We start from the raw sequence: 57,671 nt of genomic DNA on the forward strand, positions 1-57,671 counted from the left end.
GGTCAAAACCGTTTATTTTGACCTAATTTAGTACCCGTTAAGACCGCAAGAAAGCGATTGTCACTGGCTGTCACTTCTAACTTATTTGGCTACTGGTGCATTTGCGGATATACATAAATTTTAATTTTACTAAAAGAAAACGATAATCATAAGCTTATTTTTTGGTAATGTGATCAAAAATAGTTGGTGACAGTGAAATAAAAATTTGTCATAATCCCAGACAGATTTGAAGAGGAAGTAAGCTCTGCTGAGGAGCAACTTACAAGCAATAAAATATGTCAAGAAGAATGAATGGGGCTTTGGATATCGGAGCCCTTTTTTCATAGTTAATTCTTCTTGTCCTATGGATAGTAAAACCTTAGTCTTCCTTGATTTTTGAAGTACAGATACCGCCTCATGAAACTTTTCCTGTTTGGATACGAGAGCCCTCTCTAGACATTCAGTTTGGCTTAAAGATGCCTGAAGAAAGACTCCAGTCCATTGGTTGATTTGAGGATTCTCGGGTTTTCCACTGTTTTCCAGCAACCAAAAATAACTGTCCATCACATCACGAAGCAACCCACTTTTATACAATCGGGGATCTCTGTAATCCAAACTTCTGAAAGCCGCTAGGCTCGCAGGGATTTCCTCGGTGCGGTATTGCGCTACGTTAACAACTGAACTCACTAGTTTCCGAACCGATAGATAACAACTTAGGTAACTTTCAGCATCCAGACTGCTCAGAAAATCCAGGTCTTCCTGTTTCATTCGTTGTATTTCGCCGGCAATGCCTTGCTGTGGAAGTGGGTGGATGGAGAAGAGCGAATCGCCCTGATATATTTTTTGCAAATACAACCAGGCTGTTCTCGTTTTTGATACTCCGCAGCATAGCACACAAATTGCTTATTTTGATCTCCCGAAACCGTAACGATGCTTTCCGCCATACTCAACACTTCTCCCTGAAGTTCGATGGTTTCATTCGCAAGCACCAGAAAATAGGCTTTGTTGTCTTCCCCTGCCAGATAGGCCATGCCTGTGTCTTGATCGGTATAGCTTAGGGTAAAAGCACCTTGATCCGAAACCCTGGCGCTATCGATGCTGTAAATATCCAAATCCTGAAAACCAATCATACGAACCTGCTGACCAGCCAAGCCCGGAAAACTACCCCTGATCGTATGCTGGGCCTGCACATGAACTGTGGCTACACTTAAGAATAAGAATAGGTATAATCTAATTATTTTCATTTGATTATAATTTTTCTTTCAATGGTCATACAGTCTTTCCCGCATATCTTAGTCATTCCTATGTGTATCGTTTCCGAAATGCTCAATTTCATATTTTCTACAAGTAAAATCCTACCACCACAAAAGGATGGCAGGATAAAGTGTGAAAAGAGTAAGAATTATTCAGGTGTGATATCCTGTATACAGCGAACCGTTAGCAATAAGTTTAAAAACCACCGTTACTCAGAAACTCATCAAGAAACTTAGAAGATATTTCGTCTTGCTCTTTTGACGCTCGGTGTTCAATTATAAAAGAAACTACTTTATCAGACTTTTTCTCATTGATAAAATTTTCTAATCTTAAATAACTATCTGAATTTGAATAGATAGTTACATTGATATCATTTCGCCAATCTTCATCAATTTTCATTTTAACAATAAACCTATGTGTAAAACCTTCAAATTGTTGTTTAGAATACTTTTTTTCCATTTTTATATTTGTTTTAAATTGATGATTTGTAAAAAACCTACTGCTAATCGAGTACCTAGCCCCCCAGCCACGCTAGCAAACACTAGCAGGTAGAGGCTCTCACACCACCGTACGTACGAGTCTTCCCGATAAAAATCGGGACAGACTGTATACGGCGGTTCGTAAAGCATAGCATCATTGCTCTTTATACTGATGATACCTTTCTGCTACTTTTAAGTATAGGCTATACTTTGTATTCCTATACGAATTTTCGCTTCACAATACGTTCAGTCCTTCACTACTTCTGTGAGACCTCCATAGTTTTTATGGCTCGTTCCTCTTAGCTACTATGACCTCGGCTGACTTCTCTTGGACGTTCCAGACGTCTAGAGACCTCCCTCGGTAAAATGAATATCCTTGTGCCTATCGCCGCCACATCTACTTTTTTGGTACTTCCTCCCTTTTGGAAAATTGGGACTTCGGCAGTATGTGTTACCTCATCCCCCCGATAGCTATCGAGGGCTCATAGCCTCCGTATGTGGTTCATGTTCTTCAGTACAGACACCGCAGTCTAGCTTACTTCACTGCATGCCTCACGGCAAACCAGCTTGCCACTTGCTTGGCTTCGTAGTAGTCCACCCATTTTCTGGATCCCTGATTAACACCCTCAGACACTTGGGATGAGAGTTCTAAATCGGACAGGCTTTGGCCAGCTGAGCTCAGAACAAATGGAAAATAAAATGCTAGGAAGCATAAAATTAATCTGGCAGGATGCAGTAGTTTTTTCATTGGTTTATAATTTTTTCAATCAATTATTTTGTTGATTCAAGATCAATTTTCGTAAGCTCTTGCAAGGCTAAAAAGCATGAAATTAGTGTAGCAGGATTCAGAAGATATTCCTCAAGACCGTGTGGTTTTTTCATATGATTATAATTTGTTTTTTATAGGCCATCCCGAGCAATCGGGAGGAATCTCGCAGATTATATTCATACCAGTGTATGGCTTTTTAGTCATGCTCGATTTCATGGGTATACCTAGTGAATCGTTGATTTCTTAGATGCTTTGGTTAGCCATTTCTTGCTACCACTTTTTGTTATTTTAAATTCATTTTTACTTCGACTGAATCCGGCTTTGCTTTCTTGGCTACCAGATTTATCACCCGCCTATTCAAAGTAAAAATCACTTGACCTTGGCTGATTAGCGAAGGACCGAAACAAGCAAAAAACTACGCCTCCAAAAAAATATGTATGTTGAGAAAGGTGTTTTCTCAACAAGCAAGGAATGAAATGTATTTTTTTAGATATTAAATGCACCTTTTAAGTCGTCCAAGATCTGGGTAACTTTTGGCGCATTAAAAGTTCAGGAAGCAAAAACAGGTTTTTTTCATTAGGATGTGCAATGAAAATTAATGTTAAAATGAAAAAAATCAGTCAACTCAGCCAACATAAAAAACACCAAATCGAAACTGAAAGTAAAGCCAAATTCAGTCGAATCAGGATCGCAAAATTGATCGTTTTTCTCAGTAAAAGTATTTGGTCTTGAGCTCAAGCTCGACAGAAGGAATTACGACTTAAAGAGCCCTTACCCGGAAAATTCATTGGAATTTCCAGCACAGCTTTAACTCACTTCTCCCTTGACTATCGGAAGGTTGCTTCGCTTCCTTTTATCCGCAGTAATTCTCAACACCCCATTTCTGTAAGATTCTTTGGAACTAAAACAATCCGAAATTGTCGGCACAGGCTCTGATTTGTTGGGATTTAAAACCTTCGTCAGAAACGCTACTGCATATTCCAAGTTTAAGATGAATTTTTCTTGGAGGACTAAGGCTCATCTCCTTGGTTTTTTTGTTCAAGCTGTAGATCCTTGCCGAAAGTCCTAATCAGTCAAAATTGAGTATTGGAGAGTCAACTTAGAGACTTTATCAGCCACGTTTGAGTGTTGAACACTCTATGTAAGGAGTTGAACATCCAACTTAGAGACCTAATCAGTCAAGTTTAAGTCCTAATCACTCAAAATAAGGTGTTGTTGAACAGGCAACACAGAGACTTTTAAACTCAAACTAGGGTGATGAACACTTAAATTAAGGTGTTGAACATCCAACTTTATCAATTTTTCAGTCAAGTTTAAGCCGTAATCACTAAAATTAAGGTCTTGAACATCCAACTTTGTCAATTTTTAAGTCAAGTTTGAGTCCAAATCACTCAAATTAAGGTCTTGAACAAGCAACACAGAGACTTTTAAACTCAAGCTTAAGTTCCACTCACGCCAATTAAGGTCATTACCAATAAAACCTGGTTGTTAAGCACTTGAGTTTGAATCTTTACCTATCAAATGATTCCTAGATCAAAGGGAGATTATCGCAACTTAAAAAGTCTAGAAACAACGGTTTTGAAACTACAAACACTCTTTCAGTTCAATGAGACGGTTAATCTGGTACTGGATTTTTGTATTGATAATCAAGATACTTGATAGAAAATGTATAGTCCTATTAAAGACGCAAAGCAGGAAATACAAATCTCTTGGAATTAAAAAATGGTATATACTCCTAATTGCTACCTGGAGACCCAATCAGGATTCCTCCCAAGCCATCGAGGCGGTCGAAAAAAAATATAAGGTAAAAAAGAATCTATCAGATCTTGAAGAAAGAAATTGCTGACTCAATGAGATTTTATTTTTTTATGATTATACGCAATAATGCCAGTAGCCCTATTTTCTTTGTTTTACTGGATGGAAGACCGATGACGGATGACCGATTGGCCTAAAACCGAGCGTTTAACTTATTATTTGATGCTTTAAGATCTTTACTGGCAGAAAAGCGGACCTACCTATTATCTTTCGTAAAAGTCTGCTAGTTCCTAAATTTTTAGAATTTATTCCTTAGCAGAAAATATCCATTGCATAGGATTCTACTACCACCCTTCAAATTAGATAAACAGGAAAAATTATTAACAAATAAAACCATTTGAATTTTTTTTCTGTTAAGTAAACTAATTTTAATATTACATTTCAAACTGGTCAAAATTATTGATCGATTAATCATAGCTCAATTGCGAAAAAAAAACGAACAGTAGAATTTTATTTGGAATAGCTTTCAAAGTAATTCCAAATGAACCAAGGTATTAACTTGAAATTCACCTATCTGTTTATCAGGATTTTAGTTATTCGAACCTAGGAAAGTTTTCGCTGAACTGAAGTCTAAAATTGAAGGAAATTTTCCAAATTTAGAAAAAAAGTCAATGAACCCGATACAGAATCTGGCCAATGAGAACAGCAAAAAATGATGGAAATTAACCACGCACAGCTATCGTGAAGAGCAGCAGGTCTTTTACTAATGATGGCGTTTTTCTGTAAAATAGCTTCAAAAAGTGAATAATGTTTTTGAGATTCTCAATTGAAGGAGAAAAATAAAAATATTTGACTTTAATAATTTACATAGAAAAACAACTAGGGCGAAAAACCGATCCGGGTCTGAGCAAATGAAGTTAATAAGTTTCAAAAATCATCATCCTTTGAAATTATAAATAAGGAAATCTGTTTTCTTTAATTTAAGTATAGTACTGTTAAGTAAGTTTATTTTTATATTAACGAAAGTTTTTTATCTATGTCACCTTATTTAATTTTTCAAATCATTTCAATATCAATTTTAAGCTTGTAGAGGTGTCCGCTTAACATCATATCATATTTGAGATATACATTTTATCTGCTTTTACCATTCTGATGATTAGATTATTGAAGATGGTGTCTTTGTTCTGGGAGCGATTAATTCGGTAGGAAAACTCGCTCAAATAGCGTTCAATATGCCTTTTGCTTACCCAGGAGTAAGTCGTTCTCAACCATGACTTCACTTGATGAATCATCGTATGAATCGCCTTAAAATTCAGACCTAATTCACTGGAGATCTGCTTGATGGTATAATCTTTAGCTATTGGCCGATAGCCTTTCCATTTGTCAGTGACCACTTGGGCTTCTTTGTCAATGTGTTGGTCAAATATAGGTCGAAGTGATTTGGCTGAGAAGTCCCTGATTTTGAGGGCATAAAACCGTTTTACTTTCCCTTCCTCAGTCAGCTCCACAGCACATACTACTTTCTTTTTGTTACCGCCATAGCTTCTTCCGGTATGTCCCGCTTCTTGGCCACCTACTACAAACTCATCCACATGAACCTCACCCTGCATGGGATGATTTTCACTGGATTTCATTGCCTCACGGACTTTATGCATAAAGTTCATCGCTGTTTTACGATTAATCTCACAGCGCTTGGCAACATACATGGCAGAGAGCCCTTTGGTGCTCGTACTCATCTCAAAACAGATATGAAAGGCTTTTAAAAGCCCAAATTTAAGCTTATGAAACATGGTGTCTGCTCCTGCACTTTCTGTGTCGCTGCACTTATTACAAGTGCGCGCATAATCCTTTCTAATTTGACTACCCTTATGCCCACATTTTCGGCAGGTGTATCCATCTTTCCATTTGATTTCTGCCAAATATTTCTTGCAGTCAAGTTCAGTTTGGAAGCTTTTACTGAACTCTATGACTCCTTGACCTTTAAATATATCCATTTTGAGCGTTTGAAAAGCTATAAATATATGCAATTAAAAGGACACCCCTATAAATCAATAAATAATCAACCAAAAAGAGTCTCCTAGTGGGACTCTTTTTTTGCTTTCAATTGACATGAAGTGATTCAGGAAAGCATGAGGTATTTGAGCTTTTCATTTTGGGTTATTCTTCTTTGAAATGACTCCATCTGACTTTACCAAATCGAGACAAATCATATCTAATTTTTTATTTCCCCTAGTTCCCGTATTTTTGGGCTTTCTTAAAAAATCGCATTCCTAATTTCTAGTTATGGCATATTTATTCACTTCAGAGTCAGTTTCTGAAGGGCATCCTGATAAAATCGCAGATCAAATCTCTGACGCGCTGATTGACAACTTTTTAGCTTTTGATCCGAACTCCAAAGTAGCTTGTGAAACATTAGTTACTACAGGTCAGGTATTCCTTGCGGGTGAGGTGAAGTCTGATATTTATCTTGACGTGCAAAAAATAGCTCGTGATGTGATCAATCGAATTGGTTACACCAAGAGTGAATACATGTTTGAAGGAAATTCTTGTGGGATTCTTTCTGCAATCCACGAGCAATCGGCCGATATCAATCAAGGTGTAGATCGTGCAAATCCTGAGGAGCAGGGCGCAGGAGATCAGGGGATGATGTTTGGTTATGCCACGAATGAAACTGAAAATTATATGCCTTTGGCATTAGACCTTTCGCATATGATTTTGCGAGAATTGGCAGCAATGCGAAGAGAAAATAAGGAAATTACGTACCTCAGACCTGATTCAAAAGCACAGGTAACCATCGAGTATAACGATGATAATGTGCCACAACGAATTGAGGCAATTGTAATTTCTACTCAGCATGATGATTTTGACGAAGAAGCGACGATGCTTGCTAAAATCAAATCTGATATTATTTCAATTTTGATTCCAAGAGTGAAAGCACAGCTTAAGCCTGAGCTTCAGAAGCTTTTCACTAACGATATCAATTACCATATCAATCCAACCGGAAAATTTGTAATCGGTGGACCTCATGGAGACACAGGCTTGACTGGTCGTAAAATCATCGTAGATACCTATGGTGGTAAAGGAGCTCACGGTGGAGGAGCTTTCTCAGGAAAAGATCCGTCTAAAGTAGATCGATCTGCGGCATACGCTACGCGCCATATTGCCAAAAACATGGTGGCAGCAGGTATTGCAGATGAAATGCTGGTTCAGGTTTCTTATGCAATCGGAGTCGCTGCACCAATGGGTATTTATGTAAATACATACGGCACTGCAAAAGTGGATATGCACGATGGCGAAATAGCCAAGAAGATCGAGCAACTCTTCGATATGCGGCCCTATGCAATCGAGCAGCGACTGAAGTTACGGAATCCGATTTATGAGGAAACTGCCGCCTATGGTCATATGGGAAGACAAAATGAAGTGGTGAGGAAAACATTTTATTCCCCTTACCGAGATGAGATAGTCTTGGACGTAGAACTTTTCACCTGGGAAAAACTAGACTATGTCGATCGAATCAAATCGGTGTTTGGAATCTAAAAACAGAGCCTCTCGAATTTCGGGAGGCTTTGTTTTTATATATTTTTTGGAAAATTGCTCCAAAATTTGACTAATTGTTTAGATTTTATCCATTTCGTTTTTACAGTAATTTTAGTAGAAAAAATCTTTAAACTAAAACCTAAGAAAATAAATTCCGTAATTTGACTTAATTAATTCGGTCTTATGAGGATACTTATTTTAACTCTGTTTTTTCTCGGTTTAAGCAATGTTTTAATAGCACAGGGAACTGTCACTTTCCAAGAGAATTTTTTTAACAATAATCGTTATAAAATTGATGGTATTGAATCCAAGCCTGATGATGTTGCCCGACTCATGGCTAATTTTGAGTACAGCCAGAAAAATTTTATCGAAGGCCACAAGCAGATGAGGATTGGTAGTGGGTTGAGGATTGTGGGAATTGGAGTCTTGGTGGGAGCTTTGGTCAACTATGGCCTATCAGATTTTACTCAAGATGATACCAGAACCTATTTTCTCATTTCCTTATCTGGGATGGGCGTTGGAGCTATTGGTGCTCCTATCAGGCGCAAAGGAAAAAGTCGGGTCGAAACTGCTGTTGCTGAATACAATTATTTGAAAGACAGAGGCAATTACAAGGAAGTGAGTCTTCGAGCTGCTCCTGGCAAAATCGGTTTAGTTTTTAACTTTTAGATCATGAAAAAAACAATGCTCTTTATTTTATTCAGTTCCATGTGCTGGTCTCTATTGGCTCAGGAAACCCCATTTTTGAAACTGAATATCCGTAAAAATTTCCTCGACCAGAAAATCGATTTTTTGGAGGGTCCTAAGGTATTATCTAAAGTGGAAATACAAACCCTGATGTCTCAAGCCAATCCTGAAACGGCAGATCTCTACAGAAAGTCGGTCTCAAAACAGCAGATCGCTAATATATTTTCCATCGGTGCTTTTGCATCTGTGATTGGTACTACTGTTTACATTGTGGCACCTCAGCAGCAGTCCTCACAAATGAGCAATCTTACTTGGCCATTATTGATTTCCAGCTTAGCGTTTGAAATTGGCTCAGGAATTTTCAACCGCAGCGCAAGGAATTTAGCTCGAGAGGCAGTGGACTCCTATAATTTTGGCAGAACAGATCGGCCCGTTTATTTTGAAGAAAACCGCATCGATCAGCCTCTTTTTAGCTATAAAATCCGATTCTGAATTCACAAAGCTAAAGTGAGAAGTTTGAAAAAGGGATTTCATACTTCTCACTTTTTATACTTCTGACTTTCTAAAACATTTCCTCGATCAGTTCGGTGTAAAACTCTTTTACATCTTTGCCAATTGCTTTGACTTGCTGAGAAATCAAACTGGTCTCTGTCTGTCCCGGTACGGTATTGATCTCTATAAAAAAGAATTTCCCGCTCTCCTTTTGTAGGAAATAATCAATTCGAACAGCGCCTTTGCAATTGAGTTTCTCATAGACTTGAGTCACGATCCGGCCTACCCGAGCGACCTCTTCTTCAGTCATTCTACCGGGTGTAATTTCCTCGGTTATTCCAGCCACATATTTTGCCTCAAAGTCAAAAAACTCCTTGCTGCTGACGATCTCAGTTGCCGGCAGCACGGTGATTTCTCCTTTTCCTCGAAATACGCCAATTGAGAATTCTCTCCCTGAGACGAATTCTTCTACAAGTACCTGCTTGTCCTCAGCAAATGCTTTGTCCAATGCTTCAGGTAATTCTTCCCAAGTTTTCACCTTGCTCATGCCGATTGAGCTCCCTCCATTATTTGGTTTGATGAAAAGTGGAAGTGTTAATTCTGACTCGATTCGGGTTAAGTTTTTAGCGGTGTTTTCAAAAAGTTGAATAGACTTGGCAATATGAAGTTCTGGGATATCATCCACTATGGCCTTGGTATAGCCTTTATTCATTGTAATTGCCGAAGTGAGTTGATCGCAGGTGGTATAAGGCAAGCCGATCATATCGAAATATCCCGCTAACTTTCCATCTTCCCCAGGCGAACCGTGAAGGATATTGAAGATACCGTCAAACTTGATTTTTTTGCCGGCTATCGTCAAGCTGAAGTCATTTAGATCCACCATCACTTTCTCCCCACTCTCGGTGATATGATGCCAATCGCCTGGATAAATCAGGATTTTAGTGACCTCGTATTTTTCTCGATCTATGGTGCGTTCGACAACTGCTGCGCTTTTAAGTGAGATCACTGATTCTCCGGTATAGCCACCGGTCACAAGGGCGATTTTCTTCTTCATGTTGGAGTTAATGGGTATGCGAATTAGCCAATTATTTACGGAAAGGGGAAAGAAAATCCTAAGAATTCATAAGATTTTCGCCATCTATCCAAGCCTAGTTTCAAAGACATCAACGCTTCCTTATATTCGCAGACCCTATTTTGGTATTCACCCAAATTTCAGAATGATGATTAAAAGTATGAAATCTGCGCTTTTTGCGCTTTTCCTATTGGCTTTTGCAAATGCTACGCTTCTCGCACAAGAGCTCAAAAAAGTAACGATGGAGGATGTCTTTAAGAAAAACACCTTTTATCAGCAAACTGTCCGAGGTATCAATTGGATGAAGGATGGACAATATTATTCCTCACAGATCAATCAAATGGGCTACCCGATGGTAGTTAAAATGAATGTGGCCACTGGTGAGCAAGCTGGAGTTTTACTGGATGGAAGAGCACTTGGGTTGAATTTCAGCAGCTATTCCTTTAATTCGGATGAATCAAAGGCTTTGGTTGCAACAGATGTCGAGTCGATTTACAGAAGATCTTCCAAAGGTATTTTTTATGTAGTCGATTTGGCTTCCGGAGAAAAGCAGCAATTGATGAACGGAGCCAAAATCTCCTACGCGACGCTATCCCCGGATAATGACAAAGTGGCTTTTGTAAAGGACAATAACCTTTTCATGGTGGAGCTAGCAGGGAATAAACTAACTCAAATCACCAAAGACGGAGAATGGAATAAGATCATCAATGGTGCTGCAGACTGGGTTTATGAAGAGGAGTTTTCAATGGCCCAGGCTTTCAAATGGTCTCCTGATGGTAAAAAAATAGCCTTTATCCGATTTGATGAGACGGAAGTTCCTGAGTTTAATATGCAGCTATGGGGACCACTTTATCCCAAAGATTACAAATTTAAGTATCCAAAGGCTGGTGAAAAGAATTCAGAAGTAAGTATTCATGTTTACGACTTGGCTACTTCAAAAACACAAAAAATCGACTCAGGAGCTGAGTCTGATATTTACCTGCCTAGAATCTACTGGACTAAGGATGCTAATCAATTGGCGTTTATTCGTCTGAATCGTTTGCAGAATCAAATGGATTTATTTCATGCCAATGCTACAAGCGGAGCCAGCAAGCTGATCATTTCGGAAACTTCCAAAACTTACGTGGATCTGGATTACAATGATGATTTACAGTATTTATCAGACGGAAAAACTTTCATCCGAACTTCTGAGCAAGATGGTTTCAAGCATATCTACCATCACAATTTGGATGGAAGTCTGATTCGCCAGATTACTTCCGGCAACTGGGAGGTGACTTCTATGGTTGGCTTAGATGAAAAGGGTAAGAAAATCTATTTTATTTCTACTGAGGTATCTCCACTTGAGCGCAATTTCTATGTGATTGGATTGGATGGAAAGGGTAAAAAAGTACTGACACCGGCAAAAGGAACTCACACTATTAATATGAGTTCGGATCATCGGTTTTACATCGATTATCATTCGACTACCTCAAAGCCAGTTACCGTCACACTAAATGAAGCTTCCGGAAAGCAAATCAAAGTTTTGGAAGATAATGCTTCATTGAATACTACTTTATCAGCTTTCGCATTGGGAGAAAAGGAGTTTTTTACCTTTCCAACAGTTGATGGTACTGAGTTGAATGGATATCTCATCAAACCAACAGATTTTGATCCGAATAAAAAATACCCAGTTCTCATGTATGTATACGGTGGTCCGGGCTCTCAAAATGTGATTAATTCATGGGGAGGCACGCGTGACCTTTGGCATCAGGCTTTGGTGGCTGAGGGGATTATTGTTGCCTGTATTGATAATCGAGGGACAGGAGCGAGAGGTCGTGATTTCAAGCATTCCACCTATGCAAACTTGGGAGCTTTGGAGACAGTTGATCAGATTGAGGGAGGAAAATATTTAGCCAAGTTGCCCTTTATTGATCCAGCACGAGTTGGAATCTGGGGCTGGTCCTATGGTGGCTACATGTCTTCCTTGGCACTGATGAAAGGAAATGATGTTTTCAAAACAGCAATTGCTGTGGCGCCGGTGACGACCTGGAGATATTACGACACTATCTACACGGAGCGCTATTTGCAGACTCCACAGTTGAATCCAGCGGGATACGATGATAATAGTCCGATCATGCACGTGAATAAGTTAAAGGGGAATTTCTTGTTGATCCACGGCACAGGGGATGATAATGTTCATTTTCAGAACTCAGTGGATTTAGTCAATGCTTTGGTGACAGCGGATAAGCAATTTGAGACCTTCTACTATCCCAACCGAAATCATGGAATCTCAGGTGGGAATACCACTTGGCATCTCTATACAATGATGACAGATTTCTTGAAGCGAAAGCTTTAATATTGAAAAGGACCAAATCTAATTTGGTCCTTTTCATTTCTAGTCAATCCGAATTTGATCCAAATAGAATTTCATTCGGCTATGATCTCTTGGGAGAAAATCAATCTTATCGATTTTGTCCAGTTTATGATTATAGAAAACCTCGATGTATTCATTTTCGAGTAAGTAAAGATTGACCTTGTGACGGTAGTAACGAATACCCACGACAAAAGTACCCTCAGTATAGAGGGTGCTTATTTTTTTGTGAAAAGGGAGCTCTGTGAATTCTTCTTTACTCATAAATCATTAAGGGGTGCTCCAAAATAACGAAATCTCAAGCTTTTTGAATATGAAAAGTTGAAAACTTGCCTCTAGAGACTTATACTTGAAGACTCATTAACTTATATGTCTCGACAAAGATTCCAAGCAACCGCTTTTCTAATTGCGGTGGTAGTCATTTTTAATTTTTCCTGTGCCTCCAAAAAGAAAGTCGCTTCGGAGCCATTTAAGCAAGTGATTACTACTGCTAGAAGTTATACAGGAACACCCTATCGGTATGGTGGGACGACCAGGTCTGTGATAGATTGTTCAGCATTAGTGTATCATTCCTTTTATTCGGTTGGGATCAACATGCCCCGAACTTCTACTGCCCAAAGTGAGCAGGGGAAAAGTATTAAGAAGAATGAAATCGAGCCTGGAGACGTTCTGTTTTTTGCCACAGGAAGGAAAAAGAAACAAGTTACTCACTCTGGGATTGTCACTGAGACTTCTAAAAATGATATCCGGTTTATACATTCTTCAACCTCGCTAGGTGTTTCTGAAGACTACCTCAGTAATCCTTATTGGAGCAAAGCTTTTTTGTTTGCAAGAAGAGTGTTGGACTGATTTCGAGTTGATTTTTCGACTACTCAGAGTCACTTAAACCTAAATTGCAGGAATGATCGGATTATTTTCCAAATATCCTTTGGTATTAGGCTTTTCTGCTTAATTTTGCGGTCGAATTAAAAAAGCACATCCTTTTTACATTTCAAAATCAAATGGCAAATATTGGAAAGATAACTCAAGTAATCGGGCCCGTAGTGGACGTTTCCTTCGAAGGCGGTAAACTGCCTAACATCCTTGACGCAGTAGAAGTAACCAAAGAAAACGGTCAAGTGGTCGTGATGGAGGTTCAGCAGCACTTGGGTGAAGACAGAGTACGTACAATCGCAATGGACTCTTCTGAGGGAATGGTTCGTGGTATGGAAGTAAGAGATTTAGGTCAACCTATCTCTGTTCCTACAGGTGATGCGATTAAAGGTCGTCTTTTCAATGTAGTAGGTGAAGCGATTGACGGTCTTCCTCAGGTTCCTGCAGGTAAGCGTCTTCCTATTCACAGATCTGCTCCTAGGTTTGAGGATCTTTCTACTTCTACAGAAGTACTTTTTACAGGGATCAAAGTAATTGACTTGATCGAGCCTTATGCAAAAGGTGGTAAAATTGGATTGTTTGGTGGTGCAGGTGTAGGCAAGACTGTATTGATTCAGGAATTGATCAACAACATTGCAAAAGCTTATGCAGGTTTATCCGTATTTGCGGGTGTTGGTGAAAGAACCCGTGAGGGAAATGACTTGCTTCGAGAAATGATCGAGTCAGGCATTGTGACTTACGGTGAAGATTTTGTTCATAGCTTGGAAACAGAAGGTGGATGGGATCTTTCAAAAGTAGATTTGAAAAAATTAGAAGATTCAAAAGCAACCTTCGTGTTTGGTCAGATGAACGAGCCTCCTGGGGCACGTGCACGAGTGGCCTTGACAGGTTTGACTTTAGCAGAATATTATAGAGATGGTGATGGTGAGGAAGCTGGAAAAGATATCCTTTTCTTCATTGACAACATCTTCCGATTTACTCAGGCAGGTTCTGAGGTATCCGCTCTTTTGGGTCGTATGCCTTCGGCAGTAGGTTACCAACCAACATTGGCTACCGAAATGGGAACCATGCAAGAGCGAATCACATCAACTAAAAACGGATCAATTACTTCTGTGCAGGCGGTTTACGTACCTGCGGATGACTTGACTGACCCGGCTCCAGCGACGACTTTCGCTCACTTGGATGCTACTACTGTATTATCCAGAAAGATTGCCGAGCTAGGAATTTATCCAGCGGTGGATCCTTTGGATTCTACTTCTAGAATTCTTTCCCCAGATATCTTGGGTGAAGAGCACTACGGTTGTGCACAGCGAGTGAAAGAGATCCTTCAGCGGTATAAAGAATTACAGGATATCATTGCGATCTTGGGTATGGAGGAGCTTTCTGAAGAAGATAAGCAAGTTGTACACAGAGCAAGAAGAGTGCAGCGTTTCCTTTCTCAGCCATTCCACGTGGCGGAGCAGTTTACAGGCTTGAAAGGTGTCTTGGTAGATATTAAGGATACGATCAAAGGATTCAACATGATCATGGACGGCGAATTGGATCATCTTCCAGAGGCAGCGTTCAACTTGGTAGGTAGCATCGAAGATGCAATCGCTAAGGGTGAGAAAATGTTGGCTGAAGTTAAATAAATAGAAATAATGCGGTTACTGAGTTTACTCAGTAACCTGCTTTATATAAATCCCAATCAGATGCATTTAGAAATCGTCACACCGGATAAGAAAGTATTTCAAGGTGAAGTAACTGAAGCGAGTTTCACAGGTGCAGGTGGATCGTTTCAAGTGTTGACTAATCACGCGCCATTGGTATCCGCACTAGCAAAAGGTGCTGTTTCCTTTACCACATCTGAGGGCAAGCAATCGATGATTGTCGATGGTGGGGTAGTAGAGGTAAAAGATAATGTAATTGTATTGCTGGCAGAGAAAGTAGTCGGTTGATCCTATAAAATATAGAAACCAAAAAAGTCCAATTCGTAAGAGTTGGACTTTTTTGGTTATTGAAATTTAACTAATACGAATAACTTTTAGAATAAGTCTTGATTTGAAATAAAATTCCCTACTTTTGCATCACGAAAGGGGGTGTACACTATGATCATTGTAAACGTAAAAGAAAACGAATCAATCGAAAAAGCGCTAAAGCGTTTTAAGAAGAAGTTTGATAAAACTGGAGCTGTCAGAGAATTGAGAGCAAGACAAGCATTTACAAAACCTTCTATCGTAAGAAGAGCGCAGGTCATCAAGGCGGCTTATAAGCAAAAACTTCAGACTGAAGAAGCTAAGTAATCCAAGTTGATCAAAATTATAACGAACGCAGCATTCATCTAGAGTGCTGCGTTTTTTTATGCGATTTGGTGAGTCAAATCACTTTTCCAGTCGGGATATTCTTTTAACTTGTATTTCAAATTTTGGCAATGATTGATTCCTTTATCAACTATCTAGCATTCGAGAAAAAAGCAAGTGCACATACTGTGACAGCCTATCGCCATGATTTGGAGCAGTTTCAGGAGTTTGTCACCATTTCTTTTGAAAAACAATCGATCGAAGATGTCGGTCATGCTGAAATCAGAGCTTGGGTGATAGATCTGGTAGATGAAGGAAGAAGCAGTACTACAGTGAATCGGAAAATCGCTACCCTAAGATCTTTTTATAAATTTTTGCTCCGATCAAGACTGATCAAAAAGGATCCTACTTATAAGTTAAAATCCCTTAAAAATCCGAAAAAACTTCCTGAATTTGTACAAGAGTCGGCCATTGAATCCGTTTTAGAAGAAGCTGTTTACGAAGCAACTTTTGAAGGGCAGCGAGATAAAATGATTATGGAATTTTTGTACCAAACAGGAGTCAGGCTTTCGGAATTGATCGGATTGAAATGGTCGGATCTCAATCTCATCGAAGGATCTGTTCGAGTGCTGGGAAAGCGCAAAAAAGAACGAATAATTCCTATCACTTCTGCCCTTAAACGAAATATCTTATCGTATCAAAAAGTATTTGAGGAAAGGTTTTTAAAAGCAAATCAAAGTGACTATTTTATTGTCAGTAATCAAGGAAAGCAAAGTTACCCTATGCTGATTTATCGCACTGTAAAACAATATTTAGACCTTTTTGCCCAGACTTCCAGCCGAAGTCCCCATATCTTAAGGCATACTTTTGCTACCCATTTATTAAATAAAGGAGCTGACCTAAACGCAGTCAAGGATTTACTTGGTCATGCGAATTTGGCAGCGACCCAAGTTTACACCCACAATTCACTCGAAAAACTTAAGGCTGTGTTCGAACAGGCACATCCTAAAGCATAAATAAATTATTGTTCAACACCTAAATGCAAATCAATATGAAACTGCAGATGCACTCCATTCATTTCGACGCAGATCGAAAACTGATCGATTTTATCCAGAAAAAAGCTGATAAACTGGACACCTTTTATGATCAAATTATTGACGGAGAAGTTTTTATGAGAATTGATAAAAATGAAAATAACGCAAATAAAATCGTAGAGATCAAGATGAATGTTCCAGGAAAGCAATTCTTTGCAAAAAATCAGGCTGACTCATTTGAAGCAGCGACTGACGAAGCTGTAGAGGGACTAAGAAGACAAATCAAAAAGTATAAAGAAAAATTAGTCTTAGCAAGGCAGTAAAATTTATTCAATTAATTTTGAGCACTCCTTAAATCATAAAGGAGTGCTTTTTTTTGCCCCATGAAAATCCGCAGTTCATACACCTTTTATTTTTGGATCATTTCCATAGGATTGGCATTTGCAAAGTTGATTTTCACCCTCCGGCCTGAGATAGACCTTTTTACTGAAGAAGCTCAATATTGGCTTTGGTCACAAAATATGGCTTGGCATTACTACTCTAAACCACCCATGGTTGCTCTTTTGAACTATTTGAGTACTGGACTTTTGGGAAATACTGAGATTGGCGTAAGAATCAATGCCATTGTATTTGGACTTGGGATTTCTTGGGTTACGTTTTTACTTGGTAGGCGGATGTACTCCGAGAAAGTAGGTTTTTGGTCTGCCATGATTTTACAGTCAATGCCTATGTGGTGGCTTGCATCGACTTTTCACATGACTGACACCGCACTTACTTTTTTCTGGATTTTGACAGTATATGCGATTTATCGGGGATTGGAAGATGGAAAAACTTCTTGGTGGGTTCTTGCAGGATTCACCACGGCTCTTGGACTTATGAGTAAATTGATCATGATTCTCGCCTTTCCCTTTCTGATTTTTTATTTGATCTATTTAGGATCCTGGAAAAAACAGCACAAACATTTTCTGATATTCTTGCTGCTTAGTCTTATTGGTTTTACACCAATGTTGATTTGGAACTGGCAAAATGATTTTTATACCTTCAAGCATCTTGCAGCTCTCGGTGGAGCAGGAGGAGGGGAATCTACTCCTTTCGATTTTGGGAAATCAGTCCGGCAATTATTGGAATACCTAGGTGGTCAGTTTGCAATGATTTCTATTTTTCTCTTGCCACTTTTTGGTGGATTTGTTTTGAAGTCAAAATTTTATCAGGATCGGAAATCTGTTTTTCTACTCTTAGCACCAGTATTGTCCTGGATAGGTTTTGCCTTCCTTAGTTTTTTTACTTCGATAGAGGTCAATTGGCCTGTATTCGCGTATAGTAGTTTAGCAATCGCTTTAGCTGCTTGGCTTGTGGAGCAACAAGGAAAATGGCTCATTTATAGGAATTGGGCAATTGGACTGAGTATTGGGATTCCATTGCTTTTTATTCTGCCAGACCTTACTTTTTTGAAAAGTATTCCTCCTTTAAAAAAAGCAGAAAAATCTATTTTCCGGCGCAATTCCGGATATCACCCTTTGGCAGATCGAGTTCAGTTTTTGCAGGATAGCCTAGGAGCAAACGACTCCTTTGTGTTTTCAGAAACCTATCATATGGCTTCTGAATTGGCATTTTATCTACCAAAAAACCCACAAACGTTTATGGTAAATATGGGATCCCGAACAAACCAATTTGATCTTTGGCCGGGGTTGGAGCAATTTGAGGGGAAAGAGAAGATGGGGATTTTTGTCAGTTGGAATTACGATTCCCCGGGAGATTTTGTGGAGTTCGATCAGTTGATTTATGAGGAGAAATTCCCTATTGAATTTAGAGGTGTACCCAATCGGGTGGCAACCATCCAGCTTTGGCAAAATCTGAAAAAGTACCAGCCGTACATTCCAGACTCCTTTTGATCAAAAATTTTATTTTACTTCCAGCAGATAATACTTTTTCCCATAATTCTGCATCAAGGAATCAAATTCAGGTTTTCCCAGTGAAAGCAGTAAGTCAGGAATATGTCTTGAACTCCAATTTGTAGCCACTACTCGCTTTTTGAAGTTAGAATGGTCTATGGAATCAAGATACTTATCCTCTAAAATTAATCGGTCATAGTCGTTTATTACTTCTCTGAAAGTAAGTGGAGGAAGATCTACGAAATCATATGACGTGCCCAGCCCAATTCTGATTTTGCTACTCGTGTGAAGATTGCCAATAAAGCCTATTTTCCCATCTGAGGAAAGTTGATTTTCTGTAGCAAAGATCTTGACTTGTTGTCCCTGATCAGGTAGTGAAATTCGATAAGTTGCTGTAGAAATGAAAAAAAACAGAAGCAGTAGACTGTAAGAAATGGCTTTTGGGAGCTTTTCGCCTAGAATAAAAAGCCAAAACAGGTAACCAAAAATTATAATTCCAGCAAGGAATTGAACCCAGATTAAGATTTCGAAATTCATTTGGAAGTTAATCCATGCGCTGAAAAGAAGAACAATAAAATTCAGCCCGAGTAAAACCCCTAAGGCTAATTTTAATCCGTGCTTCTTGATTTCAAATTTCGCTTCTACCAAAAACCAAGCGATCCATACTGCGATCACAGGAGCCACTGGAAGCAAGTACCTTTCGTAAAATTTGCTTGTTAAGGCCCCCATTCCCAAAATGGCTAAAGTCCAAAAAAGTGCAAAAATGAAAAAAGTGGGATTTTGATTCCAGAGTTTTTGAACCGTTTCCTTGCTTTTTTTCCATCCAAAAAAGACCCAAGGGACAAACATGACATTCAACAGGAGCAAAGCGAGAAGCCCATTTTGAAAAATTAGAAGGGCTCGCGAGGTTACACGAGTTCCAACTTGATCATACAGAAAGCTGTCAAGAAAGGTTGGACCATGAATTTTCCACATTGCGGCAAACCAGAACAGTCCAATCACTGTGCTTAGTACGATGGCTGGAAGATAAAAGAGTGTTTTCCAATGAATCCGTTGCCAGGGATTAATCAGAAGCACGAACATGCCTAGTCCACCCAAAGCGGCGGCTGGTAGGCCTTTCACTTCAAAGGCCAACGCCAAGCTGATATAGAGGGTCCATAGATATTTTTTAGGAGTAGCATTGCCAAATTTGATTAACCCTGCAAACCCAATCGCACTGGAGGTCATGGTCAATACGAGTAATACATCAGGGATAGACCGTGTTGCCGAAAATATCAAGACAGGATTTGCGGCCATGATCAAAGCTGAAATTCCAGCGATTTTCCGATCGGCAAATAGCGTTTTTGAAAGTAAATAGGTCATGCCAACGGTAACAGCACCAGCGAGCAAAAAGAAAAATCGGGAGGCAAGTGGATTTACTCCAAAAATCTTGAAGCCTGCCAGAACTGTCCAGTAAGTCAGGATCGGTTTCTTGAATCGCAATTCCCCAGAACCCAAATAGGTGGTCAGGTAGTCTCCGTTTTGAAGCATTTTCACCGCGGCATCCGTGTAATACATTTCGTCCGGATAGTGCATGTGAAAGCTCAATGCAAAAGGTCCAACCAAGACTGTAAAAACAGCCATGACTACCCAGGGATTGATTTCGGAGACTTTTAGAGACATGCCGCAAAGATAAGGTGAAAGGGACAAGAGTCCCCAAATTATATTCTGCTTAATGGTAAGTTCAGAGCTAGTTTTGCCGTAGGAAGTAAAAAACCGTATTTTTGACCAAATTTTAGTCCATGAGCAAGCCCCTATTGTCCGTTGTCATTACCGTTTTCAACGAAGAAGAAAATATCAAACCACTTTTAGATCAAACTTATGCCGCATTATCGGCTATTGACTATGAGGTGATTTTAATTGAAGATGGTTCCACTGATGGAACAGTTCGGGAGGTAAAGAAATATGCAAATGAGCGTACTAAGCTCATTATTTTCAACCGGAATTATGGACAGACCACTGCACTTGCAGCAGGTATTGACATGGCGACAGGCACTTATATCGCTACCATGGACGGGGATCTGCAAAATGATCCAACAGACCTTCCTATGATGCTGAATAAATCAATCAATGAGGATTGGGATGTAGTAGCAGGCCGTAGAGCCAATCGAAAAGATGGCTTTGTACTGCGAAAAATCCCAAGTAAGATCGCAAACTGGGTGATTCGAAATACTACAAAAGTGTACTTGAAAGATTACGGCTGTACGCTCCGTGTCTATAAAGCTGAAATCGCACAGGGAATGGGACTCTATGGAGAATTGCATCGATTCATTCCTGTATTGGCCAAACAGCAAGGCGCTCGAATGACTGAGGTAGATGTGAAGCATCATCCTCGAATCCATGGCGAATCGAAATATGGTCTTAGCCGGACCTTCAAGGTAATGGCTGACTTGATCTTGATGCTCTTTTTTCAAAAGTACTTCCAGCGACCGATTCACTTATTCGGTGGAATCGGCTTGATGGCATTTTTGATTGGTATTTTGATCAATTTTTACTTATTAATCCTGAAAATTCTCGGAGAGGACATCTGGGGCCGACCGATTATGATTCTCGGCTTTATATTAGTTTTAGGGGGTATTCAATTTATCACTACGGGTATCATTGCGGAGATTATTGTTAGAACATATTTCGAATCTCAGAATAAAAAGACCTATACGGTGAAGTCGGTGTTTCAGGGAAGTACGGAAAGTCAGCATTCGGAAATTGGAAGTTTAAAATCAGAAGTCTGAAAGGAACTGCCTTAAATTTTGAAAAGATATAAAAAGCAATTCCAAACTGTCCTGAAGCTTTTGCTGACTGCTTTGGCGCTTTATTTGGTTTTCAGAAAAATCGATACCAATCAATTACTCGAAATTACCAAAACCATCCAATGGCTTTGGTTGATTCCTGCAGTGATTCTTTTTATGTTGAGTAAAGTAGCTACTGCTATTCGGCTCAACCAATACTTCAAAAATATCGGGCTCCAGCTTTCTGAAAAACTTAATTTCAGACTTTATCTGATCGGGATGTTTTATAACCTGTTTCTTCCCGGCGGAATTGGAGGGGATGGCTACAAAATCTATCTGCTAAATAAGTACTTCAAAACTCCCGTCAAAAAATTGGTTCAAGCTGCTTTGTTAGATCGTCTGGGAGGCTTGGTGGCGATTGTATTTTTACTTTTTGGATTTTTCCTGCTAGTGGAGATTGAGGTTGATTTCTTGGAAACTTCCGGCTGGAATGGATTGATGGTTGTAGGATTAATTCTGACTCTTCCATCTTTCTGGCTTCTTCAAAAGTTGGTTTTCAGAGACTTTCTCCCCTCTTTTTGGTCGGCTAATGCCTGGTCTATGGCAGGTCAAATCGCCCAATTGATTTGCGCATGGTTTATTTTATGGAGTCTGGGGATTACCGAAAATATCCTGTCTTACCAATTAGTGTTTTTGCTTTCCTCGATCGTAGCTGTATTGCCCCTGACTATAGGAGGTGTTGGTGCTCGGGAGTTGGTTTTTATCTACGCACATACTTATGTGGGGATTTCAGAAACTGTCGCAGTAGCTTTTAGTTTGATCTTTTTCCTGATTTCAGCAGTGGTTTCTTTGCTGGGAGTTTTTGTGAAGGTAGATTTAGGAGAAGAAAATCAATAGTGCTTGATTTTCAGTTGTTTTACAGCCTTTTTAAGGCTGATTCAGCGCTTCCTATTCGATCAATTGGTAGAGTCTGAGCTTATCCAAAAGGATCTAACATTACTTTAGATGATATCAAGGCTACGCATAGGTTTCTTGGTGTATAGGAAATGAGTCTTCTCTTCTCTCAGACAGGTTTATGATATAGGCATAAATGGGATAATGCAAAATATGAAAAAGGCTTTTGGAGTTTCTTTTAGTTAATCTAGCACAATACTGAAAAGACTAAATGTGAGTGAATCTTCCTCCTCAAGTTCCGTGTCATTTAAAATATACATGCCCTCCTTGCCAAAATGTATGTACAAGTGATTGAACTCAGATACATCCATAGTGTGTAGCTGATTCCCTTCTTCATCCATAAACAGCAAGAAGTTCTTGTTCTTAGGGTGAAACATTTTGTACGAATTTGAGGTCACAACATCATAATCTGCTTCCGATAAGCCCTGGCGATAATGCCTGATGTACAACTTGCGAAAAGGGTCATAATAAACAGTGAAAAATGAATTTTCGGTGTAGTACTCTTTTTTCCATTCGCCTAAGTTTACACCCTTACGATTTTCAAGTGATACAAATTGATTTTTAGGAGTCGCTTTAAGTCTTTTGATAGATTCAAAGTCTTTGGTAATAATCAAATCGTCAAGAATAGGGAAGTTGATGATATAATCTTTTGTTTCAGGATTATAATCCATGGATATCAGCAGATCATAAGCATTCACTTTTTCATTCAAATACTCTTTTGGGAGAGGAAGTTTCTGTTCAAATTGCTGCAGATTTAGACTGAAAAGTCCTAAGCTTTTTTCCAGTTTTTGATATTGAAATGGAGGTTTACCATATACTTCGAGCATATTAAGGACGGATACAATTTTGTCTGACTTAATGGCAAATTTAAGAGCGCCTGAAAGTGGCTTTGGAGCCTCTTGAATAAGTCTTGCTAATTTTTGACTGCGGATAACCTGAGAATTTTCTATTACAAAAATTTCCTCATTGCGACGATCAAAATATAAAAAACCATCCCGATTATTGGGGATGAAATGATTTTGACCTGTGGAGCTCTGTCCTCTTAATCCTTCGATTTTTGAAACTTTCAGATAGGAAACAGGCTCTCCACCTTTTTTCAGGTCAAAAGTCCCGATTCCGTCACTTGTTTGAATATAAAAGTATGAGTTTGCCTTATCTGAATAAAAAAGGGGGTTGCCTTGAAGTTTTGGGAAACCATTTGAAATATCTAGAGAAACATTTTTAGAGAATTCAATTTCGAGAGTTGTCTTTTTATCTGAATTGTTTTCTGAAACCATATTTTGTCCACAGGCAAAATAAATTCCCGGTAAAAAGAGTAAGCAAACCAGACGCTGAATGAAAGTTCTCATAAAAGTTATTTAGTGATTGTCAGTATTATATAAAGTTCCCCTCAGATTTTGAGGGGAACTGGCATTTTTAGACTACCCCAGTGAAGGAGGAGTCGGTCCATCCTTTTCTACAAAGCAGTCACCTGGAAGCCCTGGTTCACCAGGAGGAGGTGATGGAAGCTCTACACATTGATTAATTAACTCAATACAAAATCCCGCAACGTAAGTCCGCCCTGAAACAGGTGTGAAATTGCAGCCTTTACCAATGCTAGTACTCACGGTACCTAGCAAAATAAACGCAAAAAATAAACTGAATTTTTTCATAATCTTAAAGTTTGAAATTCGTACAACCATTGGCCAAGGTCATCTATCATCTTCAGGACCTTCCTGAGAACTTAAGACATCTCAACATATTATTATTATTATTCGCCAAATTTTAGTTTGAAAAAAACTATTTTTTTAAAATTCAATACCCAATTATGGGTATTTTTCAAGGGTTTTTGATCTCGTTTGGATTCCCTATTTTTGTCCTAATCCAAATTTAGCATATGACCAGAGCCGAGCTTTTCTCCCAAATCCAGCAAAAATCATCTTTTCTCTGCGTAGGTCTTGACCCTGATTTGGAAAAAATCCCGAAGCACCTTCTCTCAGAATCCGATCCGATTTTTAGCTTTTGCAAAGCGATTGTGGAGGAGACAGCAGACTTTGCAGTGGCTTATAAGCCAAACATTGCCTTCTTTGAAGCGCTTGGCCCCAAAGGTTGGGAAAGCTTGCAGAAAGTTTTGGAGATCATTCCCAAGGATATTTTCACTATTGCGGATGCGAAGCGAGGAGATATTGGAAATACTTCCAAACTCTATGCGAAGGCTTTTTTCGAAACGATGGATTTTGATTCGATCACAGTGGCTCCTTACATGGGTGCAGATTCTGTTTCGCCTTTTTTAGAGTTTCAGAATAAGTGGGTGATTTTGTTGGCACTGACCTCGAACGCTGGTTCATCAGATTTTCAACTGATCGAGGATAAAGCCGGAAAGCCGCTTTACCAGTCAGTTTTGGAAAAAAGTCAAGAATGGGGCACTCCTGAAAACTTGATGTTTGTGGTAGGCGCTACACGGGGAGAATTGATAGGTGAAGTACGCAAAATTGCGCCACAGCATTTTTTCCTAGTTCCTGGAGTTGGAGCACAGGGAGGAAGCCTCTCTGAAGTCGCAAAATATGGAATGAATTCCACCTGCGGGCTTTTGGTCAATTCGAGCAGAGGGATCATTTATGCTTCAAAGGAAAAAGACTTTGCGATAGCCGCAAAAAGAGAAGCTCAAGTTCTTCAAGAGGAAATGAAGGGGTTGTTGGAAAAGTATTTGGGTTAAAATTTGAGCTCCTTATCCTAATTGGTTTTTATAAGCAACCTGCCTGTATTTAATTCCCTTTGACTTTAAGGACGGAAGACAGGAGATCGAAGTAGCCATACTCAGTACTTTCCCCAATCTTTGATTTGTCAAGTATTTCTTCTGGGTTTGTGGCTTACACATCATTTCTGACTTTAACTCAACCAATATCTCTTAAAATCACAAAAATCATTTTTTGAATCTTAACTTTTTCTTTTATATTCCATAAACTTTTAGTCTACAATTGTTTATGGTTTTTAGAGAGGATTTTTTACAACTCGTCTGGAAGTATCAGTACTTCGACAAAAAGGAACTCCAAGGCGTTAAGGGAGAAGCTATCCGGATTATTCAGGTTGGATTTCATAATCTGAGCGAAGGCCCCGATTTCAGAGATTCAGTGGTTGAGATTGATGGGATTGCCTTCCATGGTCATGTGGAGGTACATCGATTGGCTTCAGACTGGAAGCAGCATGCCCATGGAGGAGATCCGGCTTATAATTCAGTTGTGCTCCATGTGGTTTGGGAAAATGATCAAGAGGTACTTCGGAATGACGGCACACCGATGCCTACGCTGGAATTGAAGGGGAAAATTTTTCTGGAGATCTGGCGAAATTATGAGCGGATGTTGGATTATAAAGCTGATTTACCCTGTGCGCATGGGGTGAAAGATGTTCCAGACATTATTCGATTTTCTACCTTGGAAAAGGCTCTTGTGGAGCGATTGCAGGAAAAATCAGAGGTGATCCTAAGGCTACTTGATCAGACTAAAGGGGATTGGGAGGAGACTGCCTATCGCTGGCTTTTCAATGCCTTTGGATTCAAGGTTAATTCTCAAGCGATGCTGGAATTGGCAGAGCGAGTTCCTTATAAAATGCTCCTGAAACATCGGAATCAGCCCACTGTTTTGGAAGCTATGCTCTTTGGTCAGGCTGGTTTATTACCAGTGCATTCCGATGAACCCTATGTCCAATTTTTGATTAGGGAGTATGAGTTTTATCAGAAAAAATATGGGTGGACAGATTCAATGAAGAGACAGCATTGGACTTTTATGGGCGTTCGTCCGACGAATTTCCCCAGTCTTCGGATCGCTCAATTGGTCGCGATCTTAGCTCAAGCTCCGAGCTTACTTCAGGCGGTTATGGAGGATTCCAGAGACTTTTCTGCCTTTCGAAAATTGCTACAAATCACCCCGAGTGATTATTGGAAGCATCATTACAATTTTGGGAAACCGACTGAAAAGGCTTCTTCGAAAGGCGTTTCAAGTTCGGTATTGCAGCTTTTGGTGATTAATTATGTGGTTCCACTTTGGTTTACATACGGGCGATTTTTCCAACAACCGGATTGGCAGGAGCGCTGTTTTGACTTGCTTCAAGAGCTTTCTGCAGAATCAAATTTTATCATTCGGAAATTCGAAGCAGTTGGTTGGAATGCAGAAAATGGTTTTGATTCACAAGGAATGATTGGGCAGTTTAAAACCTATTGTCAACCAAAAAAATGCTTGCAATGTAAGATTGCACAGAGCCTGATTAAATCGGATTCCAAAGCAGGTGTTGGCTAAGCTCGTGAAAAGCCGTATTTTTGCACCCTGAATTAAAGCAATTATGGAAAAACCAGTAATCATCTTTGGAGCGAAAGGAATCGCACATCCTGCATTAGAGATCTTCAACAGCAATAATGTAGTGGTATTTGGATTTTTGGAAGAGGATGAAAAACTCCATGGAACTGAAATTAATACAGTTTCAGTTTTGGGGAATACAGAAGATGATGGTTTCCTCAAGTTAATTGGGCAGAAAGCAGAAGCATTTGTTGCAGTTGATGATACCAAATACAGGAAATTCTTGGTAGAAATGCTTCACGATCGCAGAAAAGTGCAGCCAGTAAATGCGATTCACCAAACAGCTTATATTTCTTCTGATGCTACTATTGGGCATGGCAACTTTATCAATGCCAAAGTCAATATTGGGACAGCAGCTACTATTGGAAGCCATTGTATTTTGCATTCTGGAGCCATTATTGATCATCATGCCAAGCTTGGGGATTTCGTTCAGGTAGGAGCAGGGTCTGTGATTAATGCAGACGTAACTGTCGAAGAAGGCGCTTTTATTGGAAGTGGTGTTACTATAATTTCTGGTGTCACCATTGGTAAAAATGCCCGAGTAGGTGCTGGATCAGTGGTGATTTCCACTGTTGGAAACGGCGAGACTGTATTCGGAAATCCTGCGGCAAAAGTGAAGTAAAATTACCAGTTAGGTTTCGGCTTTACGAAATTGAGCTAAGCATAAAAGGTTTTCATGATGGAAAATCTAAGATCTAAAATCATATATCTAAAATTCTAAAAACACCCTGCCGAAACAGGGCGCTAGTTATGGAAAATAAAGACTATCAAATTCTCCTCTATTATTGCTACGCAAAAATTGAAAATCCGGAAGAATACCGAGAAGAACATCATTTATTTTGTGTAGAAAACAATATTCGTGGTCGGATTATCATCTCTGACGAAGGTCTAAATGGGACTGCTTCAGGACTCGTTGAAGACTGCCAGAAATACATGGACTTCATTCAGGCTGATCCAAGATTTGCGAAGACAGAATTCAAAATCGACAGCTTTGATAAGCATGCATTTACCAAAATCCATGTCCGATATAAACCTGAAATTGTTCATTCTTCTTTAAGACATTTAGATCCCAATGTCAAAACTGGTAAGCACTTGGAGCCCGAGGAATTTAAAGCCTTGAAGGATCAGGAAGATGTCGTGATTTTGGATGTACGATCTAATTATGAACATGAGTTGGGTCATTTTAAGAATGCCATAACCCTAGATATCGATAACTTCAGAGATTTTCCTGAGAAGGTGAAAGAGCTTGAGCATTTGAAAAATAAGAAGGTATTGACCTATTGTACCGGTGGAATCAAATGCGAAAAAGCTTCTGCATTTCTATTGGAACAAGGTTTTGAGGATGTTTACCAATTACATGGAGGTATCATTAAATACGGTATGGAGGCTGGTGGAGAGGACTTTGAAGGAAAATGTTACGTCTTTGATAATCGAATTGCGGTTGAAGTAAATAAAGTAAATCCGAAAGTTATTTCCACCTGTCATGTTTGCGGGACCAATTCAGACCGGATGGTCAACTGTTCTAATTCAACATGCAACGCCCATGTGCCGATTTGTGAAGAATGTGGTTGGAAAATGGAAGGCGCTTGCTCCGAGGAATGTAAGGAAAATCCGGAAAAGAGACCGTATGACGGAACTGGTTATTACCAGAAAAACACCAATGGATACAATCCGTACAAAGGACTGCATCGTAAAAGTGATAAAGCAGAAATTTTAAAATAGCTAATCGTGAATAAAGTAATCCCTGAATCCGAATTGATCTTAAATCCAGACGGGTCAGTATATCATTTACATTTGAGGCCAGAACATCTGGCCTCAACTATTTTCACGGTGGGTGATCCTGACCGAGTGGGAATGGTTTCCAAGTATTTTGATCGGATAGAGTTCAAGGCTTCCAAACGAGAATTCATTACCCATACCGGCTACATTGGGAATCAGCGAATATCAGTCCTAAGCACAGGGATGGGAACGGATAATATCGAGATTCTCATGACGGAATTGGATGCTTTGGTGAATATTGATTTGTCAACGCGCCAAGTGAAGGATACCAAGCAGAAGCTTCAAATTATTCGGTTAGGCACCTCAGGAGCCATGCAGGGAGATATCCCTGTTGGTTCAATCCTAGCATCCAAAAAGGCGATTGGCTTAGATACACTTTTTCAGTTTTACCCAGAACTTTCAAATTCTCAATCTTTTGCCAATGCCGTTAGGAAAGAGCTAGATTTAGGCTTTTCACCTTACGAAGCAAATGCCTCTCAAGAGTTGTTGGGCAGATTGAAAGATTCATTTTTAGTCGGAACTACCTTAACTGCTCCGGGATTTTATGCTCCGCAGGGAAGAGAGGTCCGATTAAGACCAAGAATCGAATCCATGATGGATAAGCTGGCAAGTTTGAATTGCGAGGGAAATCGACTTACCAATTTTGAGATGGAAACAGCCGGTTATTATGGTCTTGGGGAATTATTGGGACACAATATGTTGAGCTTAAATGCTATTGTGGCTAATAGAGTGACTCAGGAGTTTGATAAAAAGGCTGAAAAAACCGTGGAGATACTCATCCAGGCAGCGCTTGAAAGTTTCTGTTGAAAAAATCACCCTTGACTTTATGCGGATAGATTTTTATTATGGATACTTGAAAAATCCATCTTTAAATCCTCCCATTCGTGGTAATCGATATTTTGAATCATTTTAGACATAAAATCTGAGCATTCTTGCTTGCAGATATATATTCCGAAAAGAGAATCTTTTTCATTGATCAGGAAAATACGCTCACTTCCAAACTGCTTAACAAGGTTGGACCAAGAAGCCAAAACCAATAATTCATCACGATTTTTTATCGTTTGAATGATCTTAAAATTTCCGTGTGAACTTGTGATTTTCATTTCCTTACCGTAGAAGAATTGATCAAATCTACCTTAGGTTTGAAAATTAGACAATACGTATTTCTACGTATTTTTTTATTTGAAAAACAAAAAATAGGATTAATTGATGATTTCTTTGTTTTTCTGGGCCCAGATTAACAGGGAGTTGTGTTTCTTTTCAAGATTTAATTTTGAGATCATATTACTTCGATGTTTCTCAATTGTTCGTTCTGAAATAAAAAGTTTCCCCGCAATTTCTTTGGTGGAGAGCCCTTGTGCGATTAACCTGAGAATTTTTATTTCTGAAGGTGTAAGCGGATTTTCGTTTTGATCAATGCCATCCTCCTTCAATTCATCAAAGATTTTCTCACTGAAAAACTGTCCTCCTTCCATTATTTTTGAAATGGCAGTGGATAGGTCGTCTAAAGCAAAATCTTTCAGGATATATCCTGAAAGATTCAGTTCTTTAGCCTGCTGGTAGAGATAGAGTTCTTTGTGAAAAGTGAGTAGAATAATCTTGGTTGGGATATTTTCATTTTGGCATTTTGCAGCGATTTCCAATCCAGTCATTTTTGGCATTTCCATATCCAGAATCGCAAGGTCTGGGGAAAATTCTTTGATAAGATTTAAGGCGGAAAGGCCATCAGTAGCAGTTCCCAGAATAAAATATCCTAGATCAGAGAGAAAATCACTGAGTCCCTTGAGTAAGATGGGGTGATCATCTGCGATTATAATAGTTGGGTTTTGTTCAGACATTTACCGAAAAACTCAGAATTGTACCTTTCCCATTCTCACTGCTTACTTTCATAGTCCCTTGTATTGCTCCGGTTCGTTCTTTCAATGTTTTAAGTCCTAGACTTTGGAAATCGTTGTATTTTTCAGAAAAATCAAATCCCTTCCCATTATCTGAAATTGTCATTACGACCTTGTTTTTCAATTTGACCAAACTTACTTGAATTGCTGAGGCTTCCGCATGTTTCAAGATATTGTTTAATGATTCTTGGAAGATTCTATAAATTTGAAGTTCCTTGGATTTTTCTAAAGTTCCTCCCAAATCTTCAATTTCTGAGCTTACAAAAATCGCTGTTTCTCTATCCACTTGGTCCAGCAAATATTTAATCGCTTTGGCCAGTCCAAGTTTTTCCAGTTGCATAGGGTGCAAAGACCGTGCTATAGCCCGAAGTTCATTGATTGCAGTGTCTAATAATTCACCAGTGGGCAAATCTTGATTTAAACGAACCTTATTTTTTATTAGAAGTAAACTTTGTCCCAGTCCATCATGTAAGTCTTTTGAAATGCGGAGTCTTTCCTCTTCCTGATTTTTAAGAAGTTCCTGAGAAAATTTGGATTGTAGTTCTGCTTTTTTTCTTGTGGCTTGTAAGTTTTTCCATAAGAAAAGTAAAACTCCTATTACAAGCATTGCGATAATTACCGAAACAAATATTCGGATTCTGGTTCTGTTGAACCGATTGATTTCTTCTATTTGAGCTGTCTTTTTAGAAATTTCCGATTCTTTTTTCTCTGTTTCGTAAAGGGTCTGATAATATGAAAAAGTTGTAGCCCTATTCGCTATAAATAAGGAATCCTGAAAAGCCTTCAGATCCTTTTGATATTTTAAAGCATTTTTAAAATCACCGACTCTTTCATAGGAATTTCCAAGAACCTGATAAGCATAGAAATAATGGTCCATTTCATTCGTCTCTTTTGCTTTAGCAAGCATTTGTTTGGCTAGATCTAAAGCACCAAAATCGTCTCCGGAGTTTAGCTTATTCCAATACTTTGCGTACAAATAAATAAGATTATCTGCTTCGATCGGCTGATACTCTAGTATCAATTCCTCTGCTTGAGTGAAAAAATGTTTTTGTTCTTTCAGGTTTCCCTCTTCAGCAAAAATGATTGCAAGCTTGAGTTTTAAAAGAGTTTCTAAGTATGGATATGGTTCTTCAAAAGGCAATTGACTATTTATAGACAACAAGGCTTCTTTTTTCTTTGAGTCCAATCCTAATTTTTCATAATCTTTCGCTTGATTATAGGTTTGGATAGCCTTATCTATCGGTGAGCCTGTTTTTTGATAATAATCCCTTAATTCATTTCTAATTTTTTCAGCCTCATCATAGATACTAAACTTGCTAAAGAGAATTGCAATTCCTGATAGGGCGAAGTGTTCATATTGTTCATTTCCAAGGGATTGGTAAATGTTTCTAGCTTTTTGATAATCATTCATGGAAGCAATAAGATTGCCTATACTCTCTTCAGCCTGCGCGCGAAACAAGAAACTATCAGCAATTAACAATGAATCAGACGGAGGGAATGTTTCGCTTGCAATGGTGTATTCACGAATGGCCTCTGGATATCTCTGGAAATTAAATAAAGCACCTGCATATTTTAGATGAACTGTCCCTTTGAGGCCGTTGCTTTTTATCAAAGAATCGTAAGTGGTAATTTTTTGAAGGATTTCTAATTCTTCATTCTGATCTCCTAGTCCAGGAGCTCGATTTTTAAAAAAACGGACTCCATACTTTGCAAGCGTATCATACTCTTTTTCTTTTTCACTTTCCGCAATGATTTTTCTTAGTAAAACACCTGAAAGACTGTCTGACTCATCTAGTTTATGATAGTCTGAAATAAGGCTTTCCAGAGAGTTTTTGGGAATATCTTGACTGCTTACCTTTTGAAAGGTTAGTCCCAGAATGGTGATTAAAAGGAATAAGAGTTTCAAAAACGAGGGGTGATTAAAGAGGTGAATTATCGAATAATGCTTGAAAATCATTTATTTAAAAAGCATAATATCAGTTTTTTCATTTAAAACAAGGGTATTCGGTATAGGGTTTCTGAATAAATATCAGTCAGGAAGAGTTGATTTTAAGTCCTTTCTCCTGATTCACGCTTTTAGACTTTGAAGAGTGGGCGGTTCAATTTATTCAAAAAAACAATGTGACTAATAATGTTAAAACATGATTAATGGAGTTTATTTGGTCGGGTTATAAAGATTTATTCTTTCGAATGATCAGGCTTTTTTATTTTTAGGAATGACCGAATTGTGTACTCAAATCAAACTTGCACTACAAGAAAAAGGAATTCCTGAGAAAGCAGCTTTCTTTCCGCGATTTTTTTAAGACTATGCCAGGGGAGTATGGGGAAGGAGATAAGTTTCTGGGGGTGGTCGTACCTGAGCAGCGAAAAATTGCAAAGTCTTGCTATACAGAAATCACGCTGGGAGAAATAACTGAATTGCTTCGAGATCCATATCACGAAGTCCGATTGACTGCTTTGTTAATGTTAGTTTATCGGTATCAAAAAGCAAAATCTGAGGAATCTCAACAGGAATTTGTGGATTTTTATCTGAATCATATGGAGTTTATCAACAACTGGGATTTGGTTGATACCACTTGTCATCCCATTCTTGGGCGCTTTTATTTTCGAAGAGACAAGATGCTCTTTTATGATTTAGCAAAATCCGGGAATCTTTGGAAGCAGCGGATTGCAATGATCTCTTCCCTCTATTGGATCAAACGAGGCGAATTTGGGGATGCACTAAACCTTGCAGAAATTTTAATAAACCATCCACATGATTTGATTCATAAAGCAGTAGGTTGGATGTTGCGAGAGATCGGGAAAATGAATCAAGAAGTTGAACTTGAATTCCTTCGGAAATATTCCAAAATTATGCCTCGAACAGCGCTTCGCTATTCGATTGAGAAGTTTGATCAAACACTACGGCTCCAAATATTGAAGGGAGAAGGATTCTAGTTTTCTCCCTAAATAAAATCAGTATCTTCATTTTCTTAATAAAATGTTACTCCTATGAAACGAGTCTTACTCTCATTATCAATTTTTTTAATTAGTCAAATCGCCTTTTCTCAGGAAGAGAAACAGGTTGAAAAATCGGAAATCACGGCTCCTAGAAGCTATGAGCAGAGCCACACGGGTACTTTCGGAGGAGTTAAGCTCTCCTATAAATCTGTGGTCGGCGAAACCCACCTCAAGAATAGTAAGGGTGAAGTGATTGGCTCGCTTTGGAGTACTTCTTACTTGAGGGATGGAATGGACGAGACGAATCGCCCAGTACTCTTCATATTTAATGGTGGTCCCGGTTCGGCATCAGTTTGGCTTCATATGGGGTTTTTTGGTCCCAAAGTAGTAAAGACAGGGGATGACCCAGGAATTGATGACGGAGCAGCTCCGTATCGTTTTGTGGATAATCCTCAAGCGCTGTTGGATATCACGGATTTGGTCTTTATTGATCCTATAGGGACAGGCTTTTCAAAGGCGATTGGAGTTGGAGAAAACAAGGATTTTTGGGGTTTGAATGAGGATGCAGAATCTATTTCACAGTTTATTAGAATTTGGGTGACCAAACATGGAAGATGGCAAGCTCCCAAATTTATTGCCGGGGAAAGTTTTGGTACCACTCGGGCTGCAAAAATTGCTGAGGTCTTAGAAGGTGGCGGACAAACTATGGCCTTGAATGGGATAGTGCTGATTTCTCAAGCCCTTGATTATGCAGGATCATCTTCTTGGCCGGATAACCTTACCTCCTTCTTTACCTATCTTCCCTCTATGGCAGTCACTGCTCAGTTCCATGGCAAAGCTGGATTGGATAAGAGTTTGGAGGAATTTGTACAAGAGGCGAGAGCGTTCGCATATGGTGAATATTTAGAAGCTTTATTTTTGGGTGAAAAACAGACGATCGCTCAAAAAGAAGCAATTGCCGAAAAATTAGCCTATTTCACAGGGCTGGATAAAAACTATATTCTTCAATCAAATAATCAGATCTTGATGCATCGCTTCAAGAAGGAATTGCTTCGTGATCAGGGGAAAGCTATTGGAACTTTGGATGGAAGATATTTTGCTACTGAAACAGATAAATCCGCTGAAGGACCTGTGCTTGGTGATGCAAGTAGTTATATGACGGATGCAGCTTATACTGCAGTTTTCCAGAATTATTTACGAAAAGACCTCAAAGTAGAACTTGACGAACCGTATTTAGGATCTGCTGAAGGAATGGGAGGTTCTTGGAATTGGAAGCCTGTACCGGATGGTGCGTATTGGGAACCAAGCTATGTGAGTACAGCCAGATCTTTGAGTGAGGCGATGCATCGGAATACAGCAATGAAGGTTATGGTGGCAAATGGCTATTACGATCTGATTACGCCATTTTTTGATTCGGAATTTACTTTTGCCAGACATGATTTTCCTCAAGACCGGATTTCAATGAAATATTACGAAGCTGGTCATATGATGTATAATCGCCAAGGGGATTTTGATGCCTTATCAAATGATATTCGAGATTTTCTTTCAAATTTGATCAAGTAAATAGTTTCAGAATCAATGAACTTTAAAAGTTCAAAATCCGATTTGTATTAAAGAATAAAATTTAAAAATCATGCAAAAACCCGATTTCAATATCGAAGAAGTTAATAAAATCATACGCGGACGGAGGTCTATGTTCGTTGCTCAGTTTAAGGAAAATGACCCTGTAGATGATTCAATCATAGCCGAAATGCTAGAAAATGCACGATGGGCACCGACTCATAAGCTTACCCAACCATGGCAATTCATTGTCTATACCGGTGAAGGCTTAAAGACATTTGGTAAATATCAAGCGGAGATGTATAAGATGCGTGCTGAGAAAAACGGGACTCCATTTTTGGAAGGTACTTATCAGAAATTTTTGGATAACCCTCAGAAAGCATCGCATGTGATTGCGATTTTGATGAAGAGATCAGAAGGAATTCCTTTGATGGAAGAGATTTCAGCCACAGCAATGGCGGTGCAAAATATGTATTTGACAGCTTCTGCTCATGGACTTGCAGCCTATTGGGGAACTGGTGGGCCGACATTCTGGCCAGAAGCAAGGGAAGATTTTGGGTTGGAAGGTGAAGATATCCTCATGGGATTCTTCTATGTTGCCAAACCAGCTACCGAAAATTGGCCGGAAGGCAAAAGAGACTCCTTGGATGAAAAAGTGGCTTGGATTAGAGAGTAATTCAACTTCTGATAAAAAAAGCGACGATTAATCGTCGCTTTTTTTTGTGTAATTAAGGATTTAGAAACCGACAAATGCTGGTGGCTCTACACCATTGGACCTTAAATAAGCAATCGCAGCTCCTCTATGATGAGTGCTGTGATCCATTAAAAGTGCCATCACCTGGTTTCTTGAAGCCTGATTTCCAAAGACATCTTGTATCTCTTTTCCTTGTTCTGGAGTCACAGCAGCCATCGCCTTTGTTCCGTAATCATAGCATTTTGCGACATAGGAAGCTAATTCTGCTTTAGTGGCAGTTTCCACATCAATGCTGAAGTCAGGCTGTCCGCCCATTAAATAGCCCTGAGAAATTCCTACAATTGCAGATCCAATGTGATGGATTTGCTCTTTGAAGGACATGGCAGCAGGATCGGTTTTATAATCCATACCCGAATCTGGCATTTTATCCAAAACATCAAGTGTAAACTGTTTGCTGTTTTTCCACTTGCTCATAAATTCTTCCTTAGAAGTTTAAGCCATTACTTGGGTACTTACTAAAAAGTAAATACCCAATAAAATACTACCTGAAATAATTTTGACTAGTCTTTTCATTGCTTGTTGGGGTTTGTTAGATGTTAAAAATCCATTAATCTCAATTGAAATCAAATCGATTGTCTAATTTTAAATCATGAGAAGATCTTTTTCCTTGGCTTTGTGCATCCTTTTGTTTGCTTCCTGCGACCAAAATTATTTGCCAAAACCACCAGGGTATAATCGAATTGATTTACCCCTACATCAATTTGTTAAACTTGGGGAGGGTTACCCTTACTCTTTAGAATACTCAGAATCTTCGCAAGTGGAGAAAGACTCATTTAACCTGAATGAAGACACTTGGATCAATTTGAATTATGTCGATTTTGGAGCGAAAGTTCATTTGACCTATAAAAAAATCGATGGTAAAAATGTCAATTTCAAAATGCTTTCTGAAGATGCTTTTAGATTAACGGCAAAGCATCAAAAGAAGGCTTATGGGATCGAAGAGGCCATTTTAGTCACTCCGCAAGGATATTCTGGAGTAGTCGCAGAACTTGAGGGTGAAGTACCTACGCAGTTCCAGTTTTTTGTAACAGACTCAACTCATCATTTTTTGAGGGGCGCACTTTATTTTAATACTGCAATGAAAAATGATTCGCTTGCTCCTGTGATAGAATACATCAAAGTGGACATGGCCCACCTGATGAATTCTGTCAAGTTTTTAGATTAATTCAGGTTTTTCCAAGAGCGGATAATTAGGATACCTCCTACAAGCGCAATTGCTCCAGCGATACTTCCTCCAAGCATATTTCCATATAGAAAGAATCCTGTGGAAAATAATGCTGCATAAACCATCGCTGAACCTACCATCATCAATCCAATTTCTTTTGGAAGTTGACCGATCGTCTGTTTTTCATTTGGATAGCGATCCAATACTTTTTTCCAACCAAAGGCTGCTGGGGTCACTTTTCGATAAAAGCTCAATAATACTTCATCCTTTTCAGGTTGAGTGATGAACGTAACCAATAGCCACCCAACCGTTGTGATACTTACACTATAAATCAGCTTGAGATAAGCTTGATTTTCCGGGATCAAAATCCAATTTACTTTAGGATTAATTACTTCAAAGAAAATAGCGACGACAAAGGAAATAGCCATAGCTGAAATCTCAGTGTATGCGTTGATTCTCCACCAAAACCATCTCAGGATAAAGATCAAGCCTGTTCCCGCTCCGATTTGAAGTAAAATATTAAAAGCATCCAAAGCACTGGAAAGTGCCAAAGCAAGAACTGCCGATAGCGCCATCAGTCCCACAGTCGAGATTCTGCCAACCGCAACCAACTCTTTGTCCGAAGCTTCTGGCTTCAAGAATCTCAGGTAAAAATCATTTACTATATAGGAAGATCCCCAATTCAAGTGAGTTGAAAGTGTGGACATCACAGCTGCAATTAAGGAAGCTAATACGATCCCTATCAATCCAGTTGGGAGGAACGTTAGCATTGCCGAATAAGCTAAATCATCCCCAAGTTTATCAACAGGGATATTTGGAAATGCAGCTGAGATATCAGAAACCTGAGGAAATACAATTAAAGAAGCCAAAGCAATCAAAATCCATGGCCAAGGTCTTAAAGCATAATGTGCGATATTGAAAAACAAAGTGGCTCCGATGGCATTCTTTTCATCCTTAGCTGAAAGCATTCGCTGAGCGATGTATCCACCACCTCCTGGCTCAGCCCCAGGATACCAAGTTGCCCACCACTGAATTGCGATTGGCATTAAAAATAAAGGAATGTAGGCATTTGGATCTGAGAAATCTGGAAGGAAATCGAGTTTTCCTGCTACATTCTCATGCGTCAATAGATTGTTTAGCGAGCCAATTTCTGGAAGATCAAGAATGTAATAGGCTGCGCCAAAAGCTCCGATCATTGCGATAAAGAACTGAAAGAAGTCGGTCAATAAAACGCCTTTCAGACCACCAAGTGAACTGTACACTACTGTGACAATAGAGGCGATTAGTAAAGTTTGAACGGGACTCAGGCCGAGCATTACGCCTCCAATTTTGATTGCAGCGAGTGAAACTGTCGCCATAATCACAACATTAAAGAATACTCCTAAGTAAATTGCCCGGAATGCTCTCAGAAAAGCAGCACCTTTTCCCGAATAGCGAAGTTCATAGAACTCCAGATCAGTGGTTACCTCAGATCTTCTCCAAAGCTTAGCATACACAAAGACCGTTAGCATTCCAGTTAATAGAAAGGCCCACCAGGCCCAGTTACCAGCTACTCCGTTTTTCCTAACAATATCCGTGACCAAGTTCGGTGTATCCGCTGAGAACGTGGTGGCAACCATCGAAACCCCCAGTAACCACCAAGGCATGTTTCTGCCTGACAAGAAAAACTCTTTTGCAGATGTTCCTGCCTTTTTAGAAGTGAAAACTCCGATCAGCAGGGAGATGACAAAGAAGGCTGCAATTATCGCCCAGTCAATTCCGGTAACATTCATAGGTTGGGGGTTTATTTTGGTGTTTCAATTAACAAAAAAATAGCTAATTGTCTTTTAACTTATTTAATAAATTCTAAAAACTTTGTGAAAAAGTACTGGCCTGCCCACATTCTTGTAGTATTTGTGCCTATTTAATCTGATTCTAGTACTTTGTTTTCTTTAAATCTATAAAAAACGTTGACTGCTTCGAATATTTGTTCTTTAATAATCCCGGATTTAATTTCTACCATTTTTAAAAATCTCAGTAGTTTTGGCCATGAATCGACAGGACATTATTGAGTTACTTAGCCAATATCCCTTTGAGGAATTTGAAGCGCTTAGCTTCCAAAAGTTTGGAGCCGGTCTAATTCACCAGACATTTTTTATCGAGATTGGAAAAGGGAAATTTATCCTGCAAGGCTTCAATTCAAATGTATTTAAGCATCCGGATCGAATCGAAAAAAACCTTTCCTTATTAAATAAATCAGGTGATTTGACTCAACTGCCTTTCCAAATCCCCTTACCAATCCTAAATCGAAAAGGTTCAGGAATGGTAGAATTTCAAGGAAAACTTTACCGATTGTTTGACTTTGTGGAGGGAATAACTTTGCAACAGATCAATGATCTAAGTCAGGCAAAAAAGGCTGCAGAAGCTTATGCCATTTTTTCCAAATGGCCGGATTCATTTTCGTTGAATCAGTTTGAGGAAACCATTCCAAACTTTCACCGACTCGATCTTCGATTTCAGAGATTGGAAGAAGTGGCAAAATCAGTCAAAAACCCGAGTCCTGAAGAAAAGCAGATTTTGGATTTTTACCTCAATCAGAAAGAGTTGGTGGAGGAATATCTTCAAATCACTTCAGAAATCTCGATGCGTCTAACACACAATGACACCAAGATCAACAATCTTATTTTTTCTACCGACTTAACAAAAGTGGCTGCGGTGATTGATCTCGATACGATCATGCCAGGCTATTTGCTCTATGACTTTGGGGATTTAGTCAGGACCGTTGCCAGTGCGGAGGAAGAAACGAGCCAAAATTGGGAGAATCAAAAAGTAGTACTTCCGGTTTTAGAAAAACTTCTGGAAGGCTATTGGGCTGGAGTCGCTGATTTGATAAGCGAAAAAGAGGCTAAATCCCTATTGATTGGAGGTGAAGTGATGACTTGTTTGATGGGGGTTCGTTTTTTCACAGACCATTTGGAGGGCAATGTTTATTATAATGTTGATTACCAAGAACAGAATTTACACCGGGCTAAGAATCAAATGATCTTGCTACAAAGTCTTCAGGATAATCGAGGTGAAATAAAAAAGGTGTTTTCTGAAATCACCGGAATTCAAATTGATTCATGACAATTCAGGTCATTTCTATTGCCTATTGTCCAGACTGGGTTTAATTTGCTTATTCTCCAAAACAAATCTCCTTGGCTGGTTTTTTTGATACCAAAATAGAATTTCTCAAAGGTGTCGGTCCGCAGAAAGCGGCACTGATCAATAAAGAGTTGAATATCTTCACCTACGGGGAGTTACTGCAACATTATCCTTTTCGCTATGAGGATCGGACTAAGTTTTGGAAAATCCGGGAACTCTCAGCAGACTTGGAAAACGTCCAAATCATTGCCAAGATCAAGAAAGTCGAACTGGTCTCCATGGGGAACAAAAATCGATTAGTAGCCCATGTAGCAGATGAGACAGGCGAAATGGAATTGACTTGGTTCAAAGGGATTCAATGGGTTCAGAAAAAACTACCAATTGGAGCTGTTTATATTTTCTTGGGGAAACCGGCACTTTTCGGAAGAAAATGGAGTATTGCCCATCCAGAAATGGAGCCGGTCACGGCAGCGAATGAGCAGCGAAATAATTTCCAACCGGTTTATTCCACCACGGAGAAACTCCGAAATAGATTTTTGGATTCCCGAGGGATTTCCAAAATCATGGAGGGACTTGTTCAGGGAAGTTTGCCGCATATTCAAGAGACAATTCCTGACTCGATTCGAGAGCAATATCAATTGATCGGAAGGCAAGAATCAATCAAACAAATTCATTTTCCCTCAGAACCTAATTTGCTTCAAAGGGCTAGAAAGCGGCTGAAATTTGAAGAGTTTTTTTACCTGCAGCTGCGGCTTCTTAAAATGAAGGTCACTCGGACAGAAAAGTATCGTGGACAGATCTTGGGAAGCACTGAGTTGCTGACGGAGTTTTACAATAATCACATTCCCTTTGAACTGACCAATGCGCAAAAGCGTGTGATCCGGGAATCTTTCTTGGATATGAAATCAGGCAAGCAGATGAATCGCTTGATTCAAGGCGATGTGGGATCTGGTAAGACCATGGTGGCCTTTATTTGTGCGTTGATTGCGATCAGTTCTGGAGCTCAGACTTGTTTGATGGCTCCCACCGAGATTTTGGCAAATCAGCATTATGAAGGGTTGAAAGAATATGCCGACATGATGGGGATCAAGATCGCTTTGCTGACTGGTTCATCGAAAAAAGCACAACGTCGAGTGATTCATGAAGAATTACTTTCCGGTGAACTCAAGATTCTGATTGGAACTCATGCGCTGTTGGAAGATATTGTTCAGTTTAAAAATCTTGGTTTGGCAATTGTCGATGAGCAGCACCGATTTGGTGTAGCGCAGCGTGCTAAACTTTGGGCGAAGAATGAAGCTTTTATCCCGCATGTCTTGGTGATGACCGCCACGCCAATTCCAAGGACACTAGCGATGACGCTTTATGGCGACTTGGATGTGTCTGTGATCGATGAGCTTCCAGCGGGCAGAAAACCCATTCAAACTGTCCACCGCTATGACAAGGATCGCCTGAAGGTATTTGGATTTATTAATGAGGAAATCAAAAAAGGAAGGCAAGTTTATATTGTCTATCCACTGATTGAAGAGTCTGAGACATTGGATTTGAAAAATGTAATGGATGGGTTTGAAAGTATTTCAAGAGCTTTTCCTAATTATCCGATAAGTATAGTCAATGGGAGTATGAAGGCCGATGCGAAAGACTATGAGATGCAGCGATTCGTCAAAGGCGAGACCAAAATCATGGTGGCGACGACCGTAATCGAGGTAGGTGTTAATGTGCCAAATGCATCGGTAATGATCATCGAGAATGCAGAGCGATTTGGATTATCTCAGTTGCACCAGCTTCGAGGGAGAGTGGGTAGAGGAGCGGAGCAGAGCTACTGCGTGCTGATGAGCAAATATGAGTTATCCAAAGATTCACGAGTTCGGCTGGATACAATGGTGCGAACCAATGACGGTTTTGAGATAGCGGACGTGGATCTTAGGCTTCGAGGGCCAGGCGATTTGATGGGGACCCAACAAAGTGGGATTACGGATTTGTTGATTGCTGACTTGAGTAAGGATGCCCCGATTTTGACTTTGGCAAGAGATGCTGCTCAGCAGGTTTTGGCAAATGATCCCGATTTGAGCCAACCTGAAAATGCACCCATTCTTCGCCAGATTCGTCAGCAGAAAAAACATGCGGTGAACTGGAGTAGGATCAGTTGAATTACGATTTTAGATTTACTAGATTGATGTGTTCCTCAATCCTTCTTTTCAAAGGTTAGCCTTATAGAAAATGCTCGAAATAAGGTTTGATGTCGTAATTCGTAAATCTGAAATCGTAAATATTCAAGCAATCAGCACTCAAGCAATCAATTCAGTTATTGGTTTTTTTTGAAAAAAGTTTTCCAATCCTTCTAAAAATCTGCTTTTCTTTTTCCCAGAAAAAACGGAACTGACCGAAGATAAAACCATAAATCAGCAGAAAGATTTGGTAGAGTGGTAGCACCAAAAGCAAGTACAAAAGGGTATTAAGAAACCCTTGACCACCACCCCGCTCCACTCCAAAGAAGTTTAGGATGGGATTTTTGATAAATAAAATAGTGAATCCAGTACAGGCGAAAACGACCAAGACCATTACTACCTGAAAAAGGCTATCCAGTTTCCACTTGGTCTGTAATCGCTGAAGAAATCCCTGCTTAGGGCTATCTTTTTCCATTTGACAAAAGTAACCCAAATCCCATTTAATAAAAGAGCCGGACCAAAATCCGGCTCTTCAATTACAGTAACCGGTTTGACTCCGATTCTCTTAATCTCTTATCTTTTAATCTCTATTCTCTAATTCTCCCAGCTGAAAACCCCTTCATTCAAACTTTGAAGTGCAGCTTTTTTGTAAGTTGAATCCAAAAGAACGGATACGTTATGTCGGCTTCCACCATAGGAAACCATCCGAACAGGATATGGAAGAAGCGCATCCATCACTGACTTTAAGACACCTTTGGTTTCCGAGACCAAATTTCCTACGATACAAATAATCGTCTGATTTTGGTCTACTTCCACTGTTCCAAATTGGTTCAGCTCTTCCAGAATTTGACTCAAATGGCTCAAATCATCAATCGTTACCGATACGGCCACTTCAGAAGTTGTAATCATATCGATAGGCGTTTTATACTTTTCGAAAATTTCAAAAACCTTTCGGAGGAAACCATATGCCAAAAGCATCCGAGTCGATTTAATTTTAATAGCAGTGATTCCGTCTTTAGCAGCAATTGCTTTTACCCCGGTGGTCTCCACTTTCTCCTTGATCAAAGTTCCATGCGCTTCCGGCTCCATGGTATTGAGCAATTTCACCGGAACATTGAACTGTTGTGCTGGCCAAATAGAAGCCGGGTGAAGAATTTTTGCTCCGAAGTAGGCCAACTCTGCCGCCTCATCAAAAGACATTTCGGCGATTGGTCGAGTGCGATCCACGACTCTAGGGTCGTTGTTGTGCATGCCATCGATATCTGTCCAGATCTCGCAAGCGGTAGCTTGAATAGCCGCTGCGATAAGAGAAGCAGTATAGTCAGAACCTCCTCGCTTGAGGTTATCCACTTCATTTCGATGGTTTTTGCAAATGTATCCTTGTGTTACAAAGATTCTTTCTCCAGGATGTTGCGCGAGGATGGCAGTCAGTTTTTCCGCTATTTTACTCAATTCCGGCTCTGAATTCTCATCAATACTCATGAAGTCCAAAGCGACCAAGAAAACAGATGGAATATTCAATTCCTCTAAAAGTGTTTGGAATAATTTGGTGGAAAGCAGTTCGCCTTGTGCCAAAATATCCCGGTTGATCGCCTCGTTGAAGGAGATTTTCAAGAGAATATTCAAGAATTCAAAGTGTTCCTGAATGATGGCCTCGGCCTTTTCTCTGGCTTCGGTTGTTTTTAAGAGTTCTGGATAAAAAGCTAGATAATGACTGTGCAACTCTTCGATTCTCAATTTTGCCAAGCTTCTATCAGCTGCAGCCAGCGCCTCACCTATTCCAACAAGGGCATTGGTGGTGCCTGATAGTGCTGAAAGCACCACAATCTTTGGCTCATCACCTCTGGTGATTAGGTCTTTGACCTGATGCATTCTTTCCGGTCGGCCCACAGAGGTCCCTCCGAATTTCATGATTTTCATACAATAAATAGGTTGAGTGTGTAGGTTTGTTTTTTTAGAATCCCAGCATTTTGATCGCCGTAATAGCTGCTTCATCACCTTTATTGCCATGCTTTCCTCCTGCGCGGTCAAGTGCTTGCTGCTGCGTATTTGGGGTTAAGACTCCGAAAATTACCGGCTTGTTATATTTCAAGCTGACGTTGGTAATGCCATGTGCGACCGCATCACAGATGAAATCAAAATGTTTGGTCTCTCCCTGAATCACACAACCTAAGCAAATAACTGCATCGATTGATTCTTCTTTAGCCAACCACTGTGCGGCAAGAGAAAGCTCAAATGATCCCGGGACATTCTTTCGAATAATGTTTTTCTTTTTAGCACCGTTCTGAAGCAAGGTTTGGTAAGCTCCTGAAAATAAAGCCTCCGTAACCTCTTCATTCCATTCAGAGACTATGATTCCGAAGGTTTTGTCGCTGATGTCCTGAATATTTTTGGAGGAATGTTCGCTGAGACTTTTTAGTGTAGTGGCCATAGAGAGAATATTAGATGTTAGATTTTAGATATAAGATTTTAGAGCTAAGCTCGAAGAATCAAGTATTAAGATTATTAATACAGGAGATAAAGATAAAGTTTAAAAGAATGGTTTGAGAAGAGGTCATGGGGTGAACAAAAAAAAGAGTAAGACCTCATGGCCTTACTCTTCTATAATGCGTTGCAATCAAAGCATTACTTAGCGGCAAGGCCTTCCAAGCGAGCTTTGTGTTTTCGTGCAGCAGAAAATTCAAATGACTCATAATACTTCTCCTCAATTGTACCATAGGTATCAATTGCTTCTTGAATTTTACCAGCCTCTTCATAAGCAATGGCAAGTTTGTTCAAATATTTTGGAGTGAAGTATTTGTTTTCGTTGGTATCCGCAGCTTTCTTGTAATTTGTGATGGCAGCATCTGTGTTGCCCAATTCCATATTTGCGTCGCCTATCAAAGAGTAAGCTTTTGCCTGAACCAAATAATCGTCAGCGGAGAATTGCTCTAAATGAGTCAATGCCTCCTGATAATTTCGCTCAGAAAGATAGATTGAGCCGATATAGTAGTGCGCTAAATTCGCGGCATCCGTGCGAGGATACTCATCCACAATACTTAGAAATCCAGAGTTTATTCCATCTCCGTTAAGGGCAAGCTGGATACTATCCTGCTCGTAGAAATAAACAGCTTGGAACATTTCCTTCTGTGCATTTTCATTTTGATTTGCAGTATTGATTTGGAAGAACAAAATTCCTCCAATCAATATTATCGCAGCGATCAATACGCCTGCAAGTACTTTGCTATTTTGTTTTAAAAAAGCCTCTCCCTTTTCTAATCTTGAAGCGATTACTTCCGGGTTTTCTATTAGATCTGTTTGATCTTGTGCTTTTTTAGATTGTTTCGTTGCCATGTTACTCGATTTTCAGCCGCAAATATACGGTTTTTATAATTTAACCAAAGCCAAATGCAAAAGCCATGAATTTTGATTTGAATTCATGGCTTAAGCTACTGATTAGTATGAGTTTATTCCATTACAAAAGGGTAGTCTTCTTGGACATAGACGTCTTTGAAAGCATCCATGCCATCAGGCCAAGGAGATTCTTCGGCAAATTTCACTGCCTCGTTCACTTGATTTTTCACTTTTGCGATGATTCCTTCGATTTCTTCCTCAGTCAAAATCTTATGGTCACGGATTGTACCTAATACTTGCTCGATTGGATCGCGTTGCTTGTATTCTTCTACCTCCTCTTTGGTTCGGTACTTCTGAGGATCAGACATGGAGTGACCCTTGTAGCGATACGTTCTCATTTCCAAAAGCGTAGGTCCATCACCTCTTCTAGCTCTATCCGCTGCTTCGGCTACTGCCTCGTGTACTGCTTCCACATTCATCCCATCCACTGCAAATGATGGCATATCGTAGGATTCTCCAAGGGTCGAAAGGTCGTCCACATTGGAAGAGCGTTTTACAGCAGTTCCCATCGCATAGCCGTTATTTTCGATTACAAAAATCACTGGAGTTTTGTAAAGCATCGCAAGGTTAAGTGCTTCGTGAAAAGCGCCCTGCCGCACTGCACCGTCACCCATGTAGCAAATCGCAAGGTTTTTAGTGCCTTTGTATTTTTCCGCAAAGCCAAGACCTAGACCCATTGGCACTTGAGCACCTACGATTCCGTGGCCTCCGTAGAAGTTTTTCTCTTTGTCAAAGATGTGCATTGAACCACCTTTTCCTTTGGTAGTTCCAGTTGCTTTTCCGAAAAGTTCGGCCATCACAGCTCCCGGATCTGTGCCTAATCCAAGTGGATGAGCATGACACCTGTAAGCGGTGATCCATTTATCGTCTTTGGTCAAAGCGGAAATTGCTCCTGAGGCGCAAGCTTCCTGACCAATATATAAATGACAGAATCCTCTGATTTTTTGCTGCCCGTAAAGTTGTCCTGCTTTTTCCTCGAATCTCCTCATTAGGAGCATGCTTTCGTACCAATAAGAATAAGTTTCTTTCGAATAGTTAACCTTAGACTTGGTCGCTGCAGTTTTCTTTGCCATATCTTAAAATCAAAATGTGCTATTTTTAGATTTCAAATATAAGCAAGCATCCCTAAAAATCAGGCTACCGCCAAAATAATTACCCAAACACATGTATCTGAAGTCGCTTGACCTTATCCAATTCAAAAATCATGAAAAGCGTCATTTCGACTTCAGCTCGCAATTGAACTGCTTTGTGGGGCTTAATGGATCCGGGAAAACCAATATTCTCGATGCTATTCATTACCTCTCGCTTACCAAAAGCGCAGTCCAATCCAGTGATAGCCTCAATGTTCAGCATGAGCAGGATTTCTTTGCGATTAAAGGACAATTTGAACTCAGCGACAAACCGATTGAGGTGCGATGCACTTTTGAACTGGGGAAGAAAAAACTCATCTACCAAAACGGGAAGGCCTTGGACAAAACCTCCGAGCATGTGGGCTTGATTCCTTTGGTGTTGATCGCGCCTGATGATACAGAGTTGATCAAAGGGGGAAGTGATGGCAGGCGCAAATTCTTTGATGGCTTGATTTCTCAGCTTGATCATGGCTACCTGGATAAGCTGATTCGGTACCATCATTTTTTGAAGCAGCGTAATGCTTTACTTAAGAAATTTGCTGAAACCGGCCGTCGGGATTTGACTTTATTAGAAAGCTATGATCAGGAGTTGATAGGCTTGAGTAAGTATTTGGCTGTGCGGAGATCTGAATTGCTTCAAGAGCTTGCTCCACTCCTTCAGCGGGATTACGAAGAAATCTCCCAAGGTCAGGAAAAAGTTACCATTTCGTATGAGACGGAAGCTTTACGGGAAGATTTCGATTCCTATTTCTTGAGCCTTCGGAAAAAGGACTTGATCACGAAAAACAGCAATGCTGGAATTCATAAGGATGATTTCAACTTTCAGATTGGTGATCATCCGATCCGCAAGATCGGGAGCCAGGGTCAGCAGAAGTCATTTATTATTGCCTTGAAATTGGGGCAGTTTCAGATTTTTGAAAAGTCAAGAGGCGAAAAGCCGCTGCTGCTATTGGATGATATTTTTGACAAACTCGATGATCTTCGGATTGCGCAACTGATGCAGCTCATCTCCAAGCATACCTTTGGTCAGATCTTCCTGACTGATGCAAGGCCTGAGCGATCCAAAAAAATTCTAGGAGAGTTGAATGCGGAGCTAAGGTTTTTTGAGCTAAGCACTAGTGCTGACTAAAAATAAAAAGAGGAGCCAAAAGCTCCTCTTATATTAATTCCAAAGTGTTTTAGGATATTCTCCCGAATCATGAAGCTTCTTTAATGCTTCGATCACCACCGGCTTGTCTTCCGTGTAGGTGACGCCAAACCAGACTTTGCCGCCTTCCAAGATTTCAAAAGCTGCTTTTCCTTCTTGGATCAAGTTGTTGGCTACAGTTGGGATGTAAAATTCAGATTTTAAATTTTCCCGATTGGCCGGGAGGAATTCATTCCACATGCGCTCGATATCCTGAAAGACATCGGAATGGAATCCCCAGAAATTCATACTTACAGGTGTGTTTTCGGCGATTTCCAAAACTTCATTTTCGCCCTTGCTTAGGATTTTACCTCCTTCACGAGCAATAGAGGTTCGCTCGATCATTCCGATCAGTTGCCCTTTTGCATTGGTTTCGCAAACCCCGCGACTCACAGTTCCATGCTCAGAAAGGACATTTTGAATCGCATAGCCAACCATAGCATGAAGGTCTGGCTTTACTTCAGTGGAAAGGAATTTTCCTAAAACCTCAAAAGCCTCTTTTCCATAAAAATCATCTGCATTGATTACTGCAAAAGGCTCCTTGATCGCATCCTTGGCGCAAAGTACTGCATGTGCGGTTCCAAAAGGTTTCACTCGATCGGCCTGCTTCAAAGCTGCGGGTACAAAGCTGTCTAAAGATTGAATGACCCAATCCACTTCGATTTTGCCTTCTAGTTTGGGAAGGAATTTTTCCTTGGCTATCTCTAGTATTTCATCACGCACGATAAATACCACTTTGCCGAATCCTGCTCGGATTGCATCAAAAATGGAGTATTCTAGGATGGTTTCGCCATTAGGGCCAAAGCCGTCGATTTGCTTGTTTCCACCATATCGGCTGCCCATTCCTGCAGCAAGTACTAAAAGTGTTGGTTTCTGAGTCATTGTATTTTTTTCTAAACGCTGACAAAATTAGCTGATTATCTCTCGAGGGCAAATGAAATCCTGAATTTCTAAACGCTAGTTTGATTTTAATTTAAACTAAAAAACTCCAAAAAATCACTTTTTTACCTAATACTGGTATTCAGATAACCCGATATGTCTTCTTAGGGATAAAATGATTTTATCAATAGGGTAAAATTTGAACCATAAAAATACTTTTTTACAATTTTCTATTTACTTTCATGCCAAAATCACAACAAACCATTAACCTTATTGAGAATATGAAAAAAATTGAAGCGATTATTCGAACCTCGCGCTTTGATCAAATACACAAATGTGTGGCTGGATTGGGAGTGAAATTCCTTTCCTTCTATGAGATCAAAGGGATGGGTTTTGAGCATGCAAGACAGGAAATGTACCGCGGGGTTTCCTATGAGCCCGCTTATATTCCTCGTACCAAGTTGGAAATTGTAGTACCAGATGATCAGGTGGATGCAGTGATCAAATGTATTCTAAGCGAAGGAAAGACCGGCGAAATCGGAGATGGTAAAATCTTTGTTTTCGACGTTTTGGAAGCTTACCGAATCAGAAACAGCGACACTGGTGAGCAAGCACTTTAATTTCTTTCAAAAAAAATACCTATCGAACCTATTTTACCCATGCAAGAATTATTCACCGTAAACAATCTGTGGATGATGATGGCAACCATTTTGGTCTTCATCATGCACTTAGGATTTGCCAGCTTGGAAGCTGGATTGACCAGATCCAAAAATACCGTCAATATTTTATTCAAAAACACCATCATACCCGGAATCGGGATTTTGACTTATGCTTTTGTCGGTTTTAATCTGATGTATCCAGGCGGAGATTATGCGGGAGCATTTTTTGGCTTTGCCGGATTTGGACTCCCGCTTCCCGAAGGTTGGGATACCAGCAATTACAATGAGGGCTATACCTTCTTCACCGACTTTATTTTTCAGGCCATGTTTGCGGCGACTGCAGCCACAATCGTTTCTGGCGCTGTGGCTGAGCGAGTGAAACTTGGACCATTTATCACCTTCTCCATATTATATGTGGCGATTTGCTACCCGATTGTTGGAATGTGGAAATGGGGTGGCGGATTCTTGAATACCTTGGAAACTCCTTTTTATGATTTTGCCGGATCTAACATCGTACACTCAGTAGGCGGTTGGGGAGCTTTAATAGGAGCGTATTTGCTCGGTCCACGAATTGGAAAATATACCGAAAACGGTATGAAAGCGATTCCGGGTCATAATATTCCTTTGGCCGTTATTGGAGTATTTTTACTTTGGTTTGGATGGTTTGGGTTTAATGGTGGTTCCGTACTCAGCGCAAGTCCGGGTTTGGTATCCAAAGTTTTTGTGACTACTTCTATCGCAGCTTCGGCAGGAGCATTTGGGGCCTTGCTTATTTCGTATTTGAAGTTTAAAACTTACGATATCACGATGGTGCTGAATGGTATTTTGGCAGGCTTGGTCGGGATCACCGCAGGTGCTGATCAAATGGGAGTTGGTGAATCTGCAATTATTGGATTCATCGGTGGTGGATTAGTTGTTTTTGGTGTTGTCTTTTTTGATAAAATCAAAATTGATGATCCAGTAGGAGCAATTTCGGTCCATTTGGTTGGTGGAATCTGGGGGACTTTAGCTGTTGGACTTTTCGGGGACTTAGCCGGAATGAGCCAAGTGATTTCCCAATTGATAGGCATCGCCTCAGTTGGAGTGTTTTGTGTAGCATTTGCTTGGATAATTTTCTTCACGATGAAAAAGACAATTGGAATCCGGGTCGATGAAAAAGAGGAAACGGAAGGATTGGATATCAACGAGCATGCGATGCGAGCATATCCGGACTTTGCGACCAAGGATTGATAGAAAAAATGTAACTCAAAATAAAGCCCCGGTTTTAAAATCGGGGCTTTTTGCTTTAGATGGCTAATTGGAAGTAACGATTGAGAACGGGTTCATGAACCTTCCCAAACATTGAATAACACCAGTCTTTAAATTCTTGGACTTCTGTTGGTAAAATAAGTCTAAGTCCTTTTCTAAGCTCTCGCTCAAACAGATATCTCGAAAAGCTTACTTTCTGTAGAATGGTCTTTACGTATTCTATCATAGTCTAAAGAGTTTAAGGTTTATTAACTGATTTTATGTTTCCATACGGAGGCATTTCTGCCAATGTTGCGTTATTTAGAGAATTAAACAATAGAATTATCCCTATTTTCGCAACTATGAATAAAACGTTTGCCCGTTTCCTTTTCGTATGTATTTCTTTCATCGTGCTGGGATTTTCTCAGGCTCAAGAGGTTGCAATAGAATTAGGTCCTGAGGAAATTGGTATTAATGAAACGTTCACCATTAAGGTAACGCTGTCGGACGAAAAAATCAAATCGTATGACCAGTTTCCGGAAATTACCGGTTTTCAAAAACAGGGTATATCTCAATCATCATCCATGAACTTGATCAATGGTCAGATGAGCAGTTCGAATAGCATTATTCAATATTATAAACCTTCCAAGAAAGGCACATTTACCCTGCCCAACTTTGAAATTGCTATTAATGGAAAGTCTTACTCCTCAGCAGGTCAAAAAATCCAAGTGGTAGATGCGGTGAGCTCCGGAGGACTGGGAAGTGGGGCTGCAATTGATCCTTTTGCTGATTTTTTTGGCAGAAGTACTGAGCAGCCGGAGTTTGTGGAACTTGATGATGACGCTTTTTTCTCTCTTTCGGTAGACAAAGAACAAGTCTATCAAGGCGAGGGATTTAATATCACGCTTGCTTTTTATATGTCTGAAGAGAATCAGGCGCCATTTCAGTTTTATGAGCCGGGTAAGCAGTTGGACGCAATTCTAAAAAAGATCAAGCCTACCAATGTATGGGAGGAAAACTTCAATATCACTAATATCGATCCAGATAAAGTCACTATTAATGGTAAAAGATGGACCCGATTCAAAGTGTATGAAGCTACTTTTTTCCCATTCTCCGAAGGGGAAATTGAAATTCCCAGAATCCCATGGGAAATGATCAAGTATAAAGTTGCTAAGAATCCAACTTTTTTTGGTGCCAACAGACAAGAGGACTTTAAGACCTTTTATTCGAGTCCTAAAACCATAAAGGTGATTCCTCTTCCACCGCACCCGTTAAAAAATGAAGTTAGCGTGGGACAGTTTCAGCTTCGCGAAAATATCACGGATATTGAAGTGGAAACTGGGCAAGGTTTTGATTACAATTTCGGAATTTCCGGGGTTGGAAATATTAATGCTATCTCAGCTCCGAAAAGAATTCCAGCTGCCAATCTAAATACCTTTGACCCAAATGTGAGGCAGCAAATCAATCGGGGTTACGGAAGGGTTTCGGGCATCAAAGATTTCAATTATTACATCACTTTCACCGAGGCCGGTGAGTATGATTTGAGTAAAAACTTTGAATGGATTTACTTTGATCCTCAGCTTGCAGTTTACGATACACTTAGATCTGCCGCAAAAATCAAGGTTGTGGGGGAGAGTAAAACCAACGAGGCAATTTCAAGTCAAAGACTTGGAGGCTTATATGATCGAATCAACGTGGAGGATAATCGATTTTTAAACGAGAAGTATAAATACTATTTTACGGCCGCAATAAACGTTCTACTACTGCTTATTTTAGTTTTGATAGCAGTCTTGATTTTAAGAAGAAGATAATGGGGAATTCATTCGGGAAGCTATTCAAAATCACCACTTTTGGTGAGTCCCATGGAGTGGCTTTAGGGGTAATAATCGAAGGTTGTCCAGCAGGATTGATCATTGACGAAGAAAAAATAATTGCAGAAATGCAACGGCGAAAGCCTGGACAATCCAAAATTACCACCCAGCGAAAAGAGGAAGACGAAATCGAAATTCTTTCAGGAGTTTTCGAAGGGAAAAGCACAGGGACTCCTATAGGAATCGTCATTCGCAATGCCGATCAAAAATCAAAAGATTATACCCATATCGCCGATAAATTTCGCCCCTCTCATGCTGATTATACCTATTTTGAAAAATACGGAATTCGTGATTACCGCGGAGGTGGAAGAAGTAGTGCCCGTGAAACTGCCGCTCGTGTAGCGGGAGGAGCGATTGCAAAGCAATTTTTGGAAGCGAAAGGAATCAGTATCTCCGCTTTTGTAACGCAAGTCGGTGACTTAAAACTTGATAAAAATTACCAAACGCTCGATCTGTCGGAAGCTGAAAATAACATCGTAAGATGCCCAGATCCGGAAATGGCTGAGCAAATGATAGCATTAATCGATTCTGTCCGCTTGGATCGGGATACTATTGGCGGAGTTGTTTCCTGCGTAATAAAAAATACTCCTCCAGGTCTTGGGGAGCCGGTTTTTGACCGACTTCATGCTGAGCTTGGTAAAGCAATGTTAAGTATCAATGCCGTGAAGGGATTTGAATATGGAAGCGGCTTCGAAGGTGTGAAGATGCGAGGATCAGCTCACAATGATGCATTTGTCAAGAAGGGAGATAAAGTAAAAACGATTACTAATCATTCCGGAGGGATTCAAGGTGGAATTTCCAATGGAGCCGATATTTATTTCAATGTCGCTTTTAAGCCTGTTGCTACAATTATGCAAGACCAGGCTTCCTTGAATGAGGCCGGTGAGGAAGTGACTGTTTCAGGAAAGGGTCGACATGATCCCTGTGTAGTTCCGAGAGCTGTGCCGATCGTGGAAGCCATGGCCGCATTGGTCATAGCTGATTATCTTTTGTTGTCAAAAACTAATAAACTGCAGGATATATAAACCCTTACTTATGCGAAAGAAAATACCTTTACATACTCAGATTATTGCTGGCCTTGTCCTAGGTCTAGCTTTCGGTCTGATCGTTATCCGGACGGATATCCCTAGTTCTTTTACAATAGATTTCATCAAGCCCATCGGGACTATATTTATCAATGGCTTGAAGATGATCGCTATGCCTTTGGTATTGGCTTCATTGATTATTGGTGTGTCGAATCTTGGAGATATTTCCAAATTAAGCCGAATTGGAGGAAAAACCATTTTCACATTTATTCTCACCACCATTGTCGCAATTACGATTGGATTGACTTTGGTAAATGTATTTAAGCCGGGTAAGAGTCTGCCTGTTGAGACAAGAGAAAGTCTGATGGCACTTTACGAAGGGGATGTGAGCAAAAAGTCTGACGCAGCAGCAAAATTTCAAGAGCAAAGTCCACTTCAGCCAATTGTGGATATGGTTCCGGAAAACTTCTTTATGGCGACAACAGATAACGCGGCCATGCTTCAAGTGGTTTTCTTTGCAATTATTGCCGGAATAGCCCTTTTGCAAATTCCAAAAAGTAAGGCTGCCCCTGTGATTGCTTTCTTCGATGGATTCAATGATGTCATTATTCAAATTGTAAATTACATTATGCTGATCGCGCCATATGGTGTGTTTGCACTGATGGCTTCACTGATTGTGGAGATAGCTGGAGATAACCCGGATTCGGCTTTTGATTTGCTTTATGCATTATTGAAATACAGTTTGATTGTACTTGGAGGATTGTTCTTCATGATGTTGGTGATTTATCCTTTGCTCCTAAAGAGTTTTACCAAAGTGCCGTATATGCAGTTTTTCAGAAGTATTCGACCGGCTCAGTTATTGGCATTCTCCACTAGTTCAAGTTCTGCTACTCTTCCGGTGACTATGAAAATCGCAGAGGAAGAACTTGGCGTCTCTGAAGAGATATCCTCATTTGTACTGCCACTGGGTGCTACAATAAATATGAATGGTACAAGTTTGTACCAAAGTGTGGCCGCAGTATTTATCGCGCAGGCTTTGGGTATGGAACTTTCTTTTTCGCAGCAATTGATGATTGTATTGACTTCCACTTTAGCTGCCATTGGCTCGGCCGGTGTTCCTGGCGCGGGGTTGATTATGCTGATTGTGGTATTGGAATCCATTGGAGTTCCTGCCGCAGGAATTGCCTTGATTATGGCTCCGGATCGAATTTTGGATATGTTCCGAACAGTAATCAATGTGACTGGCGATGTGGTAGTAACCACGGTAGTTGCCAGTACGGAAGGTGAGCTTCCAGAAGGTTTGCTTCACAAATCAAATCCTTTCACAGCCAATGAAAGTGTGCAGGAAGGGTCTTAATCTGTTAAAACCTTAAAAAAAATAGGCTGCTTTAGTAATTAAAGCAGCCTATTTTCATTTAAAGGGTTGGATTATTTTAGACTTCCTGTCATATCCTCTGGTTTTACCCATTCGGTAAATTGTTCAGAAGTAAGCAATCCAAGTGCGATGGCTGCTTCTCTCAAGCTAGTACCTTCTTTATGCGCTTTTTTTGCAATAGCTGCTGCATTTTCATAGCCGATATGTGGATTCAGTGCAGTCACGAGCATTAGGGAATTTTCCAAGTGTCTCTGAATCATCGGAGCGTTTGGCTCAATTCCAATAGCACAATTATCATTGAAAGACACACAGGCATCTCCTATTAACCTTGCCGACTGTAGGAAGTTTGCGGCGATCATCGGTTTGAAAACGTTTAATTCAAAGTGACCGTTTGATCCACCGATCGAAATGGCAACATCATTTCCCATCACTTGAGCAGCAACCATAGTAATGGCTTCCACTTGTGTAGGGTTTACTTTTCCTGGCATGATAGAAGATCCTGGCTCATTTTCCGGAATTAAGATTTCCCCAATTCCTGATCGTGGTCCTGAAGAAAGCATTCTGATATCATTTGCGATTTTCATCAGCGATACGGCGACTTGCTTTAGTGCACCATGTGATTCGACCATTCCATCGTGAGCTGCAAGAGCCTCAAACTTATTTGGAGCAGTAACAAAAGGATGACCAGAAAGCTGAGCGATTTTTTTGGCTACCAACTCCGAATAACCTTGTGGAGTATTCAAACCTGTACCGACTGCTGTACCTCCGAGTGCCAACTCAGAAAGGTGGGAAAGTGTGTTTTTCAAAGCCCGAAGACAATGATCCAATTGCGCTACGTAGCCGCTAAATTCCTGTCCCAAAGTCAAAGGAGTAGCATCCATGAAGTGGGTACGTCCGATTTTCACCACATCTTTGAAAGCCTTCGCTTTTGCATCAAGGGTGTCACGAAGCTTTTGTACCCCTGGGATAGTGGTCTCTACGACCATTTTGTAAGCTGCAATATGCATTGCAGTCGGGTAAGTATCATTAGAGGATTGCGACTTGTTGACGTCGTCATTCGGGTGGATTTTCTTTTTGGCATCCTCGAGTGAACCTCCCAAAAGCACATGTGCTCGATACGCGATCACTTCATTCGAATTCATGTTGGATTGTGTTCCAGATCCGGTTTGCCATACGACCAGCGGAAACTGATCATCATGCTGGCCAGCCAGAATTTCATCGCAAACTTTTCCGATGATATCCGCTTTTTCGGGATCCAATACGCCTAATTCTGCATTGGTTTGTGCTGCCGCCTTTTTCAAAATAGCAAAAGCCCGAATGATCTCGATAGGCATTCGGTTTTTCTCTCCTCCGATTTTGAAATTATTGATTGACCGCTGTGTCTGTGCTCCCCAATATTTATCTGAGGGTACCTCAACAGGTCCCATGGTGTCTTTTTCGATTCGAATACTCATATCTTGGATTTAAAGGATTAAAATTCTGGTTGCTAAATTAAGTCAAATGCTTTTTTCTCTAAAATCCGTTCCAGTAAAATCATCGATTTTCTGCATTTTTCGTTGATTTCAGTCTTTCATCTGGAAATTGATCAGCTGATGAAATTCTTTCTGTGATGATTTTAATTGCCGATTGAAAAAGAACAGGGCCAATCCATAATTGAATAGCGCAAGAACAAAACAAATCGAGGCATTGAAATAATTAATAACTCCAAAGCTGTAAAATAAGCCAAAGCCGATCAGTAAGAGTGACCAAAATGCTAAGAAGAAAATCGCTCCTGGGAACAAACGGTAGTTAAGAAAGATGATACTTCCCCTTGGTGTTTCCTCAACTTTCCCCAAAATCAAAGGCAAAAAGGTATCGCCTTTGTCCACAACTTTGGAGATCCGAAATCCTTTTTGACCTATAATTCCATTGAACAAAATCCCTCTGGAGTTCTGAGTTCTACGATCAAGGTAATTCACCTCTTTCGTCACCCGATTCAGTTGATCCATTACTTCCTGTTTAGAAAGTACGCTCACTAAAGTTTCGCTATGGAGAGGGATCAGGTTCAACTTTATTTTACTGCAATACAGGAGATTTCAACATTTACATTTTTAGGCAACTTACTTACTTCAACTGTCTCGCGTGCTGGAGGGTTTGATTTAAAATATTGGCCGTAAGCTTCATTGATCGTTCCAAACTCATCCATGTTTTTGATGAAAATGGTGCATTTGACGACATCAGCAAATGAAAAATCGGCGGCTCTAAGAATGGCTTCCATGTTTTTCATCACTGCATGAGTCTCTTCAGTGATATTTTCATTGATCAGTTCACCAGATTCTGGGTCAAGGGCAATATTCCCTGAAACATAAAGTGTGTTTCCTGCCAAAACTGCCTGAGAATAAGGTCCAATTGGAGCCGGTGCTTCTTTTGTAAATATGATTTGATTAGCCATTTTTTTTATTTCTATTGATTTTTATCTAATGAACTTTTAAAATTCTATTCAATTTCTCTTAACCTCCCACTGCTCCCGATGTCTATCGTGGATGCCCACTGCTAACTGCTCAATGCTTCTTTGCCTCATTCCAATACACATCCATTTCCGCTAAGGTCATTTCAGACAATGCTTTTCCGGAATTCTTAGCCGCTTTTTCCAAATATTGAAATCGCTTAATGAATTTTAGATTCGTTCTTTCCAGAGCTTCCTCGGGATTGATATCGATGAATCGGGCATAATTGATCAGCGAAAATAATAGATCTCCAAATTCTCCGGAAGCTTTTTCACGATCGATTTCTGAACCGTCAGCGGCATTGAACTCCTCCTTGAATTCCTGCATTTCCTCTTCTACTTTTTCCCAAACCTGATTTTTCTCTTCCCAATCAAACCCAACTCCTCTGGCTTTCTCCTGAATCCGCATTGCTTTGATCAAAGCCGGAAGAGATCGAGGCACGCCTCCCAAAACGGATACATTTCCCTTTTCCTGAAGCTTGATCTTTTCCCAATTTTGTTTTACCGCTTCTTCATCTTCTGCCTTCACATCTCCATAAATATGAGGATGTCTTCGGATCA

Annotated in this window: 55 protein-coding genes (1 of these 55 running past the window's edge); 30 read left to right on the top strand and 25 right to left on the bottom strand. The window is 39.9% G+C overall.

All coding sequences use genetic code 11. The features are described from left to right. Positions 1–129: 129 nt before the first annotated feature. The 5 genes from P8O16_RS00430 to P8O16_RS00450 form a co-directional block, all read right to left on the bottom strand. Entirely contained in the window at positions 130–747 is a 618-nt protein-coding gene (locus P8O16_RS00430; protein WP_300309715.1) for a hypothetical protein, read from the bottom strand. Then, positions 744–1,223: a DUF4369 domain-containing protein gene (locus tag P8O16_RS00435; protein ID WP_300309717.1), complete on the bottom strand. Its 480-nt coding sequence runs from the start codon at positions 1,221–1,223 to the stop codon at positions 744–746. The genes P8O16_RS00430 and P8O16_RS00435 overlap by 4 nt, the downstream gene beginning before the upstream one ends. 205 nt (positions 1,224–1,428) lie before the next feature. Next, complete coding sequence (locus tag P8O16_RS00440; protein ID WP_300309719.1) at positions 1,429–1,692, bottom strand: hypothetical protein; 264 nt, start codon at positions 1,690–1,692, stop codon at positions 1,429–1,431. Positions 1,693–2,247: 555 nt separating this feature from the next. After that, positions 2,248–2,460, bottom strand: coding sequence for a hypothetical protein (locus tag P8O16_RS00445; RefSeq protein WP_300309721.1), 213 nt, complete (start codon positions 2,458–2,460; stop codon positions 2,248–2,250). A gap of 2,882 nt (positions 2,461–5,342) precedes the next feature. After that, positions 5,343–6,230 (bottom strand): IS1595 family transposase, encoded by an 888-nt coding sequence (locus P8O16_RS00450; protein WP_300309723.1) that lies wholly within the window; start codon positions 6,228–6,230, stop codon positions 5,343–5,345. 289 nt (positions 6,231–6,519) lie between these two features. Between P8O16_RS00450 and metK the strand changes: the two genes are divergently transcribed. The 3 genes from metK (at position 6,520) to P8O16_RS00465 (ending at position 8,952) form a co-directional block, all read left to right on the top strand. Further along, on the top strand, positions 6,520–7,773 hold the full coding sequence (gene metK, locus P8O16_RS00455) for a methionine adenosyltransferase (protein WP_300309725.1): 1,254 nt from the start codon (positions 6,520–6,522) through the stop codon (positions 7,771–7,773). A gap of 183 nt (positions 7,774–7,956) precedes the next feature. Then, a complete protein-coding gene (locus tag P8O16_RS00460; protein ID WP_300309727.1) occupies positions 7,957–8,442 on the top strand; it encodes a hypothetical protein in 486 nt (161 codons plus the stop codon). Between the two features lie 3 nt (positions 8,443–8,445). After that, the gene (locus P8O16_RS00465; protein ID WP_300309729.1) at positions 8,446–8,952 is read left to right on the top strand and encodes a hypothetical protein; all 507 of its coding nucleotides are present in this window, start codon (positions 8,446–8,448) and stop codon (positions 8,950–8,952) included. A 70-nt stretch (positions 8,953–9,022) separates the two neighbouring features. Here P8O16_RS00465 and P8O16_RS00470 read toward each other — a convergent pair whose 3' ends face one another. Next, the gene (locus tag P8O16_RS00470) at positions 9,023–10,006 is read right to left on the bottom strand and encodes a D-alanine--D-alanine ligase (RefSeq protein ID WP_300309731.1); all 984 of its coding nucleotides are present in this window, start codon (positions 10,004–10,006) and stop codon (positions 9,023–9,025) included. Positions 10,007–10,172: 166 nt separating this feature from the next. Between P8O16_RS00470 and P8O16_RS00475 the strand changes: the two genes are divergently transcribed. Continuing rightward, positions 10,173–12,359, top strand: a complete 2,187-nt coding sequence (locus P8O16_RS00475) for a S9 family peptidase (protein ID WP_300309858.1) — start codon at positions 10,173–10,175, stop codon at positions 12,357–12,359. Between the two features lie 39 nt (positions 12,360–12,398). Here the strand turns inward: P8O16_RS00475 and P8O16_RS00480 are convergent, their stop codons facing one another. Continuing rightward, on the bottom strand, positions 12,399–12,638 hold the full coding sequence (locus P8O16_RS00480; protein ID WP_300309733.1) for a hypothetical protein: 240 nt from the start codon (positions 12,636–12,638) through the stop codon (positions 12,399–12,401). Positions 12,639–12,743: 105 nt separating this feature from the next. Between P8O16_RS00480 and P8O16_RS00485 the strand changes: the two genes are divergently transcribed. The 7 genes from P8O16_RS00485 to P8O16_RS00515 all read left to right on the top strand — a co-directional run bounded on the left by P8O16_RS00485 (position 12,744) and on the right by P8O16_RS00515 (position 18,452). Next, a complete protein-coding gene (locus tag P8O16_RS00485; protein ID WP_300309735.1) occupies positions 12,744–13,223 on the top strand; it encodes a C40 family peptidase in 480 nt (159 codons plus the stop codon). Positions 13,224–13,375: 152 nt separating this feature from the next. Beyond that, the gene (atpD, locus tag P8O16_RS00490) at positions 13,376–14,878 is read left to right on the top strand and encodes a F0F1 ATP synthase subunit beta (RefSeq protein WP_075350124.1); all 1,503 of its coding nucleotides are present in this window, start codon (positions 13,376–13,378) and stop codon (positions 14,876–14,878) included. A 60-nt stretch (positions 14,879–14,938) separates the two neighbouring features. Further along, positions 14,939–15,184, top strand: a complete 246-nt coding sequence (gene atpC / locus P8O16_RS00495; RefSeq protein ID WP_300309740.1) for an ATP synthase F1 subunit epsilon — start codon at positions 14,939–14,941, stop codon at positions 15,182–15,184. A 150-nt stretch (positions 15,185–15,334) separates the two neighbouring features. Next, positions 15,335–15,529, top strand: a complete 195-nt coding sequence (gene rpsU, locus P8O16_RS00500) for a 30S ribosomal protein S21 (protein WP_075350127.1) — start codon at positions 15,335–15,337, stop codon at positions 15,527–15,529. A gap of 128 nt (positions 15,530–15,657) precedes the next feature. After that, complete coding sequence (locus P8O16_RS00505) at positions 15,658–16,542, top strand: tyrosine-type recombinase/integrase (protein ID WP_300309743.1); 885 nt, start codon at positions 15,658–15,660, stop codon at positions 16,540–16,542. Positions 16,543–16,577: 35 nt separating this feature from the next. Next, positions 16,578–16,883, top strand: a complete 306-nt coding sequence (gene raiA / locus P8O16_RS00510) for a ribosome-associated translation inhibitor RaiA (protein ID WP_075350186.1) — start codon at positions 16,578–16,580, stop codon at positions 16,881–16,883. 60 nt (positions 16,884–16,943) lie between these two features. Continuing rightward, entirely contained in the window at positions 16,944–18,452 is a 1,509-nt protein-coding gene (locus P8O16_RS00515; RefSeq protein ID WP_300309747.1) for a glycosyltransferase family 39 protein, read from the top strand. 9 nt (positions 18,453–18,461) lie between these two features. Here P8O16_RS00515 and P8O16_RS00520 read toward each other — a convergent pair whose 3' ends face one another. Beyond that, the gene (locus P8O16_RS00520) at positions 18,462–20,114 is read right to left on the bottom strand and encodes a phospholipid carrier-dependent glycosyltransferase (RefSeq protein ID WP_300309750.1); all 1,653 of its coding nucleotides are present in this window, start codon (positions 20,112–20,114) and stop codon (positions 18,462–18,464) included. A gap of 119 nt (positions 20,115–20,233) precedes the next feature. On the opposite strand from P8O16_RS00520, the gene P8O16_RS00525 reads away from it, so the two are divergent. Both P8O16_RS00525 and P8O16_RS00530 read left to right on the top strand, forming a co-directional pair. Beyond that, positions 20,234–21,220, top strand: coding sequence for a glycosyltransferase (locus P8O16_RS00525; protein ID WP_300309752.1), 987 nt, complete (start codon positions 20,234–20,236; stop codon positions 21,218–21,220). Positions 21,221–21,238: 18 nt separating this feature from the next. Then, the gene (locus tag P8O16_RS00530; protein ID WP_300309754.1) at positions 21,239–22,114 is read left to right on the top strand and encodes a lysylphosphatidylglycerol synthase transmembrane domain-containing protein; all 876 of its coding nucleotides are present in this window, start codon (positions 21,239–21,241) and stop codon (positions 22,112–22,114) included. Between the two features lie 239 nt (positions 22,115–22,353). On the opposite strand, the gene P8O16_RS00535 is transcribed toward P8O16_RS00530, so the two are convergent. Continuing rightward, positions 22,354–23,520: a hypothetical protein gene (locus tag P8O16_RS00535; RefSeq protein ID WP_300309756.1), complete on the bottom strand. Its 1,167-nt coding sequence runs from the start codon at positions 23,518–23,520 to the stop codon at positions 22,354–22,356. A gap of 527 nt (positions 23,521–24,047) precedes the next feature. On the opposite strand from P8O16_RS00535, the gene pyrF reads away from it, so the two are divergent. The 5 genes from pyrF (at position 24,048) to P8O16_RS00560 (ending at position 29,085) form a co-directional block, all read left to right on the top strand. After that, positions 24,048–24,866, top strand: coding sequence for an orotidine-5'-phosphate decarboxylase (gene pyrF / locus P8O16_RS00540; protein ID WP_300309758.1), 819 nt, complete (start codon positions 24,048–24,050; stop codon positions 24,864–24,866). Positions 24,867–25,134: 268 nt separating this feature from the next. Further along, positions 25,135–26,442: a DUF2851 family protein gene (locus P8O16_RS00545; RefSeq protein ID WP_300309760.1), complete on the top strand. Its 1,308-nt coding sequence runs from the start codon at positions 25,135–25,137 to the stop codon at positions 26,440–26,442. Between the two features lie 43 nt (positions 26,443–26,485). Further along, positions 26,486–27,121: a NeuD/PglB/VioB family sugar acetyltransferase gene (locus tag P8O16_RS00550; RefSeq protein ID WP_300309762.1), complete on the top strand. Its 636-nt coding sequence runs from the start codon at positions 26,486–26,488 to the stop codon at positions 27,119–27,121. Positions 27,122–27,249: 128 nt separating this feature from the next. Beyond that, positions 27,250–28,221, top strand: coding sequence for a rhodanese-related sulfurtransferase (locus P8O16_RS00555; RefSeq protein ID WP_300309764.1), 972 nt, complete (start codon positions 27,250–27,252; stop codon positions 28,219–28,221). 6 nt (positions 28,222–28,227) lie between these two features. Continuing rightward, positions 28,228–29,085 (top strand): nucleoside phosphorylase, encoded by an 858-nt coding sequence (locus tag P8O16_RS00560; protein WP_300309767.1) that lies wholly within the window; start codon positions 28,228–28,230, stop codon positions 29,083–29,085. 17 nt (positions 29,086–29,102) lie between these two features. On the opposite strand, the gene P8O16_RS00565 is transcribed toward P8O16_RS00560, so the two are convergent. The 3 genes from P8O16_RS00565 to P8O16_RS00575 form a co-directional block, all read right to left on the bottom strand. Continuing rightward, entirely contained in the window at positions 29,103–29,381 is a 279-nt protein-coding gene (locus P8O16_RS00565) for a hypothetical protein (protein ID WP_300309769.1), read from the bottom strand. A 99-nt stretch (positions 29,382–29,480) separates the two neighbouring features. Further along, positions 29,481–30,116: a response regulator transcription factor gene (locus P8O16_RS00570; protein WP_300309771.1), complete on the bottom strand. Its 636-nt coding sequence runs from the start codon at positions 30,114–30,116 to the stop codon at positions 29,481–29,483. Beyond that, complete coding sequence (locus P8O16_RS00575) at positions 30,109–32,079, bottom strand: sensor histidine kinase (RefSeq protein WP_300309773.1); 1,971 nt, start codon at positions 32,077–32,079, stop codon at positions 30,109–30,111. The genes P8O16_RS00570 and P8O16_RS00575 overlap by 8 nt, the downstream gene beginning before the upstream one ends. A 338-nt stretch (positions 32,080–32,417) precedes the next feature. Here P8O16_RS00575 and P8O16_RS00580 point away from each other — a divergent pair, with 338 nt between their 5' ends. The 3 genes from P8O16_RS00580 to P8O16_RS00590 all read left to right on the top strand — a co-directional run bounded on the left by P8O16_RS00580 (position 32,418) and on the right by P8O16_RS00590 (position 35,349). Then, positions 32,418–33,110 (top strand): DNA alkylation repair protein, encoded by a 693-nt coding sequence (locus P8O16_RS00580; RefSeq protein ID WP_300309775.1) that lies wholly within the window; start codon positions 32,418–32,420, stop codon positions 33,108–33,110. Positions 33,111–33,164: 54 nt separating this feature from the next. Beyond that, entirely contained in the window at positions 33,165–34,676 is a 1,512-nt protein-coding gene (locus P8O16_RS00585; RefSeq protein ID WP_300309777.1) for a peptidase S10, read from the top strand. 70 nt (positions 34,677–34,746) lie between these two features. After that, positions 34,747–35,349: a nitroreductase gene (locus tag P8O16_RS00590; RefSeq protein ID WP_300309779.1), complete on the top strand. Its 603-nt coding sequence runs from the start codon at positions 34,747–34,749 to the stop codon at positions 35,347–35,349. Between the two features lie 60 nt (positions 35,350–35,409). On the opposite strand, the gene P8O16_RS00595 is transcribed toward P8O16_RS00590, so the two are convergent. After that, the gene (locus P8O16_RS00595; RefSeq protein ID WP_300309780.1) at positions 35,410–35,841 is read right to left on the bottom strand and encodes a DinB family protein; all 432 of its coding nucleotides are present in this window, start codon (positions 35,839–35,841) and stop codon (positions 35,410–35,412) included. 175 nt (positions 35,842–36,016) lie between these two features. Between P8O16_RS00595 and P8O16_RS00600 the strand changes: the two genes are divergently transcribed. After that, positions 36,017–36,592, top strand: a complete 576-nt coding sequence (locus P8O16_RS00600; protein WP_300309782.1) for a gliding motility lipoprotein GldD — start codon at positions 36,017–36,019, stop codon at positions 36,590–36,592. On the opposite strand, the gene P8O16_RS00605 is transcribed toward P8O16_RS00600, so the two are convergent. Continuing rightward, positions 36,589–38,364: a sodium:solute symporter family protein gene (locus P8O16_RS00605; protein WP_300309784.1), complete on the bottom strand. Its 1,776-nt coding sequence runs from the start codon at positions 38,362–38,364 to the stop codon at positions 36,589–36,591. The two genes, P8O16_RS00600 and P8O16_RS00605, sit on opposite strands and share 4 nt — an antisense overlap. Positions 38,365–38,620: 256 nt before the next feature. Between P8O16_RS00605 and P8O16_RS00610 the strand changes: the two genes are divergently transcribed. Both P8O16_RS00610 and recG read left to right on the top strand, forming a co-directional pair. Then, positions 38,621–39,697: an aminoglycoside phosphotransferase family protein gene (locus tag P8O16_RS00610; RefSeq protein WP_300309785.1), complete on the top strand. Its 1,077-nt coding sequence runs from the start codon at positions 38,621–38,623 to the stop codon at positions 39,695–39,697. Between the two features lie 71 nt (positions 39,698–39,768). Further along, the gene (gene recG / locus P8O16_RS00615) at positions 39,769–41,862 is read left to right on the top strand and encodes an ATP-dependent DNA helicase RecG (RefSeq protein ID WP_300309787.1); all 2,094 of its coding nucleotides are present in this window, start codon (positions 39,769–39,771) and stop codon (positions 41,860–41,862) included. Between the two features lie 151 nt (positions 41,863–42,013). Here recG and P8O16_RS00620 read toward each other — a convergent pair whose 3' ends face one another. The 5 genes from P8O16_RS00620 to pdhA form a co-directional block, all read right to left on the bottom strand. Next, positions 42,014–42,355 (bottom strand): DUF6787 family protein, encoded by a 342-nt coding sequence (locus P8O16_RS00620; protein ID WP_300309789.1) that lies wholly within the window; start codon positions 42,353–42,355, stop codon positions 42,014–42,016. Positions 42,356–42,474: 119 nt separating this feature from the next. Continuing rightward, a complete protein-coding gene (locus P8O16_RS00625) occupies positions 42,475–43,800 on the bottom strand; it encodes an aspartate kinase (protein WP_300309791.1) in 1,326 nt (441 codons plus the stop codon). 34 nt (positions 43,801–43,834) lie between these two features. Next, positions 43,835–44,311: a 6,7-dimethyl-8-ribityllumazine synthase gene (gene ribH / locus P8O16_RS00630; RefSeq protein WP_300309793.1), complete on the bottom strand. Its 477-nt coding sequence runs from the start codon at positions 44,309–44,311 to the stop codon at positions 43,835–43,837. A gap of 194 nt (positions 44,312–44,505) precedes the next feature. After that, the gene (locus P8O16_RS00635) at positions 44,506–45,213 is read right to left on the bottom strand and encodes a tetratricopeptide repeat protein (RefSeq protein WP_300309795.1); all 708 of its coding nucleotides are present in this window, start codon (positions 45,211–45,213) and stop codon (positions 44,506–44,508) included. A gap of 113 nt (positions 45,214–45,326) precedes the next feature. Beyond that, positions 45,327–46,346 (bottom strand): pyruvate dehydrogenase (acetyl-transferring) E1 component subunit alpha, encoded by a 1,020-nt coding sequence (pdhA, locus tag P8O16_RS00640; protein ID WP_300309797.1) that lies wholly within the window; start codon positions 46,344–46,346, stop codon positions 45,327–45,329. A 91-nt stretch (positions 46,347–46,437) separates the two neighbouring features. Between pdhA and P8O16_RS00645 the strand changes: the two genes are divergently transcribed. Next, positions 46,438–47,532, top strand: coding sequence for a DNA replication/repair protein RecF (locus P8O16_RS00645; RefSeq protein WP_300309799.1), 1,095 nt, complete (start codon positions 46,438–46,440; stop codon positions 47,530–47,532). Between the two features lie 33 nt (positions 47,533–47,565). Here the strand turns inward: P8O16_RS00645 and P8O16_RS00650 are convergent, their stop codons facing one another. Beyond that, positions 47,566–48,471, bottom strand: a complete 906-nt coding sequence (locus P8O16_RS00650; protein WP_300309801.1) for a sugar phosphate nucleotidyltransferase — start codon at positions 48,469–48,471, stop codon at positions 47,566–47,568. Between the two features lie 278 nt (positions 48,472–48,749). Here P8O16_RS00650 and P8O16_RS00655 point away from each other — a divergent pair, with 278 nt between their 5' ends. Both P8O16_RS00655 and P8O16_RS00660 read left to right on the top strand, forming a co-directional pair. Further along, positions 48,750–49,088, top strand: a complete 339-nt coding sequence (locus P8O16_RS00655; RefSeq protein WP_300309803.1) for a P-II family nitrogen regulator — start codon at positions 48,750–48,752, stop codon at positions 49,086–49,088. Between the two features lie 39 nt (positions 49,089–49,127). Next, positions 49,128–50,357, top strand: a complete 1,230-nt coding sequence (locus tag P8O16_RS00660; protein ID WP_300309805.1) for an ammonium transporter — start codon at positions 49,128–49,130, stop codon at positions 50,355–50,357. A 55-nt stretch (positions 50,358–50,412) separates the two neighbouring features. Here the strand turns inward: P8O16_RS00660 and P8O16_RS00665 are convergent, their stop codons facing one another. Continuing rightward, positions 50,413–50,601 (bottom strand): hypothetical protein, encoded by a 189-nt coding sequence (locus tag P8O16_RS00665; RefSeq protein WP_075350161.1) that lies wholly within the window; start codon positions 50,599–50,601, stop codon positions 50,413–50,415. 34 nt (positions 50,602–50,635) lie between these two features. Here P8O16_RS00665 and P8O16_RS00670 point away from each other — a divergent pair, with 34 nt between their 5' ends. The 3 genes from P8O16_RS00670 to P8O16_RS00680 are packed head-to-tail and all read left to right on the top strand — an operon-like array spanning position 50,636 to position 54,607. Further along, positions 50,636–52,165: a BatD family protein gene (locus P8O16_RS00670; protein ID WP_300309809.1), complete on the top strand. Its 1,530-nt coding sequence runs from the start codon at positions 50,636–50,638 to the stop codon at positions 52,163–52,165. Continuing rightward, the gene (gene aroC / locus P8O16_RS00675; protein ID WP_300309811.1) at positions 52,165–53,250 is read left to right on the top strand and encodes a chorismate synthase; all 1,086 of its coding nucleotides are present in this window, start codon (positions 52,165–52,167) and stop codon (positions 53,248–53,250) included. Before P8O16_RS00670 ends, aroC begins: the two co-directional genes overlap by 1 nt. A gap of 10 nt (positions 53,251–53,260) precedes the next feature. Continuing rightward, a complete protein-coding gene (locus tag P8O16_RS00680; protein WP_300309813.1) occupies positions 53,261–54,607 on the top strand; it encodes a dicarboxylate/amino acid:cation symporter in 1,347 nt (448 codons plus the stop codon). A 71-nt stretch (positions 54,608–54,678) separates the two neighbouring features. Here the strand turns inward: P8O16_RS00680 and fumC are convergent, their stop codons facing one another. The 4 genes from fumC to mazG form a co-directional block, all read right to left on the bottom strand. Then, entirely contained in the window at positions 54,679–56,079 is a 1,401-nt protein-coding gene (gene fumC, locus P8O16_RS00685; protein ID WP_300309815.1) for a class II fumarate hydratase, read from the bottom strand. Between the two features lie 108 nt (positions 56,080–56,187). Next, positions 56,188–56,613, bottom strand: coding sequence for a hypothetical protein (locus P8O16_RS00690; protein WP_300309817.1), 426 nt, complete (start codon positions 56,611–56,613; stop codon positions 56,188–56,190). Positions 56,614–56,675: 62 nt separating this feature from the next. Continuing rightward, a complete protein-coding gene (locus P8O16_RS00695) occupies positions 56,676–57,056 on the bottom strand; it encodes a RidA family protein (RefSeq protein WP_300309819.1) in 381 nt (126 codons plus the stop codon). A gap of 109 nt (positions 57,057–57,165) precedes the next feature. Next, positions 57,166–57,671, bottom strand: the 3' portion of a protein-coding gene (gene mazG / locus P8O16_RS00700) for a nucleoside triphosphate pyrophosphohydrolase (RefSeq protein WP_300309821.1). It continues 295 nt past the right edge of the window; only the last 506 of its 801 coding nucleotides appear in the window; its start codon lies off the right edge, out of view; it ends in the stop codon at positions 57,166–57,168.

This window comes from Algoriphagus sp., from assembly GCF_029254265.1.
Lineage (GTDB): Bacteria > Bacteroidota > Bacteroidia > Cytophagales > Cyclobacteriaceae > Algoriphagus.

Excerpts from the sequence above, each read along its gene's own strand:
- P8O16_RS00430 (WP_300309715.1), bottom strand. The coding sequence starts at position 747 with ATGAAACAGGAAGACCTGGATTTTCTGAGCAGTCTGGATGCTGAAAGT.
- P8O16_RS00435 (WP_300309717.1), bottom strand. The coding sequence starts at position 1,223 with ATGAAAATAATTAGATTATACCTATTCTTATTCTTAAGTGTAGCCACA.
- P8O16_RS00440 (WP_300309719.1), bottom strand. The coding sequence starts at position 1,692 with ATGGAAAAAAAGTATTCTAAACAACAATTTGAAGGTTTTACACATAGG.
- P8O16_RS00445 (WP_300309721.1), bottom strand. The coding sequence starts at position 2,460 with ATGAAAAAACTACTGCATCCTGCCAGATTAATTTTATGCTTCCTAGCA.
- P8O16_RS00450 (WP_300309723.1), bottom strand. The coding sequence starts at position 6,230 with ATGGATATATTTAAAGGTCAAGGAGTCATAGAGTTCAGTAAAAGCTTC.
- metK (WP_300309725.1), top strand. The coding sequence starts at position 6,520 with ATGGCATATTTATTCACTTCAGAGTCAGTTTCTGAAGGGCATCCTGAT.
- P8O16_RS00460 (WP_300309727.1), top strand. The coding sequence starts at position 7,957 with ATGAGGATACTTATTTTAACTCTGTTTTTTCTCGGTTTAAGCAATGTT.
- P8O16_RS00465 (WP_300309729.1), top strand. The coding sequence starts at position 8,446 with ATGAAAAAAACAATGCTCTTTATTTTATTCAGTTCCATGTGCTGGTCT.
- P8O16_RS00470 (WP_300309731.1), bottom strand. The coding sequence starts at position 10,006 with ATGAAGAAGAAAATCGCCCTTGTGACCGGTGGCTATACCGGAGAATCA.
- P8O16_RS00475 (WP_300309858.1), top strand. The coding sequence starts at position 10,173 with ATGATTAAAAGTATGAAATCTGCGCTTTTTGCGCTTTTCCTATTGGCT.
- P8O16_RS00480 (WP_300309733.1), bottom strand. The coding sequence starts at position 12,638 with ATGAGTAAAGAAGAATTCACAGAGCTCCCTTTTCACAAAAAAATAAGC.
- P8O16_RS00485 (WP_300309735.1), top strand. The coding sequence starts at position 12,744 with ATGTCTCGACAAAGATTCCAAGCAACCGCTTTTCTAATTGCGGTGGTA.
- atpD (WP_075350124.1), top strand. The coding sequence starts at position 13,376 with ATGGCAAATATTGGAAAGATAACTCAAGTAATCGGGCCCGTAGTGGAC.
- atpC (WP_300309740.1), top strand. The coding sequence starts at position 14,939 with ATGCATTTAGAAATCGTCACACCGGATAAGAAAGTATTTCAAGGTGAA.
- rpsU (WP_075350127.1), top strand. The coding sequence starts at position 15,335 with ATGATCATTGTAAACGTAAAAGAAAACGAATCAATCGAAAAAGCGCTA.
- P8O16_RS00505 (WP_300309743.1), top strand. The coding sequence starts at position 15,658 with ATGATTGATTCCTTTATCAACTATCTAGCATTCGAGAAAAAAGCAAGT.
- raiA (WP_075350186.1), top strand. The coding sequence starts at position 16,578 with ATGAAACTGCAGATGCACTCCATTCATTTCGACGCAGATCGAAAACTG.
- P8O16_RS00515 (WP_300309747.1), top strand. The coding sequence starts at position 16,944 with ATGAAAATCCGCAGTTCATACACCTTTTATTTTTGGATCATTTCCATA.
- P8O16_RS00520 (WP_300309750.1), bottom strand. The coding sequence starts at position 20,114 with ATGTCTCTAAAAGTCTCCGAAATCAATCCCTGGGTAGTCATGGCTGTT.
- P8O16_RS00525 (WP_300309752.1), top strand. The coding sequence starts at position 20,234 with ATGAGCAAGCCCCTATTGTCCGTTGTCATTACCGTTTTCAACGAAGAA.
- P8O16_RS00535 (WP_300309756.1), bottom strand. The coding sequence starts at position 23,520 with ATGAGAACTTTCATTCAGCGTCTGGTTTGCTTACTCTTTTTACCGGGA.
- pyrF (WP_300309758.1), top strand. The coding sequence starts at position 24,048 with ATGACCAGAGCCGAGCTTTTCTCCCAAATCCAGCAAAAATCATCTTTT.
- P8O16_RS00545 (WP_300309760.1), top strand. The coding sequence starts at position 25,135 with ATGGTTTTTAGAGAGGATTTTTTACAACTCGTCTGGAAGTATCAGTAC.
- P8O16_RS00550 (WP_300309762.1), top strand. The coding sequence starts at position 26,486 with ATGGAAAAACCAGTAATCATCTTTGGAGCGAAAGGAATCGCACATCCT.
- P8O16_RS00555 (WP_300309764.1), top strand. The coding sequence starts at position 27,250 with ATGGAAAATAAAGACTATCAAATTCTCCTCTATTATTGCTACGCAAAA.
- P8O16_RS00565 (WP_300309769.1), bottom strand. The coding sequence starts at position 29,381 with ATGAAAATCACAAGTTCACACGGAAATTTTAAGATCATTCAAACGATA.
- P8O16_RS00570 (WP_300309771.1), bottom strand. The coding sequence starts at position 30,116 with ATGTCTGAACAAAACCCAACTATTATAATCGCAGATGATCACCCCATC.
- P8O16_RS00585 (WP_300309777.1), top strand. The coding sequence starts at position 33,165 with ATGAAACGAGTCTTACTCTCATTATCAATTTTTTTAATTAGTCAAATC.
- P8O16_RS00590 (WP_300309779.1), top strand. The coding sequence starts at position 34,747 with ATGCAAAAACCCGATTTCAATATCGAAGAAGTTAATAAAATCATACGC.
- P8O16_RS00595 (WP_300309780.1), bottom strand. The coding sequence starts at position 35,841 with ATGAGCAAGTGGAAAAACAGCAAACAGTTTACACTTGATGTTTTGGAT.
- P8O16_RS00600 (WP_300309782.1), top strand. The coding sequence starts at position 36,017 with ATGAGAAGATCTTTTTCCTTGGCTTTGTGCATCCTTTTGTTTGCTTCC.
- P8O16_RS00605 (WP_300309784.1), bottom strand. The coding sequence starts at position 38,364 with ATGAATGTTACCGGAATTGACTGGGCGATAATTGCAGCCTTCTTTGTC.
- P8O16_RS00610 (WP_300309785.1), top strand. The coding sequence starts at position 38,621 with ATGAATCGACAGGACATTATTGAGTTACTTAGCCAATATCCCTTTGAG.
- P8O16_RS00620 (WP_300309789.1), bottom strand. The coding sequence starts at position 42,355 with ATGGAAAAAGATAGCCCTAAGCAGGGATTTCTTCAGCGATTACAGACC.
- P8O16_RS00625 (WP_300309791.1), bottom strand. The coding sequence starts at position 43,800 with ATGAAAATCATGAAATTCGGAGGGACCTCTGTGGGCCGACCGGAAAGA.
- ribH (WP_300309793.1), bottom strand. The coding sequence starts at position 44,311 with ATGGCCACTACACTAAAAAGTCTCAGCGAACATTCCTCCAAAAATATT.
- P8O16_RS00635 (WP_300309795.1), bottom strand. The coding sequence starts at position 45,213 with ATGGCAACGAAACAATCTAAAAAAGCACAAGATCAAACAGATCTAATA.
- pdhA (WP_300309797.1), bottom strand. The coding sequence starts at position 46,346 with ATGGCAAAGAAAACTGCAGCGACCAAGTCTAAGGTTAACTATTCGAAA.
- P8O16_RS00645 (WP_300309799.1), top strand. The coding sequence starts at position 46,438 with ATGTATCTGAAGTCGCTTGACCTTATCCAATTCAAAAATCATGAAAAG.
- P8O16_RS00650 (WP_300309801.1), bottom strand. The coding sequence starts at position 48,471 with ATGACTCAGAAACCAACACTTTTAGTACTTGCTGCAGGAATGGGCAGC.
- P8O16_RS00655 (WP_300309803.1), top strand. The coding sequence starts at position 48,750 with ATGAAAAAAATTGAAGCGATTATTCGAACCTCGCGCTTTGATCAAATA.
- P8O16_RS00660 (WP_300309805.1), top strand. The coding sequence starts at position 49,128 with ATGCAAGAATTATTCACCGTAAACAATCTGTGGATGATGATGGCAACC.
- P8O16_RS00665 (WP_075350161.1), bottom strand. The coding sequence starts at position 50,601 with ATGATAGAATACGTAAAGACCATTCTACAGAAAGTAAGCTTTTCGAGA.
- P8O16_RS00670 (WP_300309809.1), top strand. The coding sequence starts at position 50,636 with ATGTTTCCATACGGAGGCATTTCTGCCAATGTTGCGTTATTTAGAGAA.
- aroC (WP_300309811.1), top strand. The coding sequence starts at position 52,165 with ATGGGGAATTCATTCGGGAAGCTATTCAAAATCACCACTTTTGGTGAG.
- P8O16_RS00680 (WP_300309813.1), top strand. The coding sequence starts at position 53,261 with ATGCGAAAGAAAATACCTTTACATACTCAGATTATTGCTGGCCTTGTC.
- fumC (WP_300309815.1), bottom strand. The coding sequence starts at position 56,079 with ATGAGTATTCGAATCGAAAAAGACACCATGGGACCTGTTGAGGTACCC.
- P8O16_RS00690 (WP_300309817.1), bottom strand. The coding sequence starts at position 56,613 with ATGGATCAACTGAATCGGGTGACGAAAGAGGTGAATTACCTTGATCGT.
- P8O16_RS00695 (WP_300309819.1), bottom strand. The coding sequence starts at position 57,056 with ATGGCTAATCAAATCATATTTACAAAAGAAGCACCGGCTCCAATTGGA.